Origin of the sequence: Mesorhizobium kowhaii (genome assembly GCF_042431665.1) — a bacterium.
Classification (GTDB): Bacteria; Pseudomonadota; Alphaproteobacteria; order Rhizobiales; family Rhizobiaceae; genus Mesorhizobium; species Mesorhizobium kowhaii.
In genome coordinates, this window is the sequence record NZ_JBHLYT010000018.1 from 1 (window position 1) to 56,221 (window position 56,221).

Genomic DNA, 56,221 nt, shown 5'->3' on the forward strand with positions numbered 1-56,221 from the left:
TTCAACAAGTCCAGCCCAAGTCGCGGTGAAAAAGCCGCCTCAACCATCCGCGCCGGCTCGCTGGCGGCAAACGCGCAATCGCGCTCATGAATAAGACGGGCTAGATATTGCATGCCGTGCTGTCGCAACATCCTGAATTCGTGCCGCATGGAAAGTTGGTATACGCGCCTCGCTTCGCACCACGCCGGCGAAATCCAGATGCGGTGCCGACCGAGCACCCATGCTGGGAATGACGTTGCTCAGGCCTGCATCAGTGGCTGCATGTCCTCGAATGACATTGATGAAATCTATCAATCCGGAAGCGCTTAGGCGTCGGGCGATCTCGATACCTTCTGTTGGCTCCAGGCCGCTATCCCACTCTTCGTCGCAAACGGCCCGGACGCCGACGACGAAATCCTGACCCACCCGCTCGCGAACGGCAGACAATATCCGCATGACCAACCGCATACGGTTGTCGAGTGAGCCACCATACTCGTCTTCGCGACGGTTCGTTCTGGGTGACCAAGATTGAGCGATGATATGAGACGCACCCTCGAGTTCCAGTCCGTCCAAACCCGCTGCTTTTACCTTTTCGGCACAGTCTGCGTATGCGGTGACAATCCGCTCAATATCCCAGTCCTCCATAGCCTTCGGATATGCGCGATGAGCCGGCTCGGGTATCGGTGACGGCGCGACGACCGGCAGCCAGTCGGCCTTGTTCCAATTCGTTCGGCTGCCGAGGTGCGTGATCTGGATCATCACGGCTGCACCCTTGTCATGGACATCATCTGCCAATTCGCGCAGCCAGCGGACGCATTCGTCCTTGTAAAGCGTGATGTTGCCGAAGGCCTGAGGACTGTCAGGCGCGACGACGGAGGACCCTCCGATCATCGTCATGGCAATCCCGCCCTTGGCCTTTTCCGAATGGTACAGACGGTAGCGTTCCTTCGGGAAACCATCTTCGGTGTACGAGGGCTCGTGCGCGGTGGAGAGAAGCCGGTTGCGCAGGTGCAGGTGCTTCAGTTGAAAGGGCTGAAGCAACGGGTCGTTGGTCATGCGGAATGACTTCCATAACCGATGTTGACCTATTCCCGTAAGCGCTGAGACGGCTTAGGGTTGGGGTTCATCGTGAGGTTCTCGGATGGGGCCTGCCACGTAAAGGCTAATTCTGTTTATGGTTGTATGAGTAATCAACGTCGTTCCTCGCTCAGGCGGACACTCCCCTCGCTTCACAGCTTGATGGTGTTCGAGGCCTCTGCGCGGCATCTGAACTTCTCGAAAGCCGCGGAAGAACTTTCGATTACTCAGCCTGCCGTGAGCCACGGAATTCGGCAATTGGAAGCAAGCCTTGCTCAGTTGTTGTTCGTCAGGGAGCGACGCGCCTTAAAGCTCACATCACACGGACAGAGATTGTTCGCTTCCGTATCGGGAAGCCTCACTGCTATAGCCGACACCGTCGACGAGATTTCGGGGGCGCCTCAGCGAAATGTGGTGGTCGTCAGTACATCCACAGTAATGGCCAACGAATGGCTGCTGCCGCGACTCCCTCTACTACGCGAACATGACCCAACCTTGATAATAGATCTCCGGTGCACCGACCGCGATCCCGATCTAACGGCCGATGGCATAGATTTACACATCCGAATTGGAGATGGAAATTGGCCAGGATACGAAACGTCGCGCCTGTGGCGCGAGACCATAAACTGCATCTGCAGTCCAGAATACTTGCAACGGTATGGTCCTATCACCCTGCCTAGTGACCTTCTCGAACACAGACTCGTTCACTACGTGGACGCACACCGATATCGCCTTGGTTGGGGCGAATGGTTCAGGGCAAGCGGGATCTCCGTTCCACTAAGCCTACCCACAACCCTGAAGGTGAACGATTCACTGTTGGCTTTGAGGGCTTCGGAAAATGGTGAGGGTATCTCTTTGGGAACGAGACCGGTGATCGACCGATCGCTTGCCAGCGGTCTTACTGTCCTGGCTCATCCTAATGTTGTAACCACAGGCCGATATTTCTACTCGGTTTCCGTCTATAATTCGTCGCGTCGACGTCACATCGCCCTATTTCGTGATTGGTTGACCGAGCAAGTCCGACAGTTCGATGAGAACCAGCTGCCAACTAAGGCAGGAGATAGAATGGACTCGCAAGAGCATTGATTTTTCTACTTTTCGGCACGAAGGGCGCTTCACGTTCTGATCAGGTGCTGGCATGCGAAATGAGCCGGTAGTGCGCGGAGTTTACAACCGAGCGGCGGCTGGTTGTCCCGCTACTTATGCATGTCGCTCAAAAGTGGCCCCGGTTTTGAGACAACGACATGCATACAAACAAAGACTTAAAGCGCGTCGCATGAATCCGTTTCGACGCGACGCGCTTTTGACCTTTATGCCGGCTTGTCGTCCGGGTGGCCGAGTTCGCAGAACCAGCCGCCGAGATACTTCACCGATGGCTTTGTCGGATCGGGAACGGGTGTTTTCGCCTCGACGGCAGCACGGAATGGCTCGGCACTGTCTTGCGGGATGAACCCCAGATGGTTCGCGCCGCTGTTGTCGACCATCTTCAGCTTGTTGTCGGAGATGCCGAAGGAGATCGTGTGGCCGACACGCGGCGCGGTCAGCGAAGCCTCGACCAAGCGCACGCAGTCGGCGAAGGAAAGGTATGACCACAACATGCGGCGGTCGGCCGGTTCGGGAAAGGACGAGAAGATGCGCAGGCACGCCGTCTCGATGCCGAACTTGTCCCAGTAGAGCCGGCTCAGGCTCTCGACGAAGTTCTTCGACACGCCGTAGAGACTGTCGGGGCGCACTGGCGCGTCGACGCCGATATGGGCTTCGACTTCATGGTAGCCGATGGCATGCACTGAGGAAGCATAGATGACGCGCTTCACGCCATGCTTCCGCGCGCCTTCATAGATGTGATAGGAGCCGCGAATACTGGAATCCAGGATCGTTTGCCAGGCGCATTCAAGCGGCGCGCCGCCGAAATGCACGATCGCGTCGCAGTCCTTGGTGGCGGCAATTGTCGCCTCCATGTCGGCGAGATCGAAGATCGCCTCTTCCTCGTGCGCGGCAAGGTCGCCGAACGGCTCGCGGCCTGCTACGCGGATCGTTCCTGCCAGTGGCACCAGCCCCTTTCGCAGTTCCGAGCCGAGCCGGCCGGCGGCGCCGGTGATCAGGATGCGTTCGTAATGGGGCATGATCTACTCCACTTGCGCGACGGCGGCATTGATCCGCGCGATCGCCTCGGCAAGCACCTCCTCGCTGGTGGCGGTGGAGATGCGGAAATACGGTGAAAGCCCATAGGCAGCTCCCGGCACCGATGCCACGCGGCCTTCGTTCAGGAGATAGGTCGCCACCGCCGTATCGTCCTCCAGAACGACGCCTTTGGGTGTCTTGCGGCCGATCAGGCTGGCACAGCCGATATAGGCATAGAAGGCGCCTTCCGGCGGTGGAAGGGTCAGGCCGTTGATGCGCCTGATGCCATCGACCACCAAATTTCTGCGCGCCTCGAATGCCTTGCGGAAACGGGCCACCTCGTCCTGCGGGCCGTTCAGCGCCGCGACCGTCGCCACCTGGGCGATCGAGCAGACCGAAGTGACCGACTGACTTTGAATCGTCGCCATCGCCTTGACGAGTGGTGTCGGGCCGGCGGCGTAGCCAACACGCCAGCCGGTCATCGCATAGGCCTTGGCCACGCCGTTGACGATGAGGCTTCGGTCCTTCAGTTGCGGGCAAGCCTTGCCGAAGGATACGAATTCGCGACCATCGAAGATGATGTGCTCATAGATCTCGTCGGACAGCACCAGCACCTGCGGATGCCTGGCGAGGACCGCCCCAAGAGCCTTGAGATCGTCGGCCGAGTAGACAGCGCCGGACGGATTGCCGGGCATGTTCAGGAACAGCCATTTGGTCCTCGGCGTGATCGCTTTTTCCAAAAGCTCGGGCGTCAGCCTGAAGCCGCCGCTTTCCGGGCATTCGACCGTGACTGGCGTGCCGCCAAGCAGCTTCACCATCTCGGGATAGGACACGAAATAGGGTGCGGGCAGGATGGCCTCGTCGCCGGGTTCCAGCGTGGCCATCAGCGCGTTGAAGATGATCTGCTTTGCGCCGTTGGCCACGACGATGTCGTCGGCCGTATAGTCCAGCGCGTTCTCGCGCCTGAACTTCCCGGCCGCAGCCTCGCGCACTTCCGGCGTGCCGGCCGCGGCGGTATAGAGGGTTTGGCCCGCCTTGGCGGCCGCATAGGCCGCTTCGATGATGTGGGCAGGCGTCGGAAAATCAGGTTCTCCAAGGCCAAGGTCGATGACGTCGACGCCTTTGGCCCTCAGTGCCTTGGCGGCTTGCGAGGCCGCCATCGAAGCCGACGGCTTGACCACGGACAGGCGCGAGGAGATGTAGCTCATTTGCCGTCCTCCGTAACATACCCCCTGGATTGATCCTGCGCCTTCGCCTCGGCACTGCGTTTGGCCGGGTCGCCATAGCCGCCGCCGCCCGGCAATTCCAGTATCAACCGACGGCCGGCTGGAACGTGCTGCCATCCCTTGGGCCGCATATGAGTACCATCGTCCAGCTTGACCACGCCCGCGATGCCGGCCTTTCCACCGTTGCGTCCGTGGGCAGGGTGCTTGACGCGGTCGAACATGGCCGAGAAATCGAACTCGTGGCCTTCGGTCGCCGCGATCTCGAGAATCTGTCCAAGACCGCCGCGGAATTCGCCGTCGCCGCCGGAATTGGGGCGCAACTCCTTGCGCCAGATGACGATCGGACCGGTATGCTCCGTCGCTTCGATCGGCATTGTATGAACGCCGGAGGGGAAGGCCGTCGCCGACAGTCCGTCGAGTCCAGGGCGCGCGCCCATGCCGCCGGAGTTGAACATCAGCACTTCGGCGCGACGGCCCAAACCGCCGGCGACCGGCCGCACCGAGATATGGATGTTCCACAGCGCGCCGGCACCTTCTGAAAGGATCGTCCCGGGCAACGCCTTGGAAATCGCTCCAAGCACGAGGTCGGGAACCATGTGGCCGAAGATGTGCCGCAGCGCCACGGGCGCCGGCCGCACGGCATTCAGGATATTGACCGGCGACGACACAGTGAAAAAGGCAAGCGAGGCGGCATTGTTCGGGATGTCGGGCGCCACCACGCACTTCAGGGCGTAGCAGGCGTAGGCCTTGCTGTAGATGATCGGGCAGTTGATGCCCCACCGGCTCATCGGGTCGGTGCCGGTGAAATCGACTTCGACGCCGTCCTCGCGAACCGTAACAGCTGCCGCAAGCTTCACCGGCTTGTCGTAACCATCAGTCACCAGCTCGTTGGACCAGCTTCCCTTCGGCAGCGCCTTGATGCGTTCGGACATGGCGTCGCGGGTTCGCGAGAAGATGAAGTCGCCGAGCCCGTCCAGAGACGTCAGGCCGATCTCCTTCATCATGTCGACAAGGCGTCGATGGCCGACTTCGTTGCAGGCGGCCAGGGAATAGAAATCGCCGACGACCTGGTTCGGCTCGCGGACATTGGCACGCAGGATCCTGACGAGGTCGAGATTGACCTTGCCCTTCTCCGCGAACTTCATGATCGGGATCTGGATGCCTTCCTCGTAGACAGACTTGGCGTCGGCGCCAAAGCCGCGTCCGCCGACATCGACCACATGGGCAGTACAGGCGAAGAATGCCACGAGTTCGCCGTTCAGAAACGACGGCGATACCATGGTGATGTCGTGCAGGTGGCCGGTGCCCAGCCACGGATCGTTGGTGACGTAGGTATCTGCCTCGAACATATTGTCGCGCGGGATTTCGTTCATGAAATGCAGCACCGCCTCGGCCATGGTGTTGACATGGCCGGGTGTGCCGGTGACCGCCTGTGCCAGCATCTGGCCGCTGGGATCGAACACGCCCGCCGACAGATCGCCGGACTCGCGCACGGAGGTCGAGAAGGCCGTGCGCAGCAGGGTGAGCGCCTGCTCCTCGACCACCGAGATCAACCTGTTCCACATGACCTGCATGCGGATTTCGCCAATGTCGCTCATGCTTGGCTGCCTTTGCGGATCAGAAGGATGGCACCGTCGCTCTGGATAACGGCGTCGAAGCTTGTGGTGACGACGGTGGAGGTCTCGCGCTCGACGATGACCACCGGGCCTGCCACGCGATCGCCGGCGCAGAGCAGTTCTCGTTCGACGATGCCATAGGTCCGCGGTTCGCCGCTGGCCGGATCGAATACCGCTCGGGTCGTGGCCGGCTCATTGGTGCGGTGGCCCGTCGTCAGATCGTGCCGGGCGGCGGTGGGTCGAACATCCGTGGCCTTGACCGACCAGGTGACGATCTCGACTTCCAGCCCGTCGAGCCCTTCGATGGCGCGACCGAAGAAGCGTTGGTAGTTCGCCTCGAACAGATCCTTGAGGCTGGTGGCGGCATCGTCGCCGAACGGCGTGTCCTGCAGCGCCACGGGGATCTCCCAGCCCTGACCGGCGTAGCGCATGAAGGCGGTGATTTCGCAGACGATCGTGCCGCTGGCGCCGGTCCGCACGAAGCCCTCGGCCGAAGCCTTGAGCTCGCCAAGCAAGGCGTTGATCTCGGCAGGCTTGAATTGCGAGAGCCGCGTGAGCCTGGACGCCAGAGCCTCGTAGCCGAAGGGAGCCTTGAGGAAGCCGATCGCCGATCCGACGCCCGCGCCCTTGGGAACGATGCACCGGTCGATGCCGAGTTTTTCGCAGAGCCTTGCCGCGTGAAGCGGTGCCGCGCCGCCGAAGGCGATCATCAAATTGTCGGAAATGTTCTTTCCGTTCTCGACGGCATGGACGCGAGCGGCATTGGCCATGTTCTCGTCGACCACCTCGCAGATGCCGAAGGCCGTCGACATGGCATCGAGCGACAGGCGCTCGCCCAGGTCGCGCAGGATGGCCAGTTCGGATGCGGACGTGTCGAGCCGGATGGCGCCGCCGGCGAAATTGTCGGGATCGAGCTTGCCAAGCACCAGATCGGCGTCGGTGATCGCCGGACGCTTACCGCCGCGGCCATAGCAGGCCGGGCCCGGCTCTGATCCAGCACTTTCCGGTCCGGTCTGGATGCGGCCCATGGCGTCTACCCAGGCGATGGAGCCGCCGCCGGCGCCGATCTCGATCATCTCGATCACCGGGATGGAGATCGGCATCCCGGAGCCCTTGCAGAAGCGATAGGTGCGCGCGACCTCGAAGGTCCGGGCCGTGCGCGGCACATAGTCCTCGATCAGGCATATCTTGGCGGTCGTGCCGCCCATGTCATAGGATACGACCTTCTCCAGGCCGAAGCGCCTGGCGATGTCGGCGGCAAAGATTGCGCCGCCCGCCGGACCGGACTCGACCAGCCGCACGGGGAATTCCGAGGCGGTTTCCACCGAGATCAGGCCGCCGCCGGAATGGATCATGAAAACCGGGCATGCGGCGCCCATTTCCTTCAGGCGTATCTGCAGGCGGGCGAGATAGTCCGCCATCTGCGGTCGCACATAGGCGTTGGCACAGACCGTGTTGAAGCGCTCGAACTCACGCATCTGCGGCGATACTTCAGCGCTGACCGAAATCGGAATGTTCAGCTTCCGGGCGAGAATTTCGCGGGCTCGGAGCTCGTGAGCCGGGTTGGCGTAGGAGTGGATGAAACCGATCGCCACCGAGCCGAAACCGCCGGCCGCAATCCGTCCGGCGATATCTTCCAGCGCTGCTTCGTCGAGCGGCTGCAGTTCCTGGCCCTGGGCTCCGATCCGGCCCTTGACCGTAAAGCGGTCCTCGCGCGGGATCAGCGGCGGCGGCAGTTGGAGATTCAGATCATACTGCTCGAAGCGGTTCTCCGTGCGCATCTCGATCACGTCGCGAAAACCTTCGGTCGTGACCAGTGCGGTCTTCGCGCCACGGCGCTCGATAAGCGCGTTCGTCGCCAGCGTGGTGCCGTGGATCACGATGTCGACGTCCGCCAGCGAAATGCCGGCGTCGCGCACGACGATCTCGATGCCGTCGAGGATCGCCTGCTCGGGCGCGGCATAGTTGGTCAGGATCTTGGTCGAGAAGATCGTGCCACGCACATCGAGCGCGATATCGGTGAAGGTGCCGCCGATATCCGCGCCGAGACGGATGTCATTTGCCGTACTGGTCATACGTTGGCCTTCTGCGAAGCGAGCGCTGCTTCGCGCATCTGGGACAGGGTCTGGCGCGGCGTGAGGGCTTCCGGGGAAATATCCAGCTCCAGGACTGCGCCGGTCGTCGACGCGAGCGCCCTGCCGAAAGCGCCGGCGAAATCAACGGTCGCGCCGACCCGCTCGGCGTGGAAGCCGTAGGCCCGGGCGATGCCTACGAAATCCGGATTTTCGATCGTGGTTCCCGACACGCGCGCCGGATAGTGCCGCTCCTGATGGGCGCGGATGGTGCCGTAGATGCCATTGTTCAGGATCAGCACAATCGGCTGCGCGCCGGCCTGCATCGCCGTTCCCAGTTCCTGGCAGTTCATCTGGAAATCGCCGTCGCCTGCAAAGCAGACCACGGTGCGGCCGGGACACGCAACCTTGGCCGCGATTGCCGCCGGCAGGCCGTAGCCCATGGCGCCGGATTGCGGCGCAAGCAGCCGTGCCTTTGGGCCGAATTTGAAGAACTTGTTTGGCCAGACGGTGAAATTGCCGGCGCCATTGGTCAGGATGACGTCGTCGGGCAGCGTCTCGCGCAACCAGCGGCTGACCTCGACCATGTCGACGGGGCCAGGCTGGGCTGGCGCCGTGAACGTGCCTTCGTAGCTTTGGCGCGCCTGTGACCGCCACTCGGCCCAGTCGCCCTTCACCGGCGACAGCGCTTTGGCGAAGGCGTTCGGTCCGGCATGGATGCCGAGCGAAGGCACATAGATCTTGCCGATCTCGCGATCCGACCCGTGGACATGGATCAACTTCTGCTTCGGCTCGGGCACGGACAGCAGCGTGTAGCCGTCCGTGGTCATCTCGCCAAAGCGCACATTGATCGCCAGGATGACGTCGGCGTCGCGGATCAGTTTCTTGACATGGGGAACCATGCCGACGCCCGCCTCGCCGACGAAGACTGGCGAGCCATTGTCGAACTGATCCTGGAAGCGAAACGCCGCGACCACCGGAATGTCGGAGGATTCTGCGAAAGCCTGGAGCGCGGCGCGCCCTTGCGCCGACCAGTTGGCGCCGCCGATCAGGATGACCGGCCTGCGGGATGCGGCAAGCATCGACCGGGCCTCGGCCAGCGCATCGGCGTCGGCAGCCGCCTCGAAAACCCTGGCCGGTCCGCTGAGTGCGGCAACATCGGTCAGCGTCGTCAGCATGTCCTCCGGCAAGGCGATCACGACCGGGCCGGGCCGCCCGGTCAGCGCCGTCGTCCAGGCCCGCGCAACGATTTCCGGCAGGCGCTCGACATCGTCGATCTCCACCGCCCATTTCGCCATCGTGCCGAACACGGCGCGATAGTCGATTTCCTGAAACGCCTCGCGGCCGCGCATGTCGGTGCCGACCTGGCCGACGAACAGAAGCATCGGCGAACTGTCCTGCATGGCCGTGTGCACGCCGATGGACGCATTGGCAACGCCCGGCCCGCGCGTCACGAAACAGATGCCCGGAGAGCCCGTCAACTTGCCATAGGCCGAGGCCATGAACGCAGCACCGCCTTCATTTCGGCACAGCACATAGTCCAGCCTTCCGGCCGTGTCGTGCAGCGCATCCAGCACGGCCAGGTAGCTTTCCCCCGGCACGCCGAAGCTCTTGCTTGCACCGAGCGCCATCAGGCACTCGACAAGAAGCTGGCCCCCATTGCGCATCATCCATCCACTTCTTGTTGGCCCGGGCGAAACGCCAAGGCTGATTGCAGCCGAACCTGCACTTTGGGGCCTCGCGGCGAAATCAAGAAATCCCATTCATTGGAAAGTTTTTCTTTCTCGACGGGTTCGCGACGATGACGCCGGGGTTCATTGTGTTCAGCGGATCGAGGGCATGTTTCAGCCGGGCCATCAGGTCCCGTTCGACGGGACTGCGATTGCGGTCGGCCAATGCGATCTTTGCCCGGCCGAGGCCATGCTCAGCGGCGAAGCTGCCGTTCATCTCGGTGGCGAGCGCCGCCAGCGCCTGTGCGATCTCCGTCGCCTTGCAGTCGAAATCGGCACGACCTACCGGCGGAGACAAATTGTAGTGGATGTTGCCGTCGCCCAGATGGCCGAAGGGATTGATGCGCACGCCCGGCAGTATGCCCTGGCAGAGCGCCTGCCCCTTGTCGATGAACTCGGCGATGCGGCCGACCGGCACGGAGATGTCGTGCTTGAGCTGCTCGCCCTCCAGCCGCTGGCCCTCCGGCTGTTCTTCCCGCAGACGCCAGAAATGGGCTCGCTGCGCGTCCGACATGGCCAGCGCCCCGTCCAGGATCAGCCCTCGCTCCATCCCCCATTCCAGAGCCGACGCCAGTATTTCATCCAGCGGCACGCGCGTGGAGCTTGACGTCAGTTCCACCAGCACATGGACATCGCCCCGGCTTTCCAACGGGAAGCTCAGCCCGGGCAGATGCTTCAAGGCAAGCGAAAGTCCGAAATCGCAGAAGAATTCAAGACCGGTCAGGAATTCACCCGCCTCCCCCCGCAGATACGTGCCGAAGGCAACCGCGGCGGCGCTGTCGCCCAAGGTGATAAGCGCCGTCGCCCGCTGCCTGGGCGCTGGAGAGAGCTTCAGGACCGCACGCGTGACGACGCCCAGCGTGCCCTCCGCGCCGCAAAACAGCTTGCGCAGTTGATAGCCGGCATTGTCCTTCAGCACCGCCCGCAATCCGTTCCAGATGGAGCCGTCAGGCAGCACGACCTCCAGGCCGAGGACGAGGTCCTGCATCACGCCATGGCGCAGCGCATGGCTGCCGCCGGCATTGGTGCCGATCAGCCCGCCGATCCGCGCGCTCCCTTCGGCACCCAGATGCATGGGAAAGACCAGGCCATGCGGCGCCAGCGCATCATGCAGCGCGGACAGGATGACGCCAGCATCGACGACAACCGAGCCGCTTGCCGCATCAGGCTCGCCGATCGCCGCCATGCGCGAAAGCGACAGGATGATGCCTCCGGCTCGTTCGACGACGGCGCCGCCGCACAGCCCGGTATTGCCTCCCTGCGGCACCACGTTCATCCCTGCGTCGCAGCAGAGCGTCACAATTTCGGCGACCTGCGCCGTGCTGATCGGCCGGGCCACGCCAAGCGGCGCGATGCCGTAGCGCTTCAGCCAGTCCTGGCGATAGGGCTCGGCCTCTTCTCCCGAAAGCCAGCCTTTCGGGCCGAGCATTTGGGCCAGCGCGGCGGCAGGATCAGTCATGTCGACCCCATCAATGGTCAAGCACTTGCGACAGGAACTGGCGCGTCCGCTCGTTCCGCGGCGTGGTGAAAAAGGTTTCCGGCGGCGCCTCCTCAACGATCTCGCCGCTGTCCATGAAGATGACCCGGTCCGCCACGCGGCGCGCAAAGCCCATCTCGTGGGTCACGCAGATCATCGTCATGCCTTCGGAGGCCAGCGTAACCATGACGTCCAGCACCTCGGAGACCATTTCCGGATCGAGGGCCGAGGTCGGCTCGTCGAACAACATGATTTGCGGCTGCATGCAAAGAGCGCGCGCTATCGCAACCCGCTGCTGCTGACCACCGGACAGTTGGCCGGGATATTTCATGGCCTGCTCGGGAATGCGCACCTTTTCCAGATAGCGCCGGGCCGTTGCCTCGGCTTGCGCTCGCGGCTGCTTGCGCACGATCATGGGGGAAAGCATGCAATTCTCCAGCACCGTCATGTGCGGAAACAGGTTGAAATGCTGGAACACCATTCCGACCTCGCGCCTGATCTCGTCGATGTTGCCGACGTCGTCGTTGAGTTCGGTGCCGAGTACGGCGATCCGGCCGCCATTGTGCTGCTCGAGGCGGTTGATGCAGCGGATCATGGTGGACTTGCCGGATCCGGAGGGTCCGCAGACGACGATCCTCTCTCCCCGCTCCACGGCAAGGTTTACCCTCCGCAGCGCGTGGAAAGTACCGTAGTACTTATCGAGGTTTTCGATGCGGAGCGCCGGCCCACCGGGTTCGGTCGAATTGCCTGATATCACTTGCGCGCTTCCTTACCGTTCGCTGATCGACATGCGGCGCTCGAGAAAGGCCCCATAGCGGGACAGGCTAAAGACGAAGACGAAGTAGATGAAGGCGATGAAGGCGTAGACCTCGACATAGGCGAAGCGCCATTCGCCGGTTCCGTAAGCGGCATTGCCGGAAGCCAGTATCTCGAAGAAGCCAACGATGATCACCAGTGAGGTCTCCTTGAACGAGATGACGAACTGGTTGATGGTGGCCGGCAGCGCGTTGCGCATGGCCTGCGGCAGAAGGATGCGGCCGATGCGTTGCCAATAGCGCATGCCAAGCGCCATGGCAGCCTCCTCCTGTCCTGTCGGAACGCCCTGCATGCCGCCGCGCACGATCTCCGCCTGATAGGCGGAGAAGAACAGGGCCGAGCCCAGGATCACCCGGTACAGCTTGTCGCCCTGCAGCCATTGCGGCAGCGCGAACGGCAAAACCACTGCAAATGTAAAGAGGATCGATATCAGCGGAAGCGAGCGGACCCCGTCGATGATGAGGCCGGTGGTGCGCGAAATCCAGGGCAGCTCCGACCGGCGCAGCAAAGCCAGGCAGATCGCCAGCGGGAAGCCGACCAGGCAGGTCGTCACGAAGATGAAGAGGGTGAGCGCCAGTCCTCCCCACGCTTCCTCGCCGACATGGGCGAGGCCAAGCACGCCGCCTTTCATCAACACGTAGAAAAGGGCCGTTCCAGCGCCCCATACGAGCGCAATTCGACGGCCCGTCCAGAATGCCGGGATGCAGCTCAACACCGTCATGACCACCACGACCACACAGGCCAGGGCCGAGCGCCATTGTTCTTCATAGGGATAGAGGCCGAAGAAGATGATCCGCCATCTGGCAGCAATGACCGACCAGCAGGCTCCCGCTGCCGCCTGGCAGGCTTCCGGCCCGCCGCTGGTCGTGAAGACAGCTGAGAAAACCGCCCAGTTCAGGAGCTTCCAGGCCAGGAAGACCATGATCGTCAGGCAAGCCAGCGACAAAACTGCCTGAAGCGGCGTCGCAAAGAAGCGTCGCCTCAAATCCTCGAGCCTGCCGGGAGCGGGCGGAGCGACAACGACCATCTCCATTTCTCAACCCCTCAGTTGATTGCCCTTGAGGGCGATTGCTTTGTTGATGCGATTGAAGACGGCGGCAAGGCTTAGGTTGATGGCAAGGAAACCCGCCATCAGGATGCCGATCGCTTCGAGGGTCTGGCCGGAATGGTTGATCGTCAGCGCCACGATCATGAAGAAGTCGGTGAAGCCCACCGCGATGCCCATCGTGGTCGCCTTCATCAGCCAGACGTACTGGTTGGCGAGGATCGGCAGCATGGCGCGCAGCGCCAGCGGGAGCCGCACCAGCGTGAAGACCCGCCAGGGACTGAGGCCCAGGGAAAGCGCTGCCTCGACCTGACCCTTGCCGACAGACTTGAAGCCTCCGCGTACGATCTCCGCGATGTAGGAGCCGCCATAGATCGCGATGGCGATGGCGAGTGTGGCGAACTCCGGTGGAATGCGCAGGCCGCCTCTCAAATTGAGCCCTTGCAGTGCCGGGAAGTCCAGCAGCGGCAGATCCGGCAAACGTCCAACGGCCAGACTGATAGCCGCGCTGGCAAGTGCCGCTGCCGCGGCGGTAAATTGGATGGCGCGCCGCTGACCAATTGGTTGGCTAAGGCGCGACGTCCTGCCCAGCCAGGTCGGCAGCACGATGGCCGCGACCACAGCCAATGTGGCTGCGGCAAACGCCGCATTGCTGACATTGGGAAACGGGATGTAGAGCCCCCGGCTGGTGAGCAGAAAGCCCCAGGCTTCATGCGCGCTGCGCGGCGTCGGCAGATGCGTGATGATCGCGTACCAGAAGAAGACCTGGAGGATCAGTGGGATGTTTCGGAAGATGTCCACATAGGTGCGGCCGAGCAGCCGCGCCAAGTCGTTCGAGGACGTCCGCGCCAGACCCACGATCGTTCCGACGATCGTCGCCAGCATCAGGCCGACGCTGCCCAGAAACAGCGTGTTGATGATGCCGATGAGGAAGTACCACCAATAGGGATCGTTGGCCGTGGCGGGCAGCAGCGAGAAATTGACATCCCAACCCGTCGACTTGAACAGGAAGTCGAATCCGGAGGTGATCCCTTGCGCGGCCAGGTTCCGGCGAGCGATCACGATACCGGCAAGCACCAGCGCGGCGATCGAGCCGACAAACAGGACCTGCAACACCGCGTTGCGGACCTTTTGATTTCTCAGCAGGCTGACCATCCCAAGATCCTTCCCGAATTGTCGCCGGCCCCGCCCGGCAGAAGCCGGGCGGGGCTTGGAGCGGGATGCGTTAAGAACGGATCAGTCGATCACCAGCGGGAACAGGACACCGCCATTGTTCCACAGGTTGGTCAGTTCGCGGTCCATCTTGTAGGGCGAGTCCTTGCCGAGATCGCGATCGAAGATTTCGCCGTAATTGCCGACGTTCTTGATCACCTTGTAGGCCCAGTCGTCATCGAGACCGAGACCCTTGCCCATGCCTGGCGTGACGCCGAGGAATTTGGCGACTTGCGGCGAAGTCGGCTTGGCCTTGATCTCGTCGACGTTCTTGGACGTGATGCCTTCCTGCTCGGCGAAGATCAGGGTGCTGAGCGTCCAGTTGGCGATGTCGACCCAATTGTCGTCGCCTTGCCGCATGATCATGACTTCAGGCTCGACGGCGAGCACGTCAGGCAGGATGACATGGTCTTCGACCTTGCCCTTGGCGATGCGCGCAATGGCCAGAGTCGGCCCCCACTGCGCATAGAGATCGCAGCGCCCTGAGAAATAGGCTTGCTCCAGCTCCTCCGTCTTTTCAATCAGCACGGGCTCGAGCTTAATGCCAAGCTTGGCCGTATAGGCCGCGACCTGCTGTTCCTGCGACGTCCCGGCGGGAATGCAGATCGTGCCGCCGGCGGCGTCCTTGAGCGACTTGAGATTGAGCTCCTTGTGCGCCATCACCTTGGTCGTGCCGAGGTAATAGGAGGTGGAGAATTGCAACCCGAGCTCAGTGTCGCGGCTGAGCGTGCCGCCTGATGCCTTGATGATGATGTCGACATCGCCCGACTGAAGAGATGGCCAGCGCTGGGCCCAGCTGATTGGCACGATCTTCAGCTTTGCCGGATCGCCGAAGACGGCCGTGGCCACCGCCCGGCAGAGGTCGATGTCCATGCCCTTCCAGTTGCCCTTGTCGTCGACTTCGGCGAAGCCGAGATAGGATCCGTCATGGCCGGTGCAATTGAGCACGCCGCGAGCCTTGACGGTCTCCAGCGTCTTGCCGCCCGCCGCTTCGGCCGTCGCCGAGAAATGCACGAGGCCAAGGGCCATGGCAGCGGCCCCCCATTTCATCATTTTCATGTTCCGTCTCCACTGTTGAGGTTGTTTGGTTTCTTGTTTTTGGAGGTCCGAAACGTTTCTTTCGGAACTCGGTCTCAAAGCCGCTCCTAGTCGGAAAGCGGGGCCGGTTTCGGCAGGGAGGAAATCTTCAGATCGCTTCCCCAGTCCTGCTGGGCGAGCCATCGATGAAGGGCGGCGACCGCCTTCACGCGCAGGTGCCCCCGCGGGACGATCAGGTAGAATCCAGGGACCTCCTCCGGCCGCATATCAGCAAGGGCGTCGCGGCCAACTGGCGCGACCAGCGCGCCCGACCTCAGGTCTTCCTCGGCGTCGATGACGGAAACGAGACCGACGCCGATGCCTTGCAAGGTTGCACGGCGCATGGTTGCCGCATCGTCGAAGCTGATGCTTCGGTTGCCATCCGTCTGCTCGACGGCAAGATGCCGTAAAATGTCTGGCCAAAGTCGCTTCGACTTGACGGTGTCCAGCAACGTGAACAGTGTCAGGTCCTGCGCCGACTTGATCTTCTCGCCGATGGCCGGAGTGCAGCAAATGACCTTCGGATCCGGCACCAGCAGCGTGGTCTCGTAGTCCGGCCAATTGCCGTAGCCCCACTGGACGGTCATATCGATGTCGTCGCGTCCGAAATCGGGCAGGTCGACCATCGTCGTCAGGCGCAGATCGGCGCCCGGCAATATCTCCCGGAATAGGGATAGCCGCGGCAGCAGATAGTGGGTCGCGAAGTAAGGGCTCGCATTCAGGTTGATGCGGTCCCGGTAGTTCGACTTGGTGACGCGGCGAACGCCTTCCGAGAACTCGTCAAATCCGGCTTTGACATAATGCGAGAGAAGGATGGCCGACTCTGTCAATTCGACCGACCGGCCCTTGCGCTCGAACAGCGTCACCTGAAGCGTATCCTCCAGAAGCTTGATCTGCTGTCCGACGGCCTGCGGCGTGACCAGCAATTCATCTGCCGCCTGCCGAAAGCTCTTGTGTTGCGCGACGGCGTGGAAAACGCGAAGCGCATTGAGCGACGGAAGGCGCAGCTTGCCGGTCATTGTAAATTTCGCTCCTTCTCGCTTGAGGTTCGGTTGATCGTGCACCGCTGCAATTCAGTCGCCGTCGGCGCCAGAAACAGCTCAGGCATATATGTAACAACCTGAAACTATTATGTTTTCTCCGGTCATGTAGGTGTTCTTCGGGCCACCGGTCATGAGCACCCACTCGGCAATCTCGGTGGGTTCGGCGCCACGCCCGAGCGGGCTCGCCTTGGCCAGTTCCTCGAGGAAGCCGAGGGCTTTTGCCTTCTCCGTGGCCATGCCGGCCGGGGCTACCGAATTCACCAGGATCCCGTGCTTTGCCACGTCATGAGCGAAGGAGCGGGTAAGGCTGACCACCGCGGCCTTCGTTGCCGCATAGTGGGCGTTCTGCGGATGCGCCTTGAACGCGTCGACTGAAGTCAGGTTTACGATGCGGCCGCGGACATGGCTCTTCGGCTCCTGCGATTGCATGTGGCGAACGGCAGCCACCATCATGTGGTAGGTGCCTTTGATGTTGATGCCATTGGAGGCATCCCAATCGGCGTCGGAAATCTCGAGGATCGGGCGGCGCGGGTAGATTGCGGCGCAATTGATCAATGTGTCGATGCGCCCGAGCTTGGCAACGATGGCGTCGAAGGCGGCGTGGCACTGAGCGCCGACCTGAATGTCGCACGCAGCGGCCGCAGTCGGCAGGCCCTTGGCCTTTGCCGGTGCGAGCGCGGATTCGGCAGCTTCCTGGTTGATGTCGATGATGCCGATCTTTGCCGCCCCGGCCTCGACAGCCATTCGGGCCAGAAGGGCACCGAGGCCGGCGCCGCCACCGACGATCAGAACGGAAAGATCCTTCATTCCAGTTTTCCTTACTTGGTGCCGCTCGGCGAGGTCGGCCAGGTCGGCATGATGTCGAAACGGGTAACGTCGGCCCATGTGGGCAGGGTGAGTACCGCGACGACCATCCTGGCCACGTCATCAGGCTGCACCACCTTGCCGGCGTACATGGCCGCGCGCGCCTCGGCGTCTAGGATGTCGTTGTAGAGCTGCGTCTCGACACGGCCGGCGACGATCTCGGTGACGCGTATGCCTGATGGGGAAAGGTCAGCGCGAAGCGCGGCGGCAAAGCCCGATATCGCCGCCTTGGTGGCCGAATAGACGGCAATGTTGGAATACGCAGCGTGGCCCGCGGTGGAGCCGGTGAACAACACGTGGCCAGACTGCCGTTCGCGCATCCGCGGGACAACGAGGCGGGTGAGCAGGATTGCCGCGCTGAGGTTTACCTCCAGCGTGGTGTCGATATCGGCGATCGTCATATCGGCAAAATTGCCCAGCGGCGGCATGATCCCGGCATTGTTGATCAGCACGTCGATGGTCAGATCCGCCAGAACCGATTCCAGCGCCTCGCGGTCGGTGATGTCGACGGCGATCGGCACGATGCTGGCCCGCTCGGCCTGCAGCTCCTTGAGCGCCGCCGGGCTGCGCCCGACCGCATAGACGTCATAGCCAGCGTCGCTCAATGCGATCGCTATGGCCCGCCCTATGCCACTCGTAGCTCCGGTGATGAAGGCTGTCGTCACGTGGGCTTTTCCCGTTTGCCTGGTTTTCAGTGTGCGGCCTGGACCGATGCCGCGAAACCAAGAAAACCAGCAAAAAGGAAAGATTAACTTTCGAAAGATCGCCTTGCCTCCGAAATCTCTCGCGGGGTTTGTACGGTCGCGGAGGCCGCAAACTCAAGGAAACAGCGAGAAGGTGGTGCCATCTGCCCACTGGAAACGATCCCTGCTGGCCGGCGGAGCAAAAACATGGCTTTCGCAATGCGTGGCTAATTTGGTTCCGGGCGAACGGCTATATGATCGAAGTCGCCAGGCCCTATCCGCCGGTCGGGACGGGCCTTTTCAGATCGGTGAAGAGGGAGGCCGCGGCGGCCTTCTGTTCCGCATCGGTTGCCTCGACACCCGAAGCCCGTGCTAAGGCGCGCACGCGGCCGAGGCTGTTGTGCAGGTGCTTGCGCATGGCCTGCCGCGCGGCGCGGCCGTCCTGCCTTTCGATGGCGTCGACGATGGTTTTGTGCTCGTTGTGAATGCGTGCGTAGTAGCTGTCCTTGAGTGCGGGCGTAACCACGTAGCCCAGTTGAAAGCGTGGAACGATCATCGGCCTGAGGTAACTCAGGAAACCATGGATGAATTCATTGCGTGCCGCCTTGGCGATCGCCAGGTGGAAGTCGTAGTCGTAGTGTATCTGGACCATAGCGGGATCCGCCTGCTGAGCGTCGACCTGTTCCATCAGGGCACGGATAGCACTCGCCTCCGCGTCGTTTCGCCGTTCGGCGCAGAGCCCGGCGGACTCCACCTCGACGCTCAGTCTGAGTTCGAGCAAGGCGATGGTTTCCGGCAAGGTTCTGAGCGCCTCGTCGGGTATCGAGAAATTGCGTGGCGCCGGCGTTTCGCTGACGAACATGCCGCGTCCCTGCTGCGGCACCACCAGGCCTTCGGAGCGCAGCCGCGCCACCGCTTCCCGCACCACCGTGCGGCTGACGTCGTATTCGGCGCAAAGCTCCGCCTCGGTCGGCAATTGCGCACCGGGCAGCAGCGATCCTGAACGGATCTTTTCAGACAGGCTCTCCGCCACGACGGTGGACAGCGGCTTGCGCTTCGTCATCAGTCTCCCTCTCGCCAGATTCGGGATGATGCCCGAACCGACAGGACCATTCAAACCGCCGCGGTGACGATCAACTCGACCAGCATTCCGGGCTTGGCCATGCGTCCTTCACCGGAAGAGCGCGCCGGTGCATGCTCCTTCGGCATCCAGGCGTCCCAGACCGTGTTGACCTCGTCGAAATCCCTGACGTCGTCCAGCCACATCTGGACGTGGAGGATGCGGGTCTTGTCCGTACCAGCCTTGGCAAGGAGCCCGTCGACCTTGCCGAGCACCTCGCGCATCTGGTCGGCCGCGGACTGGCCGGGTCTGGCGACCTGGCCGGTGAGGTACAGCGTGCCGTCGTGGATGACGCCGTGGTGGATGCGGGTGTCGAAGTCGAAGCGCCTGATATCACTCACTGGATTTTCCTTGTCAGATTGCCGGCGTCTGCCGGATGGGGTTGCCCTGCAGGTACTGCGCGTAAGGGGCCTGAACGAGCCAGCCGGCATCGACGGGCAGGGTCACGCCGGTTATCGACGCGGCACGCTCCGAGCAGAGGAACAAGGCCGCCTCGGCAACGTCGCGCGGCTCGACGAAGCGGCGCAGCGCCGTGGTCGCCTGTATGGCTTCAGGGTTGCGCTCGCCCTTGGCGATCCTGGCCTTCAGCCCATCGGAAAGCGTGTAGCCGGGCGCCACCGCATTGACGCGCACCCCGTGCGGGCCGAGTTCGGCTGCAAGGATCTGGGTCAGCGCTAGAACGGCATGCTTTCCAGGAGTGTAGGCGGGCAGCGACAGCGGCGCGAAAGAGGCAAGCGAGCCGACATTCAGGATGGCGCCGCGACCGGCAGCCGACATCAGCCGGCCGAAGACCTGGCAACCCAGCAGGGTGCCGCGATAATTCACCCTCCACATCCTCTCATCTTCGTCCAGGTCCTGGTCGAGCACGTGCTTGCCGCTCTGCAGGATACCGGCACAATTGACGACGACATGCGGCGTGCCGAACGCATCGCTGACGGCCTGCGCCAGCGCTTCCACCGAGTGGGCATCGGCAACATCAGTCTGGGCAAACAGAGCGCGCGGCGCGCCCGCCGCGCCGCAGGCGTCGACCGCCTGATTGCCTCGTGCCGCATCCCTGCCGGCGACGACCACATGGTAGCCGTCCTCGGCGAAGCGCAGCGCTATCGCGCGTCCGATACCGGAAGTGCCGCCGATGACGACGGCCGTCAATGTCTCAGCCATTGCCGCCGTCCTTCTGCTCGATGTCGAAGAAAGCGGACATTGCTTCGACCTGGAAATCCATCATCGGGCGCCCCGGCTGGATGCGGCAGCCGATCTCCTTCGCTGCCCTGAGCAGCGCCGTCTCGGCCGGGTCCATGATGATGTCGACGACCGTCATGTCCGGTGTCAGCTTGGTCACATCCATAGGCAGCGGATCGTTGGCCTTCAGCCCGGAAGGCGTCGCGTTGATCGCCATGTCCATGCCAGACGGATCGGGTTGGCCGACCTCGATACGGCATTTTGGAAACGCCTTGCTGACGAGCGAAGCGAGCTTCTCCGCGCGGCCACTGTCGATGTCGGCCAAGCGGATCTCCGCAGCGCCCTCTTCGGCCAGACAGTAGGTCAGCGACGCGCCGGCGCCGCCGGCGCCGACCTGGAGGATGCGGCGGCCGGCAATCAGATGCCCGCCCGCCTTGAGCCCTTCGATGAAGCCGACGCCGTCGAAATTGTCGGCGTACCAGCTTCCATCCGGCAGCCGGCGGACCGAATTGGCGCTTTGGACTCGTGCGGCGCGGTCGTGGGCGGCGGAACACTTGTGGTAGACCGCGATCTTGTAGGGCACGAGATGATCACGCCGCGGATGTTCTCGGCCGCCGTGATGCCGGCCCAGAAGGTTTCGAAATCCTCCGGCCGGCAGCTCAGCGGTACCATGAGGCTGTCGAGGCCCTTCTGCTCGAAGATCTCGTTGAATATGCCGGGGCTCTTGGCATGTGCCACTGGATGGGCCAGCATCACGAAGATGTCGGCCTTGCCGGTTCCGCGCATCGGTTCACTCCTTTTCTTTTGACTGTTCATGATCGCTCAGGATTTTGGGCGCCCGGACGTATCTTGCAGCGAATTAATGTCATATGATATAGGACATCATACAAATTTCAATGAACCGTCTTTCACGGGAGACCGATCGCAAAAATGCAGGAGCGCCGCAACACATTGAAGGCCGCCATGGCGGCAGGCCGGGCTCACATCGGCATCTGGTGCTCGCTAGCCTCGGCCCTGACCACCGAGATCGTCGCGGGCTCCGGCGCCGGCTGGGTGCTGATCGACGGCGAGCACAGCCCCAACCATCTGCGCAGCATCATGGCGCAGCTGCAGGTCATGGGCGGCTTCGATAGCGAGGCGGTGGTGCGGCTGCCGTCCGACGACGCCAATTTGATCAAGCAGGCGCTGGACATCGGCGCACGCAGCCTGATGATCCCCAATGTGCGGACGGCGGAGCAGGCGCGCACCATCGTCGCCGCGATGACCTATGCCCCGGGCGGCGTCCGCGGCTTCTCCGTCGGCCATCGCGCCAACGCATTCGGCCGCATCACCGGCTATCATGCCAATGCGCGCGCCCAGCAGTTGCTTGCCGTGCAGATCGAGGACGAGACCGGCGTCGCCAATGCCGCCGAAATTGCCGCGGTTGACGGCGTCGACGTCCTCTTTGTCGGTCCTGGGGACCTGTCCACCAACATGGGTGCGATGGGCAACCCCGGCGCGGCGCATGTGCAAGAGGCAATTTCGTCCGTACGCAAGGCCGCAACGTCGGCAGGCAAGGCAAGCGGCATTCTGGCGCCAGTCAAGGCAGACGCCGACCGCTATCTCGCCGACGGCTTCACCATGGTTGCCGTCGGTTCCGACCTCGGCCTGCTGGCGCGGGGTTCGGATGCCCTGGTCGCTTCGTTCAACCAATAGACCGGAGACAGACTGTGGCAATCCCTCCTTACAAGGCGCCGTCGCGCACGAGCTATGACATCGTCATCGTCGGCGGCGCGGTCATCGGTTCGTCGACGGCCTATTGGCTGAGCCAGGCGCAGGGCAGCGGCGCCTCGATCCTCGTGGTCGAACGCGACAGCAGCTACGAGTTCTCGTCGACGGCGCTCTCCACCAGCGCCATCCGCCAGCAATATTCCAATCCGATCAATGTGAAGATCAGCCAGTTCGGCATCGAGATCATTCGGACCTTCCAGGAGCGGATGGCACCCTTCTACAAGGACGAACCGGCGCCCGACCTCGGCTTTCGCGAGCATGGCTATCTCTACTGCTGCTCACCCGATGGCGTGGAGGCGGCGCGTGAGCGCGTCGATCTGCAGCGTAGCCTTGGCGCCCACACGGTCTTCCTCGAGCCAGGTCCGCTGAAGGAGCGCTTTCCCTGGTTGAATGTCGAGGATCTCGGCGGCGGTTCCTGGGGGGCGCGGGAAGAGGGTTGGTTCGATTCCATGGGCATGATGAACGGGTTCCGCCGGGCCGCCCGCGCCAGCGGTGTCGAGTATATCGACAATGCCTCGACGGGACTGGATGTTGCCGATGGGCGGGTCATCTCGGTGCGCCTCGCGACCGGCCAGACGATCGGCTGTGGAACACTGGTCAACGCCGCAGGCCCGCGCGCGCAACAGGTCGCCGCCATGGCCGGCCTGTCGATCCCCGTCGCGCCCTACAAGCGCTACAGCTTCGTCTTCGCCAGCGCCAACCCTATCCCCGGCCGGATGCCCAATGTCATCGACCTGTCCGGTACGTTCGTGCGTCCCGAAGGGGAGCTTTTCCTCACAGGCAACACGCCGCAAGGCGACGGACCGGCCGACTACGACGACTTCGAGATGCACCATGAAGAGTTCGACGACTACATCTGGCCGGCGCTCTGGCACCGCATTCCAGCCTTCGACGCATTGAAGGTTCAGACGAGTTGGACCGGCCATTACGAGTACAACATGCTCGACCACAACGGCATCGTCGGTTTCCACCCGGAGGTGACCAACTTCATGTTCGCCAACGGGTTCTCCGGGCACGGCCTGCAACAGTCACCGGCCGTAGGCCGGGCAGTATCGGAGCTGATTATCCACGGGGCTTTTCAGACGCTCGACCTGTCGCCATTCAGCTACGAACGCATAGAGCGCGATGAACCGTTCCTGGAAGAAGCAGTGATCTGACCAAGTTCCATCCATTCTCGACTTGCTTGGATTGCGCCGTGTGAAGCGCCAAGAGCATTCATGATTTGCCTAAAAATGACTAATCGTCCAAAGGCCGAGGGCAATGCGAACCACTTGCAGAATGTGGTTCGCAGTCGGGCAGGTGACGGTCGTAAGAACAGGCGCTGACACAGTCGACTGCCCCTCATTGCTGCACTTGCCGTAGCGCTCGGGAACTGTTCGATGGCTCTCTGGAGGTGATCGAGGGCCTTCGATTTCCGGCAGAAGAAGAACCGCAACCGTCACGGCGGCCGCGAGATGTTTATCCCCATCGTCGACAAGCTGGCGCAAGCGTTGGCGCCGCTCGATCGTTCGAAAGGCGGGACTGTGCTGAAGAATGCCTATGGGCGTCTATTCGCGGAAAAGAGCCTCACCGGCATGATGGCACATTGGAACAAGCAGGCCGGCATTCCGGAGGGCTACACTCTGCACGGGCTACGCCGTACTTCGGCACATATCTCGCCGAATGCAACGTCCAAGCGCGCGCCATCATGGAGGCGATGGGGCATTCTTCCGTGACGGTCACGGACGAATATGTCCGAGAGGCCAACAAGAAGCGAATGGCTGTCGACATAGCCCGCGCCATCAACGAACGTGCGATGAAGCAGCGAGCGGCACTGCGCGTCGTCAAGTAAGTGAAATCAACCGACCATGCGCAGGGCGGCATATCGGCCGCCCTTTCCTTTGGGCCCACAATGGGCCCAAAACGTTTTGGGCCGAGGCATATTTTTATCAATAAAATCAATAGTTATGGCGGGTCCGGAGGGACGTCGTCTTTTCAACAAAAACAATCGGTTAGCGGGTGGTTCGCCCAGCCATATCCTTCGTATGTTCTCGTATTCGGTGGCGAACGCAGCGGTGATGACTCCGAATAAATGCCCGTCCGGCGTCACTTTGCCGAGGCAACATTAACGGCAGACCAACTTCGGGGACACGCAATCACTGATACCGACATTCGGCGATCGCGGCGATTTGACGGAATTTTGCCGCATCTCGTCGCCTGCACTTTTCAGCACACGGCGACGGATGTCGACACTCCTCGCCATCTGCTTCATTCCGCCGCTCGGAGCGGCCACAGGATTATTCGCCTTGCCAACGTCGATGCGCTGACCCCACTGAGATCGCGCGCTGGCTCAGCGGCAACTCTTTTCTACCGGTCCATCGGCCGCCCTCGCGAGTCAGGAAAATTGCGCATTTACATTCCAATTGATTTTTGGATACTAATTGGCATCTGAGTGATTTTTCACGCCGTGGATCTGTTCTGAAAGTCGCCCCTGAGGCGCATGGTCAGGGCCGGATCCGGCCGCTGTATTGACACTCATTGGGAGGACATCTTGGCTTTTCCCGCACGGGCCCTCACCGCGCGAAGCGAGCGCCGCTCTAGCGCCGCGACGGGAAGCCGCGTCGGAAATACGCTCCTGCACGCGGCGGCCTGCGACCTGGTTTCAGGTGAAGCTCGCTAAAGCCCGTGTCACCAGCCGGGCCGCCAAGTGAAATAACGAAGACAAAATGGAGGAAGTGACATGGCAACGACGAATGAGGCACCGAAGAGCCTCGAGAGCATCCTGGAGGCGGCGGGAGGTCCGGTAAATCTGCTCCGCGGCTCCAACCTCGGGCCCTACCGCTTTCCCGTCATTCCGCCCGAGTTCACGAACTGGCGCGACGAAGTGCGTGCGTGGAAGGATAGCTGCGCGCTGCTCGAGCAGTCCTACCACATGACTGAACTGCACCTGCGCGGGTCGCAGGTCATCCCCTTCCTCTCGGAGATCGCTGTCAACAAGTTCGACCCGTTCCCGGTCCTGCGCGCCAAACAGCTCGTGCTGGCGGGCCACGACGGGTTCTACATCGCCGACGCCATCATCTTCCGTGAGGCCGAGGACTTCTTTCGCATCGTCGGCGCTCCCTTCGCAAGCGACTGGGTGCTCTACAATGCGGAGAAGAGCAACTATGATGTCGAGGCGAAAAAGGACGACAATTTCTCGATCCGCTCCGGCACACGCGAGGTGTTCCGCGTCCAGATCCAGGGGCCGAACGCCCTTGCGCTGATGCACGAGGCGAGCGGCGGCGGCCTGCCGGAGATCAAGTTCTTCAACATCGGCGAGTTCCAGATTGCAGGCAAATCCGTCCGTGCCCTCCGGCACGGCATGGCCGGCGAACCCGGATTCGAGATCTACGGAGCCTAGGACGACCAGCAGGCGGTGCGCGAGGCGCTGGAGAAGACCGGCGAGAAATACGGGATGCGCAAGATCGGCGCCCTTGCCTACTCGACCACTGCACAGGAGTCCGGCTGGGTGCCGATGCCGTTGCCGGCCATCTATCACAGCGATGACATGAAGCCCTACCGCGAGTGGCTGAACAACTACTTCCTGGAGGCGGTCGCCTCACTCGGCGGCAGTTTCGTGTCGGACGACATCACGGACTACTATGTCGACCCGATCGAGCTCGGCTACAGGAACGTGATCGACTTCGGCCGCGACTTCATCGGCCGCGACGCCTTGCTGGAGAGGGCGAACAACCAGCGCCGCACGAAGGTGACGCTTGAGTGGAACGACGAGGATGCGGCCGCCGTGATGCAGGACTCCATCTTCCCGGCCAACGGCACCCCCGCCAAGTTCCCCAACATGCCGATGCCCATGTACGCCACATTCCAGGTCGATGCCGTCATGAAGAAGGACAAGGTTGCGGGGATCTCGACCTGGCCGTCTTTCACGGCAAACGCCAACCGCTTTATCTCGCTGGGGCTTGTCGAAATCGAGCATGCACAACCGGGAACCGAAGTCACGCTTGTGTGGGGCGAGCCTGATTCGCGCCGCAACACGGTAGAGAAGCACCAGTTGCGCGAGATCAGGGCGAAGGTTGCACCGGCACCCTACTTCGAAAAGGTCATCAAGACCGGCAAACATTGACGCGCTGAGCACGCCAGCATGGCTCGGATCGAGCTGAGTGCCAGCTGCCAAACATTTCACCTTGGAATGGGCCTCGACATCGAGGCCGCAGACCAGATGGCCGTGCTCTCAGAGCGACCGCGGCACCCCGGCGGATGAGAGAATATCTTCTGACGCGTCGCGGCAGGAACCGCCCGGGCATCGTCGCGGCCGTCGCCTCGCGGTTGGCCGCGCATGGATCGCCGGCCACGGGTGATCAGGCGGCGCCTTCCAGATAGCGCCTGTCGAAGACGCCTTCCGCCGCGCCGCGCTTCGACTTGTCGAGCAGGTTGGCCCTGACCATCAGGTCGATCGTCGTCCTGAGCGCCTTGTCCGGTACGGCAAGGCCGTCCGGCCACATGCCCATGCCGCGCATGTATTCCAACCCCCGCCGCGCCAGGGATTCACTGTCGGGCGTGGTGATGCGCTGGAAGATCGGCAGGGTGATGCCATGGTTGGCCGCATCATTGGTGACCGCATGCGCTTCGATCAGCGCCTTGAGGAAGCTGGTCACCACATCGCGGTTCGCGCCGAGCCAGGGAGCCTTTCCGATGATGGCGGTGAAGACGATCTCGGGGATAGCGGCGCAGACCTCCCCGAGCAGGCTGTAGCCCTGGTCCTGCGCGAGGAAGTTCCACGGCGCGGGCTGCGGAGCGCAGTCGATATCGCCCGCCTGGAGCGCCTCCCACCGCTTCGTATGAATGCCGGCCAAGGCAAACTCATAGTCGCCGGGATAGTGCAGCCCTTCCGCGGCCAGTATGACCTGCGTGTAGATCGCAGTCCCCTCCGTCAGCGAGGAGGTGCCGATCCTTTTCCCCCTCAGCTCGGCGAGCGAGTTGATGCCCGAGCGCGCCACGATGGACATCGGCAGGCGCACGGCGTTGGCTGCCACGATACGCAACTCTCCTCCCCTGACGAAATCTGCGACGGCGCCTTCCGGCGGCGTGATCGCCAAGTCCGCTTCGCCTTCGAGAACGGCCGTGGTTGCCTTTTCGACACTGCCCATCCGCTTGTAGACGATGCGGATGCCGTGCTTTTCGAAAAGGCCCTGTTCGTCGGCAACGAAGACGGGGAGCCAGTTGAACCCCTGCGCGCCGCCCGCGAGCCGAAGATCGACTGGGCCGGCGGGTTCCAGATTGGTCATGACGATGTCCTCCCTTGAAACGTCCGGCGCGAGCACCGGCTTGCTCATCTGTCTGGCGAGATGTGGGTCGCTACTGCGACCTTGGCGCCATTCACATTGACAGGCATATCAGATCGAGATACTAATTGGTATCTAAAGAACAATTGGTATGTCAATATATCGATCGGTGAATCGGCTGATGCAACATCAAGCCGAGAGGGAGGACGTATGCACATTACCAAGAGTATTGCCGACGGCCGGCGGTTCGAAGCATTGACGGACTGCTGACATGAGCGGCCTCGCGCGATCGCCACAGGAAGCGCTGATCCTGGGCATGGCTGTGCTGGGTTTGCTGGCGCTTGTCGCTGCTGGACTGCTGCGCTGGCTGCGCGCCGGGCGGGTCTGGACAGACCTCCTGGTGCCGGCCTCCTTCCTGGTCGCCTACTGGCTCGCCTACAACAAGGTGCCGTCCTTTCCGCCCGTGGGCGCGGTCAACAAGATCTTCTTCGTGGCCGTGATCGGAACGGCGCTCGGTGTCCTGGTCGAGGCCGCCGGCCGCGGCGGGCTGGGTCGTGCACTCGTCCTTGCCCAACCGATCGCGTCTGCCGCGTACATTGGAACGGCTCGGCTGCCCGATGCGCTCCTAGAAGTGGCGGCGGCTGCGCTATGGGGCCTGCTGGTGATGTATGGCCTTTCCAATGGAAAAGGTCAGTCCAAGGACGTGTCCAGCACAAGACGCGCCACACTGCTCGGCATTGCATGCGCCGGATTCGCGCCGATCGCGCTGTTGGGCGCATCGTCCTCGAGCTTCCAGCTCAGCCTGCTTTTTGCAGCCGCCATCGCGGCCATTGTCGCCGCCAACATTTCAAATCCGAACTTCGGATTTCGCTCCGCATCCCTTCTTGGGGGAGCAGGGGGCACGATCGCGGCCGCGCAAACCGTCACGCTGATCACGCGCAAGACCGACATGCTGGCGCTGGCCGTGCTCACCTTGGTCTTTGTCACGCCTTTTGTCGTCGATCCGATCCTGCGCCGGGTCCGCGCCACGAACAAGGTCGTTCAACTCGCCGCATTTGTCGGGATGTGCCTGCTGCCTGTCGGTGCATCCGTGGCGACTGTGATTGCGCGGTACGGCTCAAGCTTCCCGGTATGACCCGGGAAAGGACTGTCAAAACCATCAACAGGGAGGAACTACAACCATGTCGAAGCTACTGCGCACCACCTTGCTTGCCGCTACCATCGCCTGGCTGCCGCTGACCGCCGAAAGAGCGGCGGCCGGGACATTCGATATTGATCCCGTGCATTCAGGGATCGCATTCTTCATCGATCATCTCGGCTTCTCGCAGGTGATCGGGATCGCGAAGGAATTCTCGGGCTCGTTCGAGTTCGACGCTGCCCGACCGACCGAAAGCAGCCTCGATGTTTCGGTGAAAGTTGCCGGCATCTCGACCAACAATACCCAACGAGATAGCGACATCCAGGGCGCGGACTGGTTCAACGCAACAGAGTTCCCCCAGATCACCTTTGTCGGGCACGAATTCAAGGCGGTGGACGCCAAGTCCGGCACGATCGCCGGTGATCTAACCATCGCCGGCGTCACGAAACCCGTCACGCTGGACGTCACCTTCAACAAGGAAGGCCAAAACCCGTGGGACAAGAGCCACGTCGTCGGCTTCAGCGCTCGCACTTCGATCAAACGCAGCGACTTCGGCATGAAAGCCGCGCTCGGAATGATCGGCGACGATGTGAGCCTCGTTGTTCAAGTTGAAGGGCGTGCCCGTTCGTAGGCCAGCGGTGACGTACCCGGCAGGCAACAAGCCTGCCGGGTACCTCGATTCCGCGCAATGGCAGGAAGCGAAGCGCATTGGCGCGGTCCGCCTCCTTCCGGCCAATTGAGAAACTCTCGTCGGTGTATCGCGCCCGATGAAACGTTCAGTGGCCTATTCCGCCGCCACGGGATCCCTTCGCCCGAAAGAATCGCCACCTTGCGCAAAAAGGTGGCTTGCATGAGCGATGACATTCTCGGTCGTCTCGCGGATATGCCGCTCGATCAGATCCTGGGCCGTGGCCGTGTCGCGGGCGATGACCCGATCCATGATCATCTTGTGCTCGACGTCCTTTGCGCGCCATTGCGGGCGAAACTGCGAGGACATCCTGCGGTAGCGGTGGGCGCGCTCGAAGAGCTTCTGCCTGATTTCGAGCAGATTCGGCGAGCCGCATGCAACGACCAGCGAAAGGTGGAAAGCACCGTGCAACGCAGCCCAGTCGTCGGAGAGATAGTAACTCGCGCCAAGCCGGCTCTGCAGGCGATCCATCCGATGGAAATTGGCCATAATGTCGGCCTCCCAACGGTCGTCGCCGTGATCGATCGCCAGCCTGATACACTGCCGTTCTATGAGCACGCGAACATCCGTCAGATCGTTGAGATCAAAGAGCGAGACCGGCGCGACCAGGAAACCGCGCTGCCCCTCCGCGACAACCAGACCTTCGGCCACCAACCGCGAGAGGGCCTCGCGCAAGGTGGAGAAGCTTACTTCATACAACTCCTTCAGCGTTTCGAAGCGCAGCTTGGTTCCCGGCTTCAAGGCGCAGCTGATGATATCGCTCCGCATGCGCGCCAACACATCCCCGGCGCGTGTCTCACCGGCAGGCCTGAGGGTGGTGCTCATGCATACGACTCCGCATTGAATTAGAGCGGAGATTACTGCGGATTTTCGAAATAATCAAACCTGTCGCCCTGAGGGTACGGGTACCGCCGTCCGGCGGGTGAACAACAGGGCGTAGGTCTTAGCGGTCGGACAATAGCCTCTCGGCATGCCAGCGCAGATGATCGTCCATGAAGGTCGAAATGAAGAAGTAGGAGTGATCGTAGCCCTCCTGCATGCGCAGGACGAGCCTGATGCCCGCCCGGTCGCACGCCTCCTGGAACAGCCACGGCCGCAGACCGTCCTGCAAAAACCCATCGGCCGTGCCCTGGTCGACCAGGAATTCCGGGAAGCGCTCACCGTCCTCGACGAGCGCGCAGGCGTCATGCCCGCGCCATGCCGCCTCGTCGCCGCCGAGATATTTTTCGAACGCCGGCCGCGACCAGCCGGCGGTGGTCGGCTGCACGATCGGCGCGAACGCTGAGCAGCTTCGGAAGCGGGCGGGATTTCTGAGCGCAATCGTCAGCGCGCCATGCCCGCCCATCGAATGGCCGAAGATCGCCTGGCGCGTCATGTCGGCGGGAAATTCCCGTGCGATCAACGCCGGCAATTCCTCGGTGACATAGGAATACATGCGATAGTTCCCGGCGTAGGGCTCTTGCGTTGCATCGACATAGAAGCCTGCACCGTTGCCGAACTGCCAGTTGTCTTTTTCATCCGGAACGTCGGCCCCGCGCGGACTGGTATCAGGGCAAACGACGATCAGGCCGAGTTCGGCGGCCATGCGCCTGTACTCGCCCTTGTCCATCACGTTGGCATGGGTGCAGGTCAATCCTGACAGGTACCAGACGACCGGCAGCGGACCTTGCGCCGCCTGAGGTGGCACGAAAACGGCAAACGTCATTTCGCAGGCGCAGGCATCCGAAGCGTGGGAATAGACACCCTGGATACCGCCATGTGATTTGGCGGCGGAAATCGGCTTCATCTGTTCTGGCATGTGTTCCTTCTCCGCCAAACGCCAACCATGGCCGGTGTATCTACCGCAGCGTTTGTGATTGCAGCAAGCTTGGTGGACCGACCAACGGGCATTCCGGAACGCCCGTGTGGCTTCCGCCGACCATAGAGCTTTCAGCGCGGCGTGTGGCTCATACCGATCAGTAGACCACGACGCTGCGAATGCTCTCACCGGCATGCATGAGGTCAAAACCCTTGTTGATGTCCTCGAGCTTCAGCGTGTGGGTGATCATCGGATCGATCTGGATCTTGCCGTCCATGTACCAGTCGACAATCTTCGGCACATCGGTGCGGCCGCGTGCGCCGCCAAAGGCGGTGCCCATCCAGGTACGCCCGGTAACGAGCTGGAACGGCCGCGTCGAGATCTCCTGGCCGGCGCCGGCAACGCCGATGACGACCGATTTGCCCCAGCCGCGATGCGAGGCTTCCAGCGCCTGGCGCATCACCTTGGTGCTACCGGTGCAGTCGAAGGTGTAGTCGGCGCCGCCGATCTGGTCGGCGCCGCGCTTGGTCATGCTGACCAGATGCGGCACCACATCGCCGTCGATCTCCTTCGGATTGACGAAATGCGTCATGCCGAACTTCTCGCCCCAGGCCTTCTTGTCGTTGTTGAGATCAACGCCGATGATCATGTCGGCGCCGGCAAGCTTCAGGCCCTGGATGACATTGAGGCCGATGCCGCCGAGGCCGAACACGACGGCGGTGGCGCCTTGCTCGACCTTGGCGGTGTTGATCACCGCGCCGATGCCGGTGGTGACGCCGCAGCCGATGTAGCAGATCTTGTCGAAGGGCGCGTCGGGGTTGACCTTGGCCAGCGCGATCTCGGGCAGCACGGTGAAGTTGGAGAAGGTCGAGCAGCCCATATAGTGAAAAATCTTGTCCTTGCCGATCGAGAAGCGCGACGAACCGTCCGGCATCAGGCCCTGGCCCTGCGTGGCGCGGATCGCAGTGCACAGATTGGTTTTTCTGGACAGGCAGGACGGGCACTGGCGGCATTCCGGCGTGTAGAGCGGAATGACGTGGTCGCCCTTCTTGACCGAGGTGACGCCCTTGCCGACATCGATGACGACGCCGGCGCCTTCATGGCCGAGGATGGCCGGAAACAGACCCTCTGGATCGGCACCCGACAGCGTGAACTCGTCGGTGTGGCAGATGCCGGTCGCCTTGATCTCGACCAGCACCTCGCCATCGCGCGGACCATCGAGGTCGACCTCCATGATCTCCAGCGGCTTTCCGGCGGCGACAGCGACAGCGGCGCGGGTTTTCATGCGTGTTCTCCAATTTCGATCAGCATCGGCCCACGACGGCAGGCCGGTTCTCCAGAGTTCGCGGCGAGGCCGTTGCTAGCCGGCCGCCTTCGCGAGCTTCACCTTGTGCCAGGCGATGATGTCCATCAGTTCCGGCGAGAACGCGTCATAGGCGGGAATCCCGGCCTGGACCAGTGCGCCGCGCACGCTGGCCATGCTGGTCGCCGGCGTCCCGGTCTCGACGAGCGAAGACACAAAGGCCGCGAACTCGATCTTCGGCTGGTGCCCATCCGTCGCCAGTTCGGGATGCACGAATTCGAGGCCGTAGAAATGGTGATCCGGATCGGACACCTTGCCGACCATATGCGTCCCGCAGGATCTGCAGCGGTGGCGTTCGATCTTCTGGGTGGCGTCCACGGCCTCGAGTTTGCTGCCATGCGCCTTCACCTCGACGCAGCCCGCCGGCACGACCGCGATCTGCGCGAAGGCGGCTCCGGCAGGCTTCCAGCATTTCGAACAGCCGCACAGATGATTGTGCGCCACGGCCTGATCCACCGTTATCTCCACCGGCTCGCTGGTACACTTGCAGCGCGCGGTGAATGCGCCGACCGGCGCAGCCGATAGATCCCGCTCGACGGCCGGGTGCAGCGCGGTCGTCTCGTCGCGCAAGGCCTCCGCCCGCGCCTTCAGCGCACGGTTCAAGTCGAGATAGGCCGTTCGCAAATTGGTATCGATGCTAGGCCAGCGCTCGTCTGCCATCGGGCCGTCGAAGACCTCGTTGTGGCGCACCCGCGTGCCGCCGTTCCCGGTCGGCCCCAGGATGAAGATGTGCTCCGCGCTGAACACACCGCCGGGCGCCTGGCTCAGCCAGCGCAGTTCCCGCGCCCCCACGATGCGGGTGATGGTCGGCGTGACCTCGCGCTCGGGAACATTGGGCTGGCGCAGCGTTCCGACGACACGCTGACCGACGGTCGTGCGTCCGCGCAGCGCCGGCAAGGCGGGGTTCCATTCTGGGTAACGCCCGATGTCGTCCAGCACGGCCCAAACGGTTTGTGGCGGTGCGTCGATGACGATCTCGGTTTCAAGCAAGCGCATGGAGCATCCTCATTCGTTGAACCAGATTTGTGTTTTGGCGAGCCGCGGCGCGCTAATGCGCGACCGTCGTGGCGGAGACGCCGAGATAGGCGCTCATGACCTTTGCGTCGTTGAGCAGGTTCGGCGCCGTGTCCTCGCCGACGATCCTTCCCGTCTCGATCAGGTAGCCGCGATCGGCAGTCTTGAGGCTCAGCCGCGCGTTCTGCTCGACAAGCAGGATGCCGAAGCCTTCGCCGGCGATGATAGCCAGTGACTTGAACAACTCCTTGGACAGCAGCGGCGACAGCCCGAGGGAGGGCTCGTCCAGCATCAGGATGTCCGGCTTGGACATCAGCGCCCTGCCGATCGCGACCATCTGCTGTTCGCCGCCGGACATGGTCTGCGCCAGTTGGCGAGGGCGTTCGGCAAGCCGGGGAAACAGGCCGTAGACGAAGTCGAGCATCTTGCCCGCATCGGCTTTCGCGCGCCTGGCATGGCTTCCAAGCCGCAAATTCTCGGCCACGGTGAGTTCGCCAAAGATGCCGCGGCCTTCCGGAACCAGCGCGACCCCCTCCTCCACCATCAGATGGGCGTCGAGTTTGGTGACATCCTTGCCATTCATGACGATGCTTGTGCCGGGCTCCGTGCCGACAAGCCCTGCGACGGCGCCGAGGAAGCTGGACTTTCCAGCGCCGTTGGCGCCCAGGATGACGCAGATCTCGCCCTTGGAAACACGTGCGGAAACACCGTCGAGCGCGACGTGCCGTCCGTAGCGGACGCCGAGATTGGACACCTCAAGCATCGTCATCTCCCAGATAGGCACGGACGACCTCCGGGTCGGCCAGGACATCGGCCGATCGGCCATCGGCGATCTTCGTGCCGGAATTCATGACCACGCAGCGTGTACAAAGCGAACGGATGGCATCCATCACGTGCTCGACCATGATGATCGTCCGGCCCTGTTCGCTGATCTCGCGGATGAGTTCTATGCCGACCCTCAACTCACTCGGGTTGAGGCCGGCGAGCCATTCGTCGAGCAGCAGGACATGCGGGTTTCCCGCAAGCGCACGGGCGAGCTCGATCCTCTTCTGGTCGATGTAGGTCATCGCCGCGACGGGAACCTCCTCGCGACCTTTCAACCCGACCCGCTCCAGCAGATCGCGGGCGAGCGCCAGCGCCTCGGCGCCCCAGAGCCTGTTGTGCCCGTAGACGGCACCGGCTACGACGTTCTCCAGCGCGCTCATCGACGGCAGGACGCGCACCAGTTGGAAGGTTCGGGCGACCCCGATGCGGGCGATCTTGTGGGCCGGGCGTCCGGCGATGTTCTGACCGGACAGCAGGATATTGCCCGATGTCGGCGATAGCGCCCCCGATATAAGGTTGAGCATCGTGGTCTTGCCCGAGCCGTTCGGTCCGATCAGCCCCAACAGTTCGCCTTTGGCGACTTCGAAGCTCACGTCGTTTATGGCGACAAGGCCGCCGAAGGCTTTGCGTACCCGATTGATGGTCAGGAGAGGAACGCTCATCTGCCCTCCTCGGCGGTCGTTGCCGGCAGGCTTTTGTCGATGGAGCGGCGGCGACGGAACAGGGTTTCCAACTGGCCCGTGACGCCGTCGGGAAGCACATAGACGATCGCCAGAAATGCGAGTCCCATGATCACCGCCGTCTGGTTCGGGAAGTGGCCAGAGATAAAGTCCATCACCACGGTGAAAGGAACGACGCCGACCAGGGGGCCCCAAAGGCGGCGGGTGCCGCCGAGCAGCGCCATGATGACCACGAGGAAGGACGTCATCGGGTTAAACGCTGCGTCCGGCGTTATGTAGCCGTAGCGAGGCGCCATGATCGCGCCGGCTACGGCAATGAAGGCCCCCGAGACCGCGAACAGGATGACCCTGGTGCGAGCGGTGTCGACGCCGATATGGCGCGCCACGGCTTCGTCATTGCCGATGATGCGCAAGGCGAGACCCAGCCTCGACCTGTTGATGAGCCATCCGGTGACGAACACGACCACCGTCAGCGCGAGCAGCATCCAGTAGAGATGCGTCTCGGTGAAATCGGTAAAGACGTAGAGCCCGATCGTGCCGCCGAAATTGGTCTGCACCCAAGTGACGATCTGGCCGAGGAGTTCGGCGAGGCCGAGGGTGAAGATCACGAAATAGACCCCCGAGAGCCTGAGGGTCGCCAATCCGACCAATGTGGCCAGCAAGGCGCCGGCGACGACCGCGATGAGGATAAGCGCAGGGAAAGGCAGGACGTCGATGAAGATCGCGACCGAATAGGTTCCGACTCCGAAGAAGGCGGCGCTGGCCAGCGAGACAAGGTACGTCGGCCCGGAAAAGAGCGCCCAGGCCGTGCATATGGCGGCATAGAGCATGATGTTCACGCTGAGCGACAGCCAGAACCCCTCGGTGACCAAGGGGAGAAAGGCCAGCACAGCCGCGCCGGCAAGGCCGGCACCAAGAGCCAGGAGTTCGTTGCGCGGGATGTTCATCATGCCGGCCGCTTTCCGAAGATGCCCTGCGGCCGGAACAGCAGAACGACGATAAACAGGGCGTAGTTGGCCGCCAGCGTCAGTCCGGGGTCCAGCAGGCTGGCGACGAGCGTCTCGGTCACGCCCAGGACGAGAGCGGCAAGAACCGCACCGCGAACGTCGCCGACGCCGCCCATGATCACGATGATAAGCGCCTTCATCGTGAAGATCACGCCCATAGACGTGTTGAACGTGTAGAAGGTTGACAGCAGCGTGCCGGCGCAGGCCGTGATCGCTCCTCCGAGCGCAAAGGCGAAGGCCGCGGTCTTGCGCACGTCGATCGCAACGAGCCGCGCGGCGCGCGGATCGACGGCGACGGCGCGAACGGCCGTGCCGCGGTCGGTGTGGTAAAGGAAGACATAGAGACCCGTGGCGATCACGGCGGCGGCGACAAAGGCCACGACGCGGTTCAGGCCGAACGAGTTGCCCATGATGGAAAATGGCTGGGCGAGGAACTCGTAGTTGAAATAGGACCCGCCGAAGGCCTGCAGCATCAGCCCCTGGAACAGGAACAGCAGCCCGAAGGTCGCCAGGATGGAATCGACCTCGAGCATGCCGCGATTGCTGGCCCGCTTCACCAGGGGCTGCATCAGCCAGGTATAGATCAGCCAGTTGACGACGAAGGCGCCGGGGCCGATCACCAGCAGGCCCAGCAGCGGATTGATCCCGAAGCCTGTATACAGCCAGAAGGTGACGAAGCACGCGGCAACGAGCGTCTCGCCATTGGCAAGGTTCATGATCCGCGCCACGCCGTACTGGAGCGTGAGCCCGAGCGCGATGAGCGTATAGGTGCCCCCAAGGAGCAGGCCTGTCAGCAGGATGAGCATTGTACTCTCGCAGTCACGGGCCCGGCGTCAAGAGGACGCCAGGCCGCCGGGAGGATCGGATCAGTTGCTGGGCCAGGCGGGTTTGAGCACCGGCGGCTGCGCGCCCTGGATGTTACCGGTCGCCCTGACGCCATGCACGACGCCATCGCTCCACTGACCCACCGTCCAGTTGTTGTTGTTGATGTTGTTCTCGAAGTGGATATCGCCGATGACGGTCTTGAAGGTGCCCGACTGGATTTCCTTGTTGAGCGCTTGCTTGTCCAGGCTGCCGACGTGCTCGACGGCCTGCTGCAGGATCTCCAGGCTGGCATAAGCCACCGGGCTCGCCCACCAGTCGGCTTCCTGACCGGTCACCGCGAGGTGCTCCTTGCGATAGGCCTGGAAGACGGGGTCGCTCGCATTGACGCCGCCCATGATCAGGACGCCGTTGGCTGCGGCACCAAAGCGCTTTCCGTATCCGTCGAGATTGCCGCCGACACTGACGAAGAACGCCTTGACGTCGAGCTTCTGCAACTGCGCCTGCTCGGTGAGAGCGAAGGTGTCCGGCGGATAGGAATAGGCGATGAAGGCGTCGGGATTGGCCGCCTTGGCGCTGGCGATCACCGGAGCGACGTCCTGATTGCCGAGCGGATAGGAGGTCTCATAGACGATATCGAAGCCGGCCTGCTTGAGCGCGGGCTTGCCGGTCTTGATCATCTCGAGGCCGAAGGCATCGGAAACGTTGATCACCGCGACGCGGTTGCCGATCTTGCCGGCGTCGCGCAGATCCTTGAGCGTGCCGACGATGCCGTCGGCGATGCCCTGCGCCGGGCCAAGCAGCCAGAAGGTGTTCGGCCAGCGCTTGACGAATTGATCGAGATCGTTGGCATTGCCGGTGGAGACGATCTGCGGGTAGCCATATTTCGCGATCAGCGGAGCGGTCGCGAGATTGAGGCCTGTCGAATAGGGCGGAATGATCAGATCGACCTGGTCCTGGGTGGCGAGACGCTGGATGTTCTTGACCGCCTCTTCCGGCGACGACTTGTCGTCATATTCAACGATCTCGATCGGCCGCATCTGATCGCCGACCTTAAGGCCACCGGCCTTGTTCACCTTCTCGGCCCACAGCTTGATGTTCGGCCAAAGCACACCTGACGCGCCGCCCGCAAGCGGACCGGTCTTGGATGCGCTGACACCGATTCTGACCGGGTCCTGCGCAAAGGCCGCGCTGAACGTGCCGGCCGCCAAGGCCGCCGAAAGCATGAGTACGTTGAAACTGCGTCGCAACATCGAAATTCCTCCCAGTTCTGGTTGTTTTTGGCCTCCCCTCGCCTCCCAGCGAGTTGGTCGACCGATCCCCTAGCGTAATTGCTTAGGTCATTTTCCTCCGATGATCCAGCAAATTTCGTAAACTTACATATTTTCGTTATTTTCTCTTAGTGACGATATTCCCAGTCGGCCCGGGTGCCGACGTTGGCCCCGAACGATGCTGATTTGGCCGCACTGCGGAAAACCGGTCCCGCACTGCATCATTTAAGATACTTTATAGTATGCAGATACGCTTTAGAATGTCAATGCCGAGAAGTCCGCCGGTTCGTCCTACTTGTCTGCCTCAGGCGGATGGAATGCCGCCGCCCCGCCCGGGCGCAGCCTCATTTCGAAGTGCTCGCCAGAGCCTCGAGCGCCAGCACCGGATCCGCGACCTGAGCGGGATCGGGGCTGGCCGACATGGCAAGGAGGCGCTTGCCGATCAGATAGTCACGCGGCGCATTCAGCCCATCGACCGCGACAAGCTGCCCTTCGCGGTAGTACCAGTGCGACCGTCCCGGTCCCGCCCCCTGCCTGACAACCACCGTATCGTCCGGCCGGGACAGGCCGGCGATCTGCAGCTTGAGATCGAACTGATCCGACCAGAACCAGGGCTTTGGTCTGTAGGGCTGGCGCGCGCCCATGATGTTGCGGGCGACCAGGTCGGCGCTGTCGATCGCGTTGCCGACGCTCTCCATCCGCAGCCCGCCTCCGGGCAAGGAAAAATTGGCGCAATCGCCTGCGGCCCAGATGAACGGGTCGTCCGTGCGCCCGTAAGCGTCGGCGGCGATGCCGTTGTCGACTGCGAGACCCGCCTCAGCCGCCAGCGCCGTTTCCGGCATACCGCCGATCCCCGCCACGACAACGTCGGCGGTGACGATCGTGCCATCGCTGAGCCTGGCGCCGCCAACCCGGTCTGCGCCCAGCAACTCGCTCACCGATTTGCCGAGATGAAACGCCACGCCCCTGGAGCGGTGGAGCGCCTCGACCGCTGTGGCGGTTTGCGCCGAGGCCACGCGCGCGAGCGGGCGATCGGCGGCTTCCACCACATCCACCGTCATGCCGAGCCCGCGTGCGACGGCGGCGATCTCGAGCCCGATATATCCGCCGCCGATGACAAGGAGCTTGCCTTGCTTTTCAAGCGCCGGCCGCAACCCATCGATGTCGGCGAGCGTTCGGATGGTGAAGATACCCGCAAGACCGCGCGCAATCGCCTGCGGCAACTTTCGGGCGGTCGCTCCGGTTGCGAGCACCAGACGATCGTAGGCAAGCATGCCACCATCGGCGAGACATACGCACCGCCGGGCGCGGTCGATGGATGCGACGCGCGCTCCCAGTCGCAACGCGATCCGGTTCTTTGCGTACCAGTCCTCCGCTTTCAGCTTCAGCCGGTCGCGTTCAAGTTCGCCCAGAAGATAGGCCTTCGACAACGGGGGACGCTGGTAGGGAGCATCCGGCTCTTCCCCGATCAGGGTGATCGATCCCGCGAAGCCGTTCGCCCGCAGCTTCTCTGCCGTCGACAGGCCGGCCTGTCCGGCGCCAACGATGACGATGCTGGTTTCGTTGCCAGGCTCGGCCGCGGCGGGATGATCGGCGTGAAGGGACATGGTCAGCCTCAACCGCTAGGCGGCCGGAACGCGGACGGAAATATTGTCCAGCGCATCGCTGACCTTGACCTGGCAGCTCAGCCGGCTTCCGGATTCGCGCGGCGCTTCGGCGAAGTCCAGCATGTCGTTTTCATGCTCGCTGATGGGTCCGAGCGCCAACATGATTTCCTCGGGAAGCACAACATGGCATGTGGCGCAGGCCGCCGAGCCGTTGCATTCGGCGATGATGCCGGGAACGCTGTTTTCAAGCGCGGTTTCCATCAAGGTGCGGCCGTTCTGGGCCTCTACGGCGAGTTCGGCGCCGTCCGCGAGCAGAAACCTAATCGTTGGCATGACTCTCTCCCTCAAGCGTCCCAGACAACAGGCATGTGCGTGGGGCCACGAAACACCCAGCCCCGGACGCGGACGAGTTCCGGATCCTTGAGCCGGAGATTGCGCAGCAGCTCGAACACCATCGGCACGGCGATCTGGCTCACCAGCGCGCGCGACACCCACGTGCCGGCGCAGAAATGCGAACCGGCGCCGAACGCCAGGTGGGACTTCTTTTCCCGGAAGACATCGAACTTCTCCGGATCGCTGAAACGGCGGTCGTCGTGATTGGCGGCGCCGACGCATAGACCCACCTGCTCGCCCTTGCGGACTAGCGTGCCCGAGATCTCGACGTCGCGGGTCAAGCGGCGAGGATACATGCCGATCGGCGAAATCCAGCGCACCGCTTCTTCGAAAGCCTGCCCCCAGAGAGAAGGCTCGGCGCGAACGCGAGCGAACTGGTCCGGGTTCTGCAGCAGGCCCAGGATCAGCGTAAGGATCGAGTCCCGGGTCTCGTTCAGCCCGCCCCCGATCGCGACCTTGATGTTGGCGTAGATCTGCTCGACCGTCTGCGCAGGATCGGCCTGAAGCATCGATGACAGCATCGAAGGATTTGGATTGTCCCGATGATGGGGAAGCATCCTGTCGACGGCGCTCTCGACGCCGCTGGCAGCCTCCCTCGCCTTTCGCGCGATCTCCGGGTTGTGCGAGTAGTTGCCGGAACCGTCGATCAGCGACTGCGACCACAGCGCCATCGTCTGCCAGTCGACGCCGTCGAAACCCAATATGTCGGCCAGCGCGCGTGCCGCGATCGGCGCGGCGAGTTCCTCGAAAAGTTCGGCCTCGCCCTTGTGCTCGATCTGCGAGATGACATCGTCGCAAATGGCGCGCATGGGATCGGCCCAGCACCGCTTGACGACGCCAGGCCGCAGGCTCGGATCCATCGCCGCCCTTTCGCGGGCATGGTCATCGCCGTCCTTGCGCATCAAATTCGGCCCGATCACTGTGTTCAGCAGCGACTGCGGATTGATGGAGGAAAACGTCTCGGGGTCGCGTTCGATGGCCATGATGTCGTCGAAGCGCGTGACCATCATGATGTTGGCCGCCTCGACCTTGACGACGGGCCCGAGGTCGCGGACGCGCTTGAAGACCGGATACGGATTGGCAAGCAGCTCTTCGAACGCAACGTCGTCGACCACTTTCACGGCTTCGCTCATGATTTCCTCCCTGTCGGCAGACGAGGTACGAAATCGACGTGTATTCAGCAATGCGATGGCTTAAATAGATGTCATCGAAAATTTGCATGGAGGTGACGGTCATGCTCTCCGACGAACTTGCCAGTGTAGACCTCGCCACGCTGCAGACGCTTGTCGCCGTGCAGGACCGCGCCTCGTTTTCCGACGCCTCGCAACTTCTCGGCGTCAACCAGTCCACCATAAGCTACGCTATCAAAAGGCTGCGAAAGGCCTTCAACGATCCGCTGTTCGTCCGCCAGGGCAATTCGATCGTGGCAACCGACAAAGGCGAACAGCTCGCCCAGCAGGCGCGCGGCATCCTTGAGCAGATGGCCGCGCTTTCTTCGCCGTCGGGTTTTGACCCAGCCACGGCCGAGGGAAGCGTGACGGTCTCCTGTAACCACCACGAGCGCATGTTCGTCATTCCCGACTTCGTGCGCAGGGCGCAGAAGGAGGCGCCGAAAACGACGATCCACATCTTCGAATCCGCTGTCGACGGCAAGCAGCAGTTGAAGCAGAACACGTGCGACATCGTGCTTGGCCCGGTCGCGATCCTCGGTGACATCTACTACCGCAGGAAGCTGTTCACCGATCACTATGCCTGCGTCATGGACCCGGCGCACCCGCTGGCGCGGGGAACGCTCACGCTCGATCGCTACTGCGCCTCGCGGCATGTCGCGGTCACGCATAACGGACGCTGGGAGGCCCTCTATTTCGCCGCGCTGCGCGCAAAGGGCATCGAGATGCAGCCGGAGGTCACCGTGTCGAGCCACGACATACTAGAGCGGCTCATTCCAGGCTCGGAGCTGGTGGCGACGATTCCGTATCGGCTGGCGCGTCGCCTGTCGGACAGGCTCGCCCTGCGCCCTTTCCCGATGGACGTCTTCATCCAGGTCGACATCTACTGGACCGAGCGCACGCACCACTCCGGACTGCACCGCTGGGCCCGCCAGATACTGGCAGAGGTCGCCGAAAAAAACCTCGGCGGCGGGCACGCGCACGAAGCAGGAAGAGACGACCACTTACCGGGCCGACAGTAGGCCCGGAGAGAAAAAACGGAGCCGCCCAACGGATTGCCGGTGGGCGGCACATGCGACGCGGCCTAGTCCGCAGTCGCACCGAGCATGACGACCGAGACCGTCACGGGCTCGTCGAAGGGGTTGCGCCATGCATGACGCGCGCCCTGCTGCACGACCGTATCGCCTTGCTTCAGCTCAACGGTCTTGCCGTCGTCGAGTTCGATGACAACCCGGCCCTTGACGACGGTCACATAGTCGACCGTCGGCGTCTGGTGCATGCCGGGATTGTCCATCTCGAAGCACTCGGCGATGCCGGGCGCCGCCTTCAGATGCTCCGGACCCGCCAGTTGGGGCTTCCAGTCGGGTGACATCATCACGCTGTCGGGCGGAAAGGTGATCATCCAGAACACCGAGCCTCCGACCGAAGCGAGCATCGTGCCCTCGCTCGCCATCGGATCGGCGCCGTCCCGTTTGGCCAGATCCGGCGTCCCGTCGATCTTCCACTGCGGGGAAGAAACGAAACCGGGCGTGTGCTGCAGCGCCATCTCGCGCGGCGAGGCGCCATCGCTGATGAATACGGATTTTCCTGCGGCGTTCTTTCCGGTGACGACGCGGCGAATGCTCATGTCTTATCCTCCCAAGGAACAACTCGAATACCATTCGGTATCAGCATACCATGAAGCACACAACTATGGATGGATCACAAAATTCGAGAAGCCGCCATGACGCACGGCGATGCCCGAAATGGCCTCGTTGACCTTGTCCATCGGCGTCGCATGGGTCTCCAGGAGACCCAGGCTGACCTTGCCGATCCCGACGAGGTCAGCCATTTCCTGGCCCTCTGAGGTCGTCAGCCATGCGGAACCGATGAGCCGCTGATTGCGGTCCATCATCGTGTGCACGTCGATGGAAACCGCGCCCATGACGGCGCCAATGTCGACGGCGATACCGCCACGGCGCAGCGCCTTGAGGCCCGCCAGGAAGGGCTCGTGCGACGTGCCGGGACCGTTGCAATCGATGAAGGCGTCGACCCCCTCGCCTTGCGCCGTCCTGGAGCGCGCCCATTCGTCGGGCATTCCGTCCTCCAGCGAATGCGTCTCGATGATGCCGGGGGCAAGCGCTTCGATCTCCTTCAGCAGCTTCCTGTCGCGACCGGTGCCGAGAATCTTCTTGACCCCGAAGGACGGACCGAAGACCGCGATCGATATGCCGAGCGTGCCGGAAATGCCGTTGACGAGAACCGTGTCGCCGGGGCCGACCTGCGCCTTCTTCAGAGCGGAATAGCCGGTGCCCATGTAGCCGAGCCGTGCCGCCTGGTCGAAACTCATGTTGTCGGGAAGCGCCACGATCGCCGATGCCGGCGCCGCCATGTACTCGGAAATGCCGCCGACCGGGTAGTCTTCGAATGTCTGCAGGGCGTTGTGACTGAAGCCGAAATAGCCCTGGAAGGCGTAGTGGCGGCAGGAGATCGTGTCGCCACGCCGGCAATGGCGGCAGCTGCCGCAGGAGCGCCCCGGATTGACATAGACGCGATCGCCGGGCTTCAGATTGTGGACCTGGCTGCCCACAGCCGCGATCTCGCCGGCCGGGTCGAGGCCGAAGATCGCTGGCAGCGGCGGCTGCGGCATGTGGGGAAACCAGGTCGGCCACATCGCCAGGATGTTGGCCAGGTTCGGAACGATCCCGCACGAGCGGACCCGCACGAGAACGTCCATCGAGCCAAGTCTGGGAAGCGGCACCTCTTCGATCTTGAGCTGGCCGCCCACTTCATGCATGCGCGCAGCCTTCATCGTCGCCGGAATTGCGGTCACGTGGATACCTCCCTTTCGTTCCAACCCAGTGCACGCCGAGCTTTTCGGCACGCAAATGAGCCTCCTCCCGAGTTCATCTCGGTGGTCGCACAGTTTTTTCGAAATATCAAGCTTATTTCGTAACTTTATTCGAAACGCGACCGCTGCCGTCGCGCTCAAGCAGCCACCCGGCGTTGGACGGCGCAAACAAATGGCCTGCATGTTCGATCACGTTTTCGGTCGTTTCCCGGATGTGCCGGTCGATGAGAGCGAGCGCCTCGCCTTCGTCGCGGGCGACCACAGTCTCCATGATCGCCTTGTGCTCGACGTCCTTCTCGCGCCATCTCGTCCGGAGCTGCGAGGACATGCGCCGGTAGCGATGGGCACGCGCGAACAGTTTCTCGCGTATCTGCAGAAGATTGGGCGACTGGCATGCGCTCACAAGCGACAAATGGAAGGCGCCATGGATCGCCGACCATTCCTCGTCGAGATAATACTGGTTGCCGACGCGCTGCTGGAATCGTTCCATGCGATGGAAGGTCCCGATGATGGCCGCCTCCCAGGCATCGTCACCGCGTAGCATGGCGTGCCGAAGCACTTCCCGTTCGACGAGGACCCGGACATTGGTAAGGTCATTGAGGTCATCTATGGATATGGGAGCGACGATGAAGCCACGCTGGCCTTGCGCCAGCACCAGTTCTTCCGCCACGAGGCAGGACAGGGCTTCGCGCAAGGTCGAGAAGCTGACCGCGTAGCGATCCCGCAACGCCTCGAACCGCAGTCTCTCTCCAGGCCCGAGCACGCAACCGACAATGTCCAGGTCCAGCCGCATGCGGTGAAGGACATCGCCGGCGCGGGTTTCGCCTTTCGGCCTGCTCGTCTCTGTCACGTGGTTGTTCCGCGTCTCATTGCATCCGTCTCGGCAGCCCGGGCGGCGACGCGACCAAGCCGCACCCTAGCAACTATTTCGAAATTATCAATTCTTTCGATGAAAATCCCGAGCGCCGCATCAGCTAAGCGCCGCAGCGCCGCTTTCTGATGAAGATCGCACCGAAAAGCCAAAAATTCTGCGAGAATTGCCATTCCGGCCCGATATGCGACCAGATTTCCGATCGCCTCTCATAGCCAGCGGCTTGCATATTTTCGAAAATTTTGTTTACTTCGAGCCGTAATCGCCCGCTTTCCGGGCATTCCAGGGGAACGGGTGAACCATTGAAATTCGCTTCTTTCGTTGATCACTCCGGTGCCGGTTATGGAATCGTCCAAGGCGAAACGATCCTGCGCCTGGATACCGTTCCCGGCGCGCCGCCGGATCTCAAAGCCTATCTCGGTAGCCGGTTTCCCGACCTTGCACCCAGCGAGCGCGATCTCGAAACCCTGCGGCTGGCCGAAGTCGGCCTGCTCCCTCCGATTCCCAACCCGGGCAAGATCTTCTGCGTTGCCACCAACTTCCACGAGGATGGCAAGCCGGCGCCGCAGTTCCCGCTGCTGTTCACGCGGCACGCGGAAGCACAGATCGGGCATGGAGGCGCGATTTTGAAGCCGGCGATTTCCGAGAAGCTGGATTTCGAGGGCGAACTGGCGGTGATCATCGGTCGCCGCGCGCACAAGATCGCGCGCGCCGAAGCGATGGCGTACGTCGCCGGCTATGCATGCTTCAACGAGGGGAGCGTACGCGACTGGCAGAAACACTCGAGCCAGTTCACGCCCGGGAAGAACTTCTACCAAAGCGGCGCGTTCGGCCCGTGGATGGTCTGTACGCGCGAGATCCCGGACCCGGCGCGGCTCCTTCTGGAGAGCAGGGTCAACGGCGTGACCAAGCAGTCGATCGCGATCGACCGCATGATCTTCGACATCCCCTGGCTGATCTCCTACATCTCGACTTTCACCCCGCTCGACCCTGGCGACGTTATCGTTTCGGGCACGCCATCGGGCTTCGGCGCAAGCCGCAATCCGCCGGAGTTCCTTTTTCCTGGTGATGAGGTCGAAATCGAGATCCAGGGCATTGGAACGCTGCGAAACACGGTAGTCTCGGACAGCTGCCTCTGATATTTCGTAATAGTATATTTTTTTCGAAAATTGTTGCCGCCGGGCTGAATTTGCTCTAAGGAGGTCGCCAGGGCCATGCTGCGACCGCAAGAGGAGAATAGTGATGCACCTGGTGTTTGGGGTCGGTCACATAAAGCTGAATGTCCGTGACGTCGGGGCCGTGATCCATGACTCGACGGAGATTCTCGGGCTGCGCGTCACCAAGCAGGCGGCGGGCGAGACATGGCTGAGCTCGAACGGCCGCAAGGCCGAACTTGTGCTTCTCCAATCTGATGAGAATTCCTGCCACACGATCGGGCTCGAAGCCCTGACCGCCGAGGCTGTCGCGGAAGCCGCCTCGCGCGTGGACGGCGCCGGCTGCCGTGTCCTCTCGCGCGACCCCAGCCTGGCCTGCTGCGATGCCGGCGTGACCTTCGCAACGCCGGAAGGACTGCGCTTCGAGGTTCACACCCCGGCACGCGACGACATGTACAATCCGCGCTACCCAACCAACGGCATCAAGCCGCGACGGCTCGACCACCTCAATCTCATCACGCCCGACCCGGTCGCCACAAGGCGGCAGCTCGCCGAGATCTGCGGCATGCAGCTCACCGAGCGCATGGTCAACGAGGCTCTGAGCTGGATGCATGGCGGCAACCGCCAGCATCACATCCTGGGTCTGGTGAAGGGCCCGATCGGGCTTCACCACTACTCCTTCGAATTCAGCCACTTCAGCGACTACTGCCGGCTCGGCGACATTCTCGACGGGTTCGACCGCCAGCTCCTTTGGGGGCCGGGCCGCCATCGTCCGGGCGACAACACCTACGCCTACTACCTGGATGCCAGCGGGGCGATGGTCGAGTGCTCCGGCGCCATGCACACGGTGGCCGACGACACCCACTTCGTGCCGAACGTCATCACCAACCTGGAGCGCCCAGGAAACGTCCGCCAGATGAATGTCTGGGGTTCTCCCGCCCCCCAGGAATGGCGCGAGCACCATTTCCCATTCGCCAGGGTCGCCTAATCAGGAAGGCGCGGCGACCGGCCGCGCTTCGGCTGACCGTACAAGGATTCAAAGCGAAGCGGCTCGACCGGGTGGGGCGCTGCTTCCGATAGGAGACTGCCATGCAGGAAAAACTGACGTTCGAATCCGACGGCCTGAAACTGTCGGCGATTCTGCACATTCCCGACAGCCACCGTCCAGGACAGAAGCTGCCGGCGTTCATCGTCTGCCACGGCTTCGTCGGTTCCAAGGACGAGTCGCACGCCCAGATCCAGGCGGAGATGATGGAAGCGTTCGGCTATGCCGCGCTGCGCTTCGACTTCCGCTGCTGCGGCGAGAGCGAGGGCGAGCGCGCCCAGGTGCGCTGCTTCGATCAGGTCGCCGACGCAAAGAACGCGTTGACCTTCCTCGCCAGGCGTCCCGAGATCGACCCGAAGCGAATTGGCATCACCGGCCACAGCTTCGGCGCCGCGGTTTCGGTCTATACAGCCGGGGTCGACGAGCGGTTCGCCTGCGTCATCTCCTCATGCGGCTGGGGTCATGGCGAACGGAAGTTCCGCGGCCAGCATCCCACGCCGGAGGCCTGGGAGCGTTTCATGGGTCTCCTCGAGAAGGGACGCGAGCACAAGCGCGCGACGGGCGAGAGCATGTGGATCTCGCGCTTCGACGCCGTGCCGATCCCGGAAAAATTGCGCAAGAACCTGTCGCCCAAGGCGATCATGGAAATCCCGACCGAGACGGCATGGAGCATGATGAACTTCAGGGCGGATGACGTGGTGGCCAACATCGCGCCGCGGCCGGCCCTGTTCTTCCACACCGCCGACGACATCATCACGCCGACCGAGCAATCCATCCGCCTGTTCGAGAAGGCCGGGCAGCCAGCCGAGCTGATGCTGATCACGGGCACGGCCCATTTCCCGCTCGCCCCGGAGGACGCACCGCGCACCAGGATGATGATCAAGGGCTGGCTCGACAAATTCTTCCCGGCAACGCCGGTCGCTTGAGGTCAGCGCAGCCAGACCAGGAGACATCAGGCATGCCCGTCGCCCAGGAAACCGAACTGACCGATTTTGCCACTGCGCTCCTGCATGCTGCCGGCTATACGCCGGACGAGGCGGCACAGACCGCGCGGCTGCTGGTGTGGGCCAATCTGCGCGGCGCGGATTCGCACGGTGTTCTCAGGATCCCGCGCTACATCGAGATGATCAAGACCGCTGTCGTCCACACCGGTCAACAGCCGAAGCTGATCCGGGAATTCGGATCGACCTGCGTTTTCGACTACGGAAAGGCGCCGGGCGCCGTCGCGATGATGCACGCGGCCGGCAAGGCCGGCGACCTGGCGGAAAAGTTCGGCATCGGCTGGTGCGGCGCCCGCGCCATATCGCATGCCGGCGCAATCGGTTACTTCACGACCCAACTGGCCGGCCGCGGCCTCATCGGCATCGCCATGACCGCGTCGAGGCCGCTCATGAGCTACTTCGGCGCAAAGGGCGAGGCCCTGTCGACGAACCCCCTGTCGATCGCCGTTCCGCGGCCTGATGGCGCCGATCCGATCGTGCTCGACATGTCCACGGCCGCCGTCGCGCTCGGCAAGATCATGGCGGCGAAGGATTCGGGCAACCCGATCCCCAACGGCTGGGCCATCGACGCCAACGGCGTCGAAACGCGGGACCCGCATGCGGTGGCAGCCATACTGCCCATGGCCGGCCCAAAGGGATCCGGCCTGTCGTTGATGATCGAGGTTCTGTCGAGCGTGCTGGTGGGCAACGCCGTCATCGCCCCGTTCCTGCGCGGCGAGAAGAACGGCGGCTTCAATGGCCTTATGCTTGCCATCAATCCGGCGGCCTTCGGCGACACCGCGTCCTTTCTCGCCTCGGTGGAAAGCCTCGCCGGCGCGATCCATGCGCTCGATCCGGCAGCCGGCTCCGATGGCGTGAAGCTACCCGGCGAACGCGGCTTCCAGACCGGGCGGGAGCGCATGGCCAACGGCATCCCGCTGGCGAAAGGCACCGCCAGGAACCTCGCCGATGCCGCCGTTCGGCTGGGGCTCGCGGTGCCGGCTTTCCTACAGTGATGCCGCGCGACAGCCGCGGCGCGCCCTATGCGCGGGCCGCCGGCCGCTTCATGTGCCTGTAGAGATGCGCCTCGTGCATCGAGGTGAGCGTGGCCCTGACCATTTCGCCCGGCGAATCGTCCTTCATGAAGCTGGAGAGGCCGCCGTAGATGAGTTCGAGAACGACGCCGCCCACATAGAGTGGTTCAATATCGGAACCGCCGTAGGGGAAAAGCTTTCCGGACAGCAACTTGCCCAGACCCACCCACTGGTCCTTGAACAAGCGCAGATGCCGCTCTTCCAGTGTGTTGTCCCGGCGGGCGATCCGCAGCAGGTCGATGGCAAGTGTTCCCCACCGCTTGTCCTTCGCCCGCTGGTTGGCCCAATTGCACATCGCGTCGATGATCTCTTTCGGATCATCATAGCCGTCGAGCAGGCCGGTGAGCTCGACCACGTCGCCGCCGGCATGGCGCTCAAGCAATTGAAGGAAGATCTCTTCCTTGGTGGCGAAGTTCGAGTAGAAGGCGCCCTTCGAATATCCGGCCTCTTCCGCGATGCGTTCGATGGTCGCGCCGGAGTAGCCGTCGCGCGACACGACCTCGCTCGCCGACAGCAAAAGCTTCTCGCGGGTCAGAGCCTGGCTCTGTTCGCGTGTCAGTCGTGCCATCTTCAGTCCTTCCAGTCCACCATCGGGATACCTTTGGTATCCGAATCGGCCGAAGGTTAGAAGGCCGAAACAATACAGGCAAGCGCCCAGAAAATCGGGTATTCGGGGCCCATCAGCTGCCAGCGCCAGCGCGGGCCATTGATGCGCACCACCGCATAGGCCGCCCCCAGCAAAACAGCCACGGCGCACGCAGCCGCCCAGCGCGGATGAATGTTGAACACCATTCCAACGGCGGCAAGAACCTCCAGCACTATCGTCAGCACGATGAAGGGTTTTCCAGGTTTCAGTCCGGCGGCCTCGAACGTCTTCGTCGCCTTTTCGAAGTTCCTGATCTTTCCGACGAGATGTGGAAGGAACCAGAGTCCGCACAGAATGCGCAGCAGATCGATTGGCGTTAGCGTAAACTCTGGCACTGATCCCTCCGTGTAGGACGCCGAACGGGCCTTCGATGCCCTTCATCTGTCCTTGTTGCCTGGCTGGCGCGACGTTCCCTCGTTCAGCGAGCGAAGTTCGCGGCGAAAGCGTTCGTCGCCGGGTCGCAACCGGCCAGCGTACGCCGAGATCTCCTGCAAATGCTGTCGTCAGTGGAAATCGGCTCTTGCGTCACCCAATCCAGATACTGTACGGTATCCGCAGTCCGATGGGAATGTCAATGAGGCATCTCCGCGAACCGACATACTGGGAGGAACAGACGATGACGATCATGATGCGGGCGGCACGGCTGCATGCCGTGAACGAGCCGATGCGTGTCGAGCAAGTGGCGAAGCCGGTGGCGTCCGGAACGGATGTGGTCGTCGAGGTCAAGGCCTGCGGGATGGTGCCCAACCTCGCGAACGTGCTGAACAACTGGGAAACCTGGTACCCACATCAGCCGCTGCCGATGAAGCCGGCGATCTTTGGCCTCGACCCGGCGGGCATCGTGCATCAGGTCGGCAACCAGGTCGTGGCGATCAAGCCTGGCGACCGCGTGTACGTTAATCCGCTACGCTCCTGCGGTGCATGCCATGCCTGCGTCAGCGGCCATCAGGCGAAGTGCGAGTACTTCACCTTCAATGGCTACTTCGGCTTCAACAGGAACAGCCTTGAGATCTACAAGCGCTATCCGGAAGGCGGCTTCGCCCAGTTCATGTGTGCACCCCAGAATTCGATCGTCAAGATCCCCGACAACATGACCTTTCCGCAGGCCGCCCGCATGGGTTACCTCGGCACATCCTATTCCGCGATCAAGAAGTTCGGCATACCGACCGGCAAGTCGCTGATCATCAACGGCGCGACGGGCACGTTGGGCGTCGGCGCCACTCTCTTCGCGCTCGCCATGGGCGTCTCGACCATCTACGCGGTGGCCCGCGGCAAGCCCCTGCTTGAGCGGCTGAAACAGCTAGCCCCGAACCGGATCCAGACCTTCTCCAACCAAGACGGCAAGGTCGCCGACTGGGTCCGCTCGCAGACCAACGGTCTTGGCGCCGACTTCATGCTCGATTGCCTCGGCGCGGTCGCCGACGTCAATGCCATGAAGGACGCCATGATGGGCGTCAGGCGCGGCGGCCGCATCGTCAACATCGGCGGCACCGGCAGCGACATGCTGTTCAACACCAAGTGGTGGATGGACAATTCGATGGAGCTGATCGGCTCGGCCTGGCTGACCACGGCCGAGGGCATGGAGATCGCCGAGATGGTCCGCTCCGGCACGGTCGATCTCTCGGTGCTGGAGGCTAGGACGTATCCGCTCGAGCAGATCAACGAGGCCATCAACGGCGTCGCTTCCGGTGACGGCGGCTTCACCAACTATGTGCTCGAACCGTAGGCGCAACAATCGGCATCGGCGGACCTCAGCGTCCGCCGCTGGCCGATCGCGTCGCGAAGAGAATCGAAATGATCATTGACTGCCACGGCCACTACACGAGCGAACCGCAGGACCATCATGCCTTTCGCAAGGCGCAGGTCGAGTTCGTCGAGGGCACGCGCCAAGCAAGGCCCGCATACCCTGACATCGCAGACGACGTGCTGAGGGCAACGATCGAACAGAAGCAACTGCGACTGCAGCGCGAGCGAGGCTCGGACCTCACCATCCTGTCGCCGCGAGCTTCGGGCATGGGCCACCATATCGGCGGCGCCGAGATCAATGCCGAATGGTCGCGCATCTCCAACGACTTGATCGCCCGCATCGTCGACATGTTCCCGGCCAACTTCGCCGGTGTATGCCAACTGCCGCAATCGATGAGCGGCGAACTGAAGCCGGTCCTTGCCGAGCTTGAGCGCTGCGTCGTCGAACTCGGCTTCGTCGGCTGCAACCTCAACCCCGATCCGTCTGGCGGCTTCTGGTCGGCGCCGCCGATCCACGACCGCTACTGGTATCCGCTCTTCGAAAAGCTGGTCGAGTTGCAGGTGCCGGCCATGATCCATGTCTCCGGCTCCTGCAGCGCATGCCTGCATACGACCGGCGCGCACTACATCAACGCGGACACCGCGGTGTTCATGCAGCTGATCCAGGGCGACCTGTTCAGCGCGTTTCCCGATCTCAAGCTGATCATCCCGCACGGCGGTGGTGCGGCGCCCTATCATTGGGGACGCTATCGCGGCCTGGCGATGATGTTGGACAGGCCCGGACTGGGCGAGCACCTGCTGCGCAACGTGTTCTTCGACAGCTGCGTCTATCATCAGGCGGGCATCGACACTCTGTTCCGCGTCGTTGGTCCGGCCAACATCCTGTTCGGATCCGAACTGCTCGGAGCGGTCAAGGCCATCGACCCGGAAACCGGCTTCGACTTCGACGATACGCGGCGCTACATCGATGCACTTTCGCTCGGCGAGGCCGAACGGAAGGCCGTTTTCGAAGGCAATGCCCGAAAGGTCTATCCAAGGCTTGATACGCGGCTGAAGGCGCAAGGGCGCTAGGCCACCCAGTGAGCACCGTTCGGGCCCGGGCCAGACACCGCGCCTCATCTTTCCAGGAGAACACCGATGGCCAGAGTCGTCACGAAAACCGAGCGCACACCAATCGAGACCTGCGAGGCTCTTGGCCAGCTTGGCGTGGCCACGGTTCACGAGGCGCAGGGACGGACAGGCCTGCTCGCCGCCCGCCTGCGGCCCATCTATGATGGCGCCAGGATTGGCGGCAACGCGCTGACTTGCGAAGTCGCGCCGGGCGACAACTGGATGATCCACGTCGCGCTGGAACAGGCACTGCCAGGCGACATCCTGGTCGTCACCCCGACCTCGCCCTGCGAGGACGGCTATTTCGGCGACCTGCTGGCCGAGTCGGCCAAGGCGCAAGGCATCAGGGGCCTCATCATCGACGCTGGCGTGCGCGATGTTTCGACCCTGCGCTCCATGGCTTTTCCGGTCTGGTCGAGGGCGATCAGCGCACAGGGGACGGTCAAGGAGACGCTCGGCAACGTCCAGGTGCCGATCGTCTGCGCCGGCGCCCATATTCGGCCAGGCGACGTGATCGTAGCCGATGACGACGGCGTGTGCGTGGTGCCGCGCGAAACCGCTGCAAAGATCCTCGAAATCGCCCGCAAGCGCGAGGCGATGGAAGAAGAAAAGCGAAGCCTCTACGCCGCGGGCAAGTTGAGCCTCGACGTCAACGACATGCGCGAACGCCTGCGGCGCAAAGGCCTTGTCTACGAACAATGACCGCTTGCCCGACGCGCGACTGATAAAGTCGGCGATCCAGGCGCGCCTGCGCGACCCCGCCGAACCGTTTCGTCACGGACGCCGGAAGCGTAGCGCTGCGCAAGGCTTGAGGCCGGCCGCTGGAAGGATCTTGGGCGTCGCGAGACCCTCGGGAGCCCACCATAAATCAATGAATTCAATAGGATCCACCTAGGTTCGCCAGTTCGACTTGGCTAACTAGTCCAAGAAAATTATATAACTTATTGATAAATTAAGATAATTGTTGGCCCAGAGGGTGCATTAACATCGTTGATTTTGTTGGCTTTTTCGTGGGCCAAAATCAGAAATCTTCCCGTATCGTTCCGCATGCTCCCGTGACGCCAAACAGTCGACTGTAGCTAACCTCGTTTGCGAACGTTCGGAGACATGCTCCAGAACGGCGGCAATTGGGCCGTGTATGGACGGCTCTCCGTTGGCAAGGGTTCTATTTGAGCGCTCTGCAGTTGCTGGTTGGTGCGGCCATGTATCCGACCTGTAGGTGCGGCTCTTCATATGCCGCTGGCCATAGTGCCATTCGCGCGGCTCAGGTCCCGATCGAAAGCTCGCACTCGAAGGTGCACGGCCCAATTGGGTTCTCCTGATCCGGCGGTATCAACCGGCTTTGTGCATTAGCTCCTGTCCGCCCTTTCCAACCTCGTTGGCGTTTGCTCGCCTCGTCTCGTTCTATGCGATGACCGGCTCCCTGTAGCGCTCGCCGCTTGTCATCAACGCCCAGACCATCCGGGCGGTCTTGTTGGCGAGCGCAACCGCTGCAACCTTGGCCGTTCGCCGGGTCATCAGTTGCACGAGCCATGGCCGCCTGGTCCCGTTCCGCTCGGCATATCGGATGACCGCCATCGCGCCGACCACGAGCATCTGGCGCAAGTAACGATTGCCGGCTTTGGAGATGCTGCCGAGCTTCTCCTTGCCTCCGCTTGAGTTTTGCTTCGGCACGAGCCCGATCCAGGCCGAGAGGCAGCGCCCCGACTTGAAGGCATGCGCATCGGCGATGGTCGCCACGAACGCACTCGCCAGCAACGGGCCTACGCCTGGTATCTCCATCAACCTGCGACCAAGCTCGGTCTCTCTCGCACTCGCCCGGACCCTTCGATCATTCTCGAGTATCTGCGCCTTCACGACCATGAGCTGCGCCTCGAGCATCTGCAGGCAGAGCCGTGCGTCAGCTGGCACCCTCGGGTCATTCTCGTCGTTGATGACGGCAAGCAGCTGCTCGATCCCGCCCCGACCGATCGGCGCCACGATACCGAACTCCGAGAGATGCGCCCGCAACGCGTTCGATAGCTGGGTACGCTGGCGGTTGAGCATCAACCGAACCCGGTGCAACATCATCACACTCTGCTGCTCGGGCGTCTTCACCGGCACGAAGCGCATGGTCGGCCGGGTCACGGCCTCGCAGATGGCCTCAGCATCGGCCGCATCGTTCTTCTGCCGCTTCAAGTAGGGCTTCACATACTGCGTAGGAAGCAGCCGCACATCATGGCCTCGTGCAATCAGTTCTCTAGCCCAATAGTGCGAGGAGCTGCATGCCTCGATCCCGACGAGGCATCGGGGCAGATTCTCGAACAACCCCAGGACCCGCCCACGGGTCAGCTTCCTCCGGATGACAACCTCGCCAGCCGCATCCACACCGTGCACTTGAAAGACCGACTTCGCGATATCCAGACCAATCGTCGTAGCAATGCCCATGGCAGCTCTCCTCCAGCTCTAGCCCCGCGACTATAGCCGCAAGGGGGTGGAGAGCCGTCCACCGCATCAGAAGCGGACGGTCCGGTTCTCGCACGAACTAGCCAGAAAGGTGCCATTCCGCTGGCGCCTCATCTTGGCCGCAACGACGTTGCTTGCGATGCCGCAGTGTTGCAGTCCATTTGAATCCGGCCGGCGTGGTAATGCCCATACCGGTCTCCTTCGACCAATATGAATCATAAACCGTCCATCAAAGGAATCCTGAATCCTTTAAATCGCGACTGGCTTTAGCCCGGTGGCGGGGCAGCCACAGGGTGGACATTTCAGCCCATATGGAAAATGATCCTGTTGCCATGCACAACACTGCAGTGCTCTGATCTCGACGAGAAGCCTGAGCGTAGAAGCGGATCAACCGACCCTCCGGGTCCAGCGAGCGAGGACGCAAATGGACACCCCCGAGAATGGGCAATTGCATCGCGACACGGGCGGGCGACCCCGTCGATCGGCCGGCTGGCTTGCCCGCGCCGCCGTGTCGGCGGCATTACTGCTCGGCATGGCTTTCAGCAGCACTGCGTTTGCGCAGGACCAGCAGCTACCCGTGGTGACGGCGGCCAAGCCGGTGGTCCGTGAAATCGTCGAAGACGACGAGTTCGTCGGGCGCTTCGAAGCCGTCGACCAGGTCGCCATCCGTTCGCGCGTCAGCGGCTATCTGGACAAGGTCAGCTTCCAGGACGGCGCACTGGTCAACAAGGGCGACCTGCTCTTCACCATCGACCAGCGTCCGTACCAGGCGGCTTATGATGCCGCCAAATCGCAAGTGGACGTCGCCAAAAGTCTGCTCGAATTCTCCAAGATGCAGCTGGATCGCGCCGACGAACTTGCCAGGACCGGCAATATCTCAACCGCGACGGTCGACGACCGCCGGCGGGAATACCTTTCGGCGCAGGCGCAGATGCAGGGCGCGACGGCTGCGCTGACGACGGCCAGCCTGAACATGGAATTCACCGAGATCAAGGCGCCCTTGTCCGGCCGCATCGACCGCCGGCTGGTGTCGGTCGGCAACCTTGTGCAGCCGGATTCCACCTTGCTGACGACCATCGTTACGCGCGATCCGATCGACTTCTATTTCGACGTCGATGAGCGCCTGTATTTCAGCTACGCCCGCGACGCGAAGGAGC

General features: G+C 62.6%; 54 protein-coding genes and 2 pseudogenes (1 of these 56 cut by a window edge). 17 read left to right on the forward strand and 39 right to left on the reverse strand.

Going from position 1 to position 56,221, the window contains the following annotated elements; translation table 11 throughout:
- Nucleotides 1–99: 99 nt before the first annotated feature.
- Nucleotides 100–1,035, reverse strand: a pseudogene (locus ACFFNA_RS14380) (oxidoreductase); the annotation flags it as partial.
- 183 nt (nt 1,036–1,218) lie between these two features.
- Between ACFFNA_RS14380 and ACFFNA_RS14385 the strand changes: the two are divergent.
- Entirely contained in the window at nt 1,219–2,142 is a 924-nt protein-coding gene (locus ACFFNA_RS14385) for a LysR substrate-binding domain-containing protein (protein ID WP_378919335.1), read from the forward strand.
- Between the two features lie 224 nt (nt 2,143–2,366).
- Here ACFFNA_RS14385 and ACFFNA_RS14390 read toward each other — a convergent pair whose 3' ends face one another.
- The 18 genes and pseudogenes from ACFFNA_RS14390 to ACFFNA_RS14475 form a co-directional block, all read right to left on the reverse strand.
- On the reverse strand, nt 2,367–3,179 hold the full coding sequence (locus ACFFNA_RS14390) for an NAD-dependent epimerase/dehydratase family protein (RefSeq protein WP_378919184.1): 813 nt from the start codon (nt 3,177–3,179) through the stop codon (nt 2,367–2,369).
- 3 nt (nt 3,180–3,182) lie between these two features.
- Nucleotides 3,183–4,385, reverse strand: coding sequence for a pyridoxal phosphate-dependent aminotransferase (locus ACFFNA_RS14395; RefSeq protein ID WP_378919186.1), 1,203 nt, complete (start codon nt 4,383–4,385; stop codon nt 3,183–3,185).
- Nucleotides 4,382–6,001, reverse strand: coding sequence for a hydantoinase B/oxoprolinase family protein (locus ACFFNA_RS14400; RefSeq protein WP_378919188.1), 1,620 nt, complete (start codon nt 5,999–6,001; stop codon nt 4,382–4,384). Before ACFFNA_RS14400 ends, ACFFNA_RS14395 begins: the two co-directional genes overlap by 4 nt.
- On the reverse strand, nt 5,998–8,094 hold the full coding sequence (locus tag ACFFNA_RS14405) for a hydantoinase/oxoprolinase family protein (protein ID WP_378919190.1): 2,097 nt from the start codon (nt 8,092–8,094) through the stop codon (nt 5,998–6,000). Before ACFFNA_RS14405 ends, ACFFNA_RS14400 begins: the two co-directional genes overlap by 4 nt.
- Nucleotides 8,091–9,761, reverse strand: a complete 1,671-nt coding sequence (locus ACFFNA_RS14410; protein ID WP_378919192.1) for a thiamine pyrophosphate-binding protein — start codon at nt 9,759–9,761, stop codon at nt 8,091–8,093. Before ACFFNA_RS14410 ends, ACFFNA_RS14405 begins: the two co-directional genes overlap by 4 nt.
- A 79-nt stretch (nt 9,762–9,840) precedes the next feature.
- On the reverse strand, nt 9,841–11,280 hold the full coding sequence (locus ACFFNA_RS14415; RefSeq protein ID WP_378919194.1) for an FAD-binding oxidoreductase: 1,440 nt from the start codon (nt 11,278–11,280) through the stop codon (nt 9,841–9,843).
- A gap of 10 nt (nt 11,281–11,290) precedes the next feature.
- On the reverse strand, nt 11,291–12,055 hold the full coding sequence (locus ACFFNA_RS14420; protein ID WP_111543095.1) for an amino acid ABC transporter ATP-binding protein: 765 nt from the start codon (nt 12,053–12,055) through the stop codon (nt 11,291–11,293).
- A gap of 12 nt (nt 12,056–12,067) precedes the next feature.
- Nucleotides 12,068–13,147, reverse strand: coding sequence for an amino acid ABC transporter permease (locus ACFFNA_RS14425; protein ID WP_378919196.1), 1,080 nt, complete (start codon nt 13,145–13,147; stop codon nt 12,068–12,070).
- 3 nt (nt 13,148–13,150) lie between these two features.
- Nucleotides 13,151–14,314 (reverse strand): ABC transporter permease subunit, encoded by a 1,164-nt coding sequence (locus ACFFNA_RS14430; protein ID WP_378919198.1) that lies wholly within the window; start codon nt 14,312–14,314, stop codon nt 13,151–13,153.
- Between the two features lie 81 nt (nt 14,315–14,395).
- Nucleotides 14,396–15,430 (reverse strand): amino acid ABC transporter substrate-binding protein, encoded by a 1,035-nt coding sequence (locus ACFFNA_RS14435; protein ID WP_378919200.1) that lies wholly within the window; start codon nt 15,428–15,430, stop codon nt 14,396–14,398.
- Between the two features lie 86 nt (nt 15,431–15,516).
- Nucleotides 15,517–16,467, reverse strand: coding sequence for a LysR substrate-binding domain-containing protein (locus ACFFNA_RS14440; protein ID WP_378919202.1), 951 nt, complete (start codon nt 16,465–16,467; stop codon nt 15,517–15,519).
- 81 nt (nt 16,468–16,548) lie between these two features.
- Nucleotides 16,549–17,298, reverse strand: coding sequence for an SDR family NAD(P)-dependent oxidoreductase (locus tag ACFFNA_RS14445; RefSeq protein WP_378919204.1), 750 nt, complete (start codon nt 17,296–17,298; stop codon nt 16,549–16,551).
- Between the two features lie 11 nt (nt 17,299–17,309).
- Nucleotides 17,310–18,020 carry an SDR family oxidoreductase gene (locus tag ACFFNA_RS14450; protein ID WP_378919206.1) on the reverse strand — a complete coding sequence of 237 codons (711 nt, stop codon included), beginning with the start codon at nt 18,018–18,020 and terminating at the stop codon, nt 17,310–17,312.
- Between the two features lie 292 nt (nt 18,021–18,312).
- Nucleotides 18,313–19,101, reverse strand: coding sequence for a FadR/GntR family transcriptional regulator (locus tag ACFFNA_RS14455; protein ID WP_378919208.1), 789 nt, complete (start codon nt 19,099–19,101; stop codon nt 18,313–18,315).
- 50 nt (nt 19,102–19,151) lie between these two features.
- Nucleotides 19,152–19,499 (reverse strand): RidA family protein, encoded by a 348-nt coding sequence (locus tag ACFFNA_RS14460; RefSeq protein WP_378919210.1) that lies wholly within the window; start codon nt 19,497–19,499, stop codon nt 19,152–19,154.
- Nucleotides 19,500–19,512: 13 nt separating this feature from the next.
- Nucleotides 19,513–20,319, reverse strand: a complete 807-nt coding sequence (locus ACFFNA_RS14465) for an SDR family NAD(P)-dependent oxidoreductase (RefSeq protein WP_378919212.1) — start codon at nt 20,317–20,319, stop codon at nt 19,513–19,515.
- On the reverse strand, nt 20,312–20,920 hold the full coding sequence (locus ACFFNA_RS14470) for a shikimate dehydrogenase family protein (protein WP_378919214.1): 609 nt from the start codon (nt 20,918–20,920) through the stop codon (nt 20,312–20,314). The genes ACFFNA_RS14465 and ACFFNA_RS14470 overlap by 8 nt, the downstream gene beginning before the upstream one ends.
- Before the next feature lie 41 nt (nt 20,921–20,961).
- Nucleotides 20,962–21,153: pseudogene (locus ACFFNA_RS14475) on the reverse strand (shikimate dehydrogenase family protein); the annotation flags it as partial.
- A gap of 114 nt (nt 21,154–21,267) precedes the next feature.
- Here ACFFNA_RS14475 and ACFFNA_RS14480 point away from each other — a divergent pair.
- The 5 genes from ACFFNA_RS14480 to ACFFNA_RS14500 all read left to right on the forward strand — a co-directional run bounded on the left by ACFFNA_RS14480 (nt 21,268) and on the right by ACFFNA_RS14500 (nt 26,209).
- Nucleotides 21,268–22,032 carry an HpcH/HpaI aldolase family protein gene (locus tag ACFFNA_RS14480; RefSeq protein ID WP_111543084.1) on the forward strand — a complete coding sequence of 255 codons (765 nt, stop codon included), beginning with the start codon at nt 21,268–21,270 and terminating at the stop codon, nt 22,030–22,032.
- A 14-nt stretch (nt 22,033–22,046) separates the two neighbouring features.
- Nucleotides 22,047–23,264, forward strand: a complete 1,218-nt coding sequence (locus ACFFNA_RS14485; protein WP_378919216.1) for an NAD(P)/FAD-dependent oxidoreductase — start codon at nt 22,047–22,049, stop codon at nt 23,262–23,264.
- 297 nt (nt 23,265–23,561) lie between these two features.
- On the forward strand, nt 23,562–23,822 hold the full coding sequence (locus ACFFNA_RS14490) for a hypothetical protein (RefSeq protein ID WP_378919217.1): 261 nt from the start codon (nt 23,562–23,564) through the stop codon (nt 23,820–23,822).
- 1,004 nt (nt 23,823–24,826) lie between these two features.
- Nucleotides 24,827–25,486: a hypothetical protein gene (locus tag ACFFNA_RS14495; protein ID WP_378919219.1), complete on the forward strand. Its 660-nt coding sequence runs from the start codon at nt 24,827–24,829 to the stop codon at nt 25,484–25,486.
- Nucleotides 25,487–25,501: 15 nt separating this feature from the next.
- Nucleotides 25,502–26,209, forward strand: a complete 708-nt coding sequence (locus tag ACFFNA_RS14500) for a hypothetical protein (protein WP_378919221.1) — start codon at nt 25,502–25,504, stop codon at nt 26,207–26,209.
- 235 nt (nt 26,210–26,444) lie between these two features.
- Here ACFFNA_RS14500 and ACFFNA_RS14505 read toward each other — a convergent pair whose 3' ends face one another.
- Entirely contained in the window at nt 26,445–27,371 is a 927-nt protein-coding gene (locus tag ACFFNA_RS14505; RefSeq protein ID WP_378919223.1) for an ABC transporter substrate-binding protein, read from the reverse strand.
- Nucleotides 27,372–27,699: 328 nt separating this feature from the next.
- On the opposite strand from ACFFNA_RS14505, the gene ACFFNA_RS14510 reads away from it, so the two are divergent.
- The gene (locus ACFFNA_RS14510) at nt 27,700–28,503 is read left to right on the forward strand and encodes a hypothetical protein (RefSeq protein ID WP_378919225.1); all 804 of its coding nucleotides are present in this window, start codon (nt 27,700–27,702) and stop codon (nt 28,501–28,503) included.
- A 70-nt stretch (nt 28,504–28,573) separates the two neighbouring features.
- Nucleotides 28,574–29,137, forward strand: a complete 564-nt coding sequence (locus ACFFNA_RS14515) for a YceI family protein (protein ID WP_378919227.1) — start codon at nt 28,574–28,576, stop codon at nt 29,135–29,137.
- 153 nt (nt 29,138–29,290) lie between these two features.
- Here ACFFNA_RS14515 and ACFFNA_RS14520 read toward each other — a convergent pair whose 3' ends face one another.
- The 12 genes from ACFFNA_RS14520 to ACFFNA_RS14575 form a co-directional block, all read right to left on the reverse strand.
- Nucleotides 29,291–30,019 (reverse strand): FCD domain-containing protein, encoded by a 729-nt coding sequence (locus tag ACFFNA_RS14520; protein ID WP_378919229.1) that lies wholly within the window; start codon nt 30,017–30,019, stop codon nt 29,291–29,293.
- A 118-nt stretch (nt 30,020–30,137) separates the two neighbouring features.
- Nucleotides 30,138–30,992 (reverse strand): S-formylglutathione hydrolase, encoded by an 855-nt coding sequence (fghA, locus tag ACFFNA_RS14525; RefSeq protein WP_378919231.1) that lies wholly within the window; start codon nt 30,990–30,992, stop codon nt 30,138–30,140.
- A gap of 157 nt (nt 30,993–31,149) precedes the next feature.
- Nucleotides 31,150–32,277, reverse strand: a complete 1,128-nt coding sequence (locus ACFFNA_RS14530) for an S-(hydroxymethyl)glutathione dehydrogenase/class III alcohol dehydrogenase (RefSeq protein ID WP_378919233.1) — start codon at nt 32,275–32,277, stop codon at nt 31,150–31,152.
- A 75-nt stretch (nt 32,278–32,352) separates the two neighbouring features.
- The gene (locus ACFFNA_RS14535; protein ID WP_378919235.1) at nt 32,353–33,351 is read right to left on the reverse strand and encodes an SRPBCC family protein; all 999 of its coding nucleotides are present in this window, start codon (nt 33,349–33,351) and stop codon (nt 32,353–32,355) included.
- 52 nt (nt 33,352–33,403) lie between these two features.
- Nucleotides 33,404–34,132, reverse strand: a complete 729-nt coding sequence (locus tag ACFFNA_RS14540; RefSeq protein WP_378919237.1) for an ABC transporter ATP-binding protein — start codon at nt 34,130–34,132, stop codon at nt 33,404–33,406.
- Entirely contained in the window at nt 34,125–34,856 is a 732-nt protein-coding gene (locus ACFFNA_RS14545) for an ABC transporter ATP-binding protein (RefSeq protein ID WP_378919239.1), read from the reverse strand. The genes ACFFNA_RS14540 and ACFFNA_RS14545 overlap by 8 nt, the downstream gene beginning before the upstream one ends.
- A complete protein-coding gene (locus ACFFNA_RS14550; RefSeq protein ID WP_378919241.1) occupies nt 34,853–35,824 on the reverse strand; it encodes a branched-chain amino acid ABC transporter permease in 972 nt (323 codons plus the stop codon). The genes ACFFNA_RS14545 and ACFFNA_RS14550 overlap by 4 nt, the downstream gene beginning before the upstream one ends.
- Entirely contained in the window at nt 35,821–36,687 is an 867-nt protein-coding gene (locus ACFFNA_RS14555; protein ID WP_378919243.1) for a branched-chain amino acid ABC transporter permease, read from the reverse strand. The genes ACFFNA_RS14550 and ACFFNA_RS14555 overlap by 4 nt, the downstream gene beginning before the upstream one ends.
- 60 nt (nt 36,688–36,747) lie before the next feature.
- Entirely contained in the window at nt 36,748–37,956 is a 1,209-nt protein-coding gene (locus ACFFNA_RS14560) for an amino acid ABC transporter substrate-binding protein (protein ID WP_378919245.1), read from the reverse strand.
- A 362-nt stretch (nt 37,957–38,318) separates the two neighbouring features.
- Nucleotides 38,319–39,581, reverse strand: a complete 1,263-nt coding sequence (locus tag ACFFNA_RS14565; RefSeq protein ID WP_378919247.1) for an NAD(P)/FAD-dependent oxidoreductase — start codon at nt 39,579–39,581, stop codon at nt 38,319–38,321.
- Nucleotides 39,582–39,596: 15 nt separating this feature from the next.
- Complete coding sequence (locus tag ACFFNA_RS14570) at nt 39,597–39,914, reverse strand: 2Fe-2S iron-sulfur cluster-binding protein (protein ID WP_378919249.1); 318 nt, start codon at nt 39,912–39,914, stop codon at nt 39,597–39,599.
- Between the two features lie 11 nt (nt 39,915–39,925).
- On the reverse strand, nt 39,926–41,107 hold the full coding sequence (locus ACFFNA_RS14575; protein WP_378919251.1) for a cytochrome P450: 1,182 nt from the start codon (nt 41,105–41,107) through the stop codon (nt 39,926–39,928).
- A gap of 101 nt (nt 41,108–41,208) precedes the next feature.
- On the opposite strand from ACFFNA_RS14575, the gene ACFFNA_RS14580 reads away from it, so the two are divergent.
- Nucleotides 41,209–42,165 (forward strand): LysR family transcriptional regulator, encoded by a 957-nt coding sequence (locus ACFFNA_RS14580; RefSeq protein WP_378919253.1) that lies wholly within the window; start codon nt 41,209–41,211, stop codon nt 42,163–42,165.
- Nucleotides 42,166–42,227: 62 nt separating this feature from the next.
- Here ACFFNA_RS14580 and ACFFNA_RS14585 read toward each other — a convergent pair whose 3' ends face one another.
- The 4 genes from ACFFNA_RS14585 to ACFFNA_RS14600 form a co-directional block, all read right to left on the reverse strand.
- A complete protein-coding gene (locus ACFFNA_RS14585) occupies nt 42,228–42,770 on the reverse strand; it encodes a cupin domain-containing protein (RefSeq protein WP_378919255.1) in 543 nt (180 codons plus the stop codon).
- Nucleotides 42,771–42,833: 63 nt separating this feature from the next.
- Entirely contained in the window at nt 42,834–43,955 is a 1,122-nt protein-coding gene (locus ACFFNA_RS14590) for an alcohol dehydrogenase catalytic domain-containing protein (protein WP_378919257.1), read from the reverse strand.
- A gap of 112 nt (nt 43,956–44,067) precedes the next feature.
- On the reverse strand, nt 44,068–44,766 hold the full coding sequence (locus ACFFNA_RS14595) for an FCD domain-containing protein (protein ID WP_378919337.1): 699 nt from the start codon (nt 44,764–44,766) through the stop codon (nt 44,068–44,070).
- Nucleotides 44,767–44,819: 53 nt separating this feature from the next.
- On the reverse strand, nt 44,820–45,017 hold the full coding sequence (locus ACFFNA_RS14600) for a hypothetical protein (RefSeq protein WP_378919259.1): 198 nt from the start codon (nt 45,015–45,017) through the stop codon (nt 44,820–44,822).
- Between the two features lie 129 nt (nt 45,018–45,146).
- On the opposite strand from ACFFNA_RS14600, the gene ACFFNA_RS14605 reads away from it, so the two are divergent.
- The 4 genes from ACFFNA_RS14605 to ACFFNA_RS14620 all read left to right on the forward strand — a co-directional run bounded on the left by ACFFNA_RS14605 (nt 45,147) and on the right by ACFFNA_RS14620 (nt 49,039).
- The gene (locus tag ACFFNA_RS14605; RefSeq protein WP_378919261.1) at nt 45,147–45,983 is read left to right on the forward strand and encodes a fumarylacetoacetate hydrolase family protein; all 837 of its coding nucleotides are present in this window, start codon (nt 45,147–45,149) and stop codon (nt 45,981–45,983) included.
- Nucleotides 45,984–46,086: 103 nt separating this feature from the next.
- Nucleotides 46,087–46,986 (forward strand): VOC family protein, encoded by a 900-nt coding sequence (locus ACFFNA_RS14610; RefSeq protein WP_378919263.1) that lies wholly within the window; start codon nt 46,087–46,089, stop codon nt 46,984–46,986.
- Between the two features lie 101 nt (nt 46,987–47,087).
- Nucleotides 47,088–47,969: an alpha/beta hydrolase gene (locus ACFFNA_RS14615; RefSeq protein ID WP_378919265.1), complete on the forward strand. Its 882-nt coding sequence runs from the start codon at nt 47,088–47,090 to the stop codon at nt 47,967–47,969.
- Nucleotides 47,970–48,001: 32 nt separating this feature from the next.
- The gene (locus tag ACFFNA_RS14620) at nt 48,002–49,039 is read left to right on the forward strand and encodes an Ldh family oxidoreductase (protein ID WP_378919267.1); all 1,038 of its coding nucleotides are present in this window, start codon (nt 48,002–48,004) and stop codon (nt 49,037–49,039) included.
- Nucleotides 49,040–49,064: 25 nt separating this feature from the next.
- On the opposite strand, the gene ACFFNA_RS14625 is transcribed toward ACFFNA_RS14620, so the two are convergent.
- Both ACFFNA_RS14625 and ACFFNA_RS14630 read right to left on the reverse strand, forming a co-directional pair.
- Complete coding sequence (locus ACFFNA_RS14625) at nt 49,065–49,685, reverse strand: TetR/AcrR family transcriptional regulator (protein ID WP_378919269.1); 621 nt, start codon at nt 49,683–49,685, stop codon at nt 49,065–49,067.
- A gap of 56 nt (nt 49,686–49,741) precedes the next feature.
- Nucleotides 49,742–50,098, reverse strand: a complete 357-nt coding sequence (locus ACFFNA_RS14630; RefSeq protein ID WP_378919271.1) for a DoxX family protein — start codon at nt 50,096–50,098, stop codon at nt 49,742–49,744.
- 239 nt (nt 50,099–50,337) lie between these two features.
- On the opposite strand from ACFFNA_RS14630, the gene ACFFNA_RS14635 reads away from it, so the two are divergent.
- From ACFFNA_RS14635 to ACFFNA_RS14645, 3 genes are all read left to right on the forward strand, one after another.
- Entirely contained in the window at nt 50,338–51,489 is a 1,152-nt protein-coding gene (locus tag ACFFNA_RS14635) for an alcohol dehydrogenase catalytic domain-containing protein (protein WP_378919272.1), read from the forward strand.
- A gap of 68 nt (nt 51,490–51,557) precedes the next feature.
- A complete protein-coding gene (locus ACFFNA_RS14640) occupies nt 51,558–52,580 on the forward strand; it encodes an amidohydrolase family protein (RefSeq protein ID WP_378919274.1) in 1,023 nt (340 codons plus the stop codon).
- Between the two features lie 66 nt (nt 52,581–52,646).
- A complete protein-coding gene (locus ACFFNA_RS14645) occupies nt 52,647–53,321 on the forward strand; it encodes a 4-carboxy-4-hydroxy-2-oxoadipate aldolase/oxaloacetate decarboxylase (RefSeq protein WP_111543059.1) in 675 nt (224 codons plus the stop codon).
- A gap of 702 nt (nt 53,322–54,023) precedes the next feature.
- Here ACFFNA_RS14645 and ACFFNA_RS14650 read toward each other — a convergent pair.
- Nucleotides 54,024–55,046: an IS110 family RNA-guided transposase gene (locus tag ACFFNA_RS14650; RefSeq protein WP_378919276.1), complete on the reverse strand. Its 1,023-nt coding sequence runs from the start codon at nt 55,044–55,046 to the stop codon at nt 54,024–54,026.
- A gap of 550 nt (nt 55,047–55,596) precedes the next feature.
- Here ACFFNA_RS14650 and ACFFNA_RS14655 point away from each other — a divergent pair.
- On the forward strand, nt 55,597–56,221 hold the 5' portion of the coding sequence (locus tag ACFFNA_RS14655; protein WP_378919339.1) for an efflux RND transporter periplasmic adaptor subunit. Its footprint extends 482 nt past the window's final position; only the first 625 of its 1,107 coding nucleotides appear in the window; it begins with the start codon at nt 55,597–55,599; its stop codon lies off the right edge, out of view.

What these genes read in the sequence shown, in the direction of transcription:
- ACFFNA_RS14385 (WP_378919335.1), top strand. Translation starts at nt 1,219, where the DNA reads ATGGTGTTCGAGGCCTCTGCGCGGCATCTGAACTTCTCGAAAGCCGCG.
- ACFFNA_RS14390 (WP_378919184.1), bottom strand. Translation starts at nt 3,179, where the DNA reads ATGCCCCATTACGAACGCATCCTGATCACCGGCGCCGCCGGCCGGCTC.
- ACFFNA_RS14395 (WP_378919186.1), bottom strand. Translation starts at nt 4,385, where the DNA reads ATGAGCTACATCTCCTCGCGCCTGTCCGTGGTCAAGCCGTCGGCTTCG.
- ACFFNA_RS14400 (WP_378919188.1), bottom strand. Translation starts at nt 6,001, where the DNA reads ATGAGCGACATTGGCGAAATCCGCATGCAGGTCATGTGGAACAGGTTG.
- ACFFNA_RS14405 (WP_378919190.1), bottom strand. Translation starts at nt 8,094, where the DNA reads ATGACCAGTACGGCAAATGACATCCGTCTCGGCGCGGATATCGGCGGC.
- ACFFNA_RS14410 (WP_378919192.1), bottom strand. Translation starts at nt 9,761, where the DNA reads ATGATGCGCAATGGGGGCCAGCTTCTTGTCGAGTGCCTGATGGCGCTC.
- ACFFNA_RS14415 (WP_378919194.1), bottom strand. Translation starts at nt 11,280, where the DNA reads ATGACTGATCCTGCCGCCGCGCTGGCCCAAATGCTCGGCCCGAAAGGC.
- ACFFNA_RS14425 (WP_378919196.1), bottom strand. Translation starts at nt 13,147, where the DNA reads ATGGAGATGGTCGTTGTCGCTCCGCCCGCTCCCGGCAGGCTCGAGGAT.
- ACFFNA_RS14430 (WP_378919198.1), bottom strand. Translation starts at nt 14,314, where the DNA reads ATGGTCAGCCTGCTGAGAAATCAAAAGGTCCGCAACGCGGTGTTGCAG.
- ACFFNA_RS14435 (WP_378919200.1), bottom strand. Translation starts at nt 15,430, where the DNA reads ATGAAAATGATGAAATGGGGGGCCGCTGCCATGGCCCTTGGCCTCGTG.
- ACFFNA_RS14440 (WP_378919202.1), bottom strand. Translation starts at nt 16,467, where the DNA reads ATGACCGGCAAGCTGCGCCTTCCGTCGCTCAATGCGCTTCGCGTTTTC.
- ACFFNA_RS14445 (WP_378919204.1), bottom strand. Translation starts at nt 17,298, where the DNA reads ATGAAGGATCTTTCCGTTCTGATCGTCGGTGGCGGCGCCGGCCTCGGT.
- ACFFNA_RS14455 (WP_378919208.1), bottom strand. Translation starts at nt 19,101, where the DNA reads ATGACGAAGCGCAAGCCGCTGTCCACCGTCGTGGCGGAGAGCCTGTCT.
- ACFFNA_RS14465 (WP_378919212.1), bottom strand. Translation starts at nt 20,319, where the DNA reads ATGGCTGAGACATTGACGGCCGTCGTCATCGGCGGCACTTCCGGTATC.
- ACFFNA_RS14480 (WP_111543084.1), top strand. Translation starts at nt 21,268, where the DNA reads ATGCAGGAGCGCCGCAACACATTGAAGGCCGCCATGGCGGCAGGCCGG.
- ACFFNA_RS14490 (WP_378919217.1), top strand. Translation starts at nt 23,562, where the DNA reads ATGTTTATCCCCATCGTCGACAAGCTGGCGCAAGCGTTGGCGCCGCTC.
- ACFFNA_RS14495 (WP_378919219.1), top strand. Translation starts at nt 24,827, where the DNA reads ATGGCAACGACGAATGAGGCACCGAAGAGCCTCGAGAGCATCCTGGAG.
- ACFFNA_RS14505 (WP_378919223.1), bottom strand. Translation starts at nt 27,371, where the DNA reads ATGACCAATCTGGAACCCGCCGGCCCAGTCGATCTTCGGCTCGCGGGC.
- ACFFNA_RS14520 (WP_378919229.1), bottom strand. Translation starts at nt 30,019, where the DNA reads ATGAGCACCACCCTCAGGCCTGCCGGTGAGACACGCGCCGGGGATGTG.
- fghA (WP_378919231.1), bottom strand. Translation starts at nt 30,992, where the DNA reads ATGCCAGAACAGATGAAGCCGATTTCCGCCGCCAAATCACATGGCGGT.
- ACFFNA_RS14530 (WP_378919233.1), bottom strand. Translation starts at nt 32,277, where the DNA reads ATGAAAACCCGCGCCGCTGTCGCTGTCGCCGCCGGAAAGCCGCTGGAG.
- ACFFNA_RS14535 (WP_378919235.1), bottom strand. Translation starts at nt 33,351, where the DNA reads ATGCGCTTGCTTGAAACCGAGATCGTCATCGACGCACCGCCACAAACC.
- ACFFNA_RS14540 (WP_378919237.1), bottom strand. Translation starts at nt 34,132, where the DNA reads ATGCTTGAGGTGTCCAATCTCGGCGTCCGCTACGGACGGCACGTCGCG.
- ACFFNA_RS14545 (WP_378919239.1), bottom strand. Translation starts at nt 34,856, where the DNA reads ATGAGCGTTCCTCTCCTGACCATCAATCGGGTACGCAAAGCCTTCGGC.
- ACFFNA_RS14550 (WP_378919241.1), bottom strand. Translation starts at nt 35,824, where the DNA reads ATGATGAACATCCCGCGCAACGAACTCCTGGCTCTTGGTGCCGGCCTT.
- ACFFNA_RS14555 (WP_378919243.1), bottom strand. Translation starts at nt 36,687, where the DNA reads ATGCTCATCCTGCTGACAGGCCTGCTCCTTGGGGGCACCTATACGCTC.
- ACFFNA_RS14560 (WP_378919245.1), bottom strand. Translation starts at nt 37,956, where the DNA reads ATGTTGCGACGCAGTTTCAACGTACTCATGCTTTCGGCGGCCTTGGCG.
- ACFFNA_RS14565 (WP_378919247.1), bottom strand. Translation starts at nt 39,581, where the DNA reads ATGTCCCTTCACGCCGATCATCCCGCCGCGGCCGAGCCTGGCAACGAA.
- ACFFNA_RS14570 (WP_378919249.1), bottom strand. Translation starts at nt 39,914, where the DNA reads ATGCCAACGATTAGGTTTCTGCTCGCGGACGGCGCCGAACTCGCCGTA.
- ACFFNA_RS14575 (WP_378919251.1), bottom strand. Translation starts at nt 41,107, where the DNA reads ATGAGCGAAGCCGTGAAAGTGGTCGACGACGTTGCGTTCGAAGAGCTG.
- ACFFNA_RS14580 (WP_378919253.1), top strand. Translation starts at nt 41,209, where the DNA reads ATGCTCTCCGACGAACTTGCCAGTGTAGACCTCGCCACGCTGCAGACG.
- ACFFNA_RS14585 (WP_378919255.1), bottom strand. Translation starts at nt 42,770, where the DNA reads ATGAGCATTCGCCGCGTCGTCACCGGAAAGAACGCCGCAGGAAAATCC.
- ACFFNA_RS14595 (WP_378919337.1), bottom strand. Translation starts at nt 44,766, where the DNA reads ATGCGGCTGGACCTGGACATTGTCGGTTGCGTGCTCGGGCCTGGAGAG.
- ACFFNA_RS14600 (WP_378919259.1), bottom strand. Translation starts at nt 45,017, where the DNA reads ATGGCAATTCTCGCAGAATTTTTGGCTTTTCGGTGCGATCTTCATCAG.
- ACFFNA_RS14610 (WP_378919263.1), top strand. Translation starts at nt 46,087, where the DNA reads ATGCACCTGGTGTTTGGGGTCGGTCACATAAAGCTGAATGTCCGTGAC.
- ACFFNA_RS14615 (WP_378919265.1), top strand. Translation starts at nt 47,088, where the DNA reads ATGCAGGAAAAACTGACGTTCGAATCCGACGGCCTGAAACTGTCGGCG.
- ACFFNA_RS14620 (WP_378919267.1), top strand. Translation starts at nt 48,002, where the DNA reads ATGCCCGTCGCCCAGGAAACCGAACTGACCGATTTTGCCACTGCGCTC.
- ACFFNA_RS14625 (WP_378919269.1), bottom strand. Translation starts at nt 49,685, where the DNA reads ATGGCACGACTGACACGCGAACAGAGCCAGGCTCTGACCCGCGAGAAG.
- ACFFNA_RS14635 (WP_378919272.1), top strand. Translation starts at nt 50,338, where the DNA reads ATGAGGCATCTCCGCGAACCGACATACTGGGAGGAACAGACGATGACG.
- ACFFNA_RS14640 (WP_378919274.1), top strand. Translation starts at nt 51,558, where the DNA reads ATGATCATTGACTGCCACGGCCACTACACGAGCGAACCGCAGGACCAT.
- ACFFNA_RS14645 (WP_111543059.1), top strand. Translation starts at nt 52,647, where the DNA reads ATGGCCAGAGTCGTCACGAAAACCGAGCGCACACCAATCGAGACCTGC.
- ACFFNA_RS14650 (WP_378919276.1), bottom strand. Translation starts at nt 55,046, where the DNA reads ATGGGCATTGCTACGACGATTGGTCTGGATATCGCGAAGTCGGTCTTT.